This is a genomic window from Nitrobacter winogradskyi (assembly GCF_006539545.1).
GTDB classification, from domain to species: Bacteria; Pseudomonadota; Alphaproteobacteria; order Rhizobiales; family Xanthobacteraceae; genus Nitrobacter; species Nitrobacter winogradskyi_A.
The window spans coordinates 1-56742 of sequence record NZ_BJNF01000073.1; the positions used below are offsets into that span (position 1 = coordinate 1).

General features: G+C 61.6%; 53 protein-coding genes and 3 pseudogenes. 37 read left to right on the plus strand and 19 right to left on the minus strand.

Annotated features, from left to right (window positions below; all coding sequences use genetic code 11):
• Positions 1-1221, minus strand: a 1221-nt coding sequence (locus NWI01_RS13265) for a UbiH/UbiF family hydroxylase (protein WP_141384297.1), incomplete at its 3' end; no start/stop codon positions are given.
• A 150-nt stretch (positions 1222-1371) separates the two neighbouring features.
• On the opposite strand from NWI01_RS13265, the gene pcsA reads away from it, so the two are divergent.
• The 4 genes from pcsA to NWI01_RS18955 all read left to right on the plus strand — a co-directional run bounded on the left by pcsA (position 1372) and on the right by NWI01_RS18955 (position 4216).
• Entirely contained in the window at positions 1372-2106 is a 735-nt protein-coding gene (gene pcsA, locus NWI01_RS13270) for a phosphatidylcholine synthase (RefSeq protein WP_141384298.1), read from the plus strand.
• The gene (locus NWI01_RS13275) at positions 2103-2828 is read left to right on the plus strand and encodes a TerC family protein (protein WP_141384299.1); all 726 of its coding nucleotides are present in this window, start codon (positions 2103-2105) and stop codon (positions 2826-2828) included. The genes pcsA and NWI01_RS13275 overlap by 4 nt, the downstream gene beginning before the upstream one ends.
• An 85-nt stretch (positions 2829-2913) precedes the next feature.
• Positions 2914-3888 (plus strand): quinone oxidoreductase family protein, encoded by a 975-nt coding sequence (locus tag NWI01_RS13280; RefSeq protein ID WP_141384300.1) that lies wholly within the window; start codon positions 2914-2916, stop codon positions 3886-3888.
• A gap of 175 nt (positions 3889-4063) precedes the next feature.
• Positions 4064-4216, plus strand: coding sequence for a hypothetical protein (locus NWI01_RS18955; protein ID WP_181410479.1), 153 nt, complete (start codon positions 4064-4066; stop codon positions 4214-4216).
• 7 nt (positions 4217-4223) lie between these two features.
• Here NWI01_RS18955 and NWI01_RS13285 read toward each other — a convergent pair whose 3' ends face one another.
• The 3 genes from NWI01_RS13285 to pxpB all read right to left on the minus strand — a co-directional run bounded on the left by NWI01_RS13285 (position 4224) and on the right by pxpB (position 6805).
• Positions 4224-4991, minus strand: coding sequence for a LamB/YcsF family protein (locus NWI01_RS13285; protein WP_141384301.1), 768 nt, complete (start codon positions 4989-4991; stop codon positions 4224-4226).
• Between the two features lie 63 nt (positions 4992-5054).
• Positions 5055-6074: a 5-oxoprolinase subunit C family protein gene (locus NWI01_RS13290; RefSeq protein WP_141384302.1), complete on the minus strand. Its 1020-nt coding sequence runs from the start codon at positions 6072-6074 to the stop codon at positions 5055-5057.
• On the minus strand, positions 6071-6805 hold the full coding sequence (gene pxpB, locus NWI01_RS13295; RefSeq protein WP_141384303.1) for a 5-oxoprolinase subunit PxpB: 735 nt from the start codon (positions 6803-6805) through the stop codon (positions 6071-6073). Before pxpB ends, NWI01_RS13290 begins: the two co-directional genes overlap by 4 nt.
• Positions 6806-6931: 126 nt before the next feature.
• Here pxpB and NWI01_RS13300 point away from each other — a divergent pair, with 126 nt between their 5' ends.
• Complete coding sequence (locus NWI01_RS13300) at positions 6932-7342, plus strand: (R)-mandelonitrile lyase (RefSeq protein ID WP_141384304.1); 411 nt, start codon at positions 6932-6934, stop codon at positions 7340-7342.
• A 21-nt stretch (positions 7343-7363) separates the two neighbouring features.
• Here the strand turns inward: NWI01_RS13300 and NWI01_RS13305 are convergent, their stop codons facing one another.
• Together NWI01_RS13305 and NWI01_RS13310 are read right to left on the minus strand one after the other, a co-directional pair.
• Positions 7364-8158: a DUF2147 domain-containing protein gene (locus tag NWI01_RS13305; RefSeq protein ID WP_244613758.1), complete on the minus strand. Its 795-nt coding sequence runs from the start codon at positions 8156-8158 to the stop codon at positions 7364-7366.
• 175 nt (positions 8159-8333) lie between these two features.
• Complete coding sequence (locus NWI01_RS13310; RefSeq protein ID WP_141384306.1) at positions 8334-8774, minus strand: hypothetical protein; 441 nt, start codon at positions 8772-8774, stop codon at positions 8334-8336.
• 774 nt (positions 8775-9548) lie between these two features.
• Between NWI01_RS13310 and NWI01_RS13315 the strand changes: the two genes are divergently transcribed.
• The 3 genes and pseudogenes from NWI01_RS13315 to NWI01_RS13325 all read left to right on the plus strand — a co-directional run.
• Positions 9549-9983: a hypothetical protein gene (locus NWI01_RS13315; RefSeq protein WP_141384307.1), complete on the plus strand. Its 435-nt coding sequence runs from the start codon at positions 9549-9551 to the stop codon at positions 9981-9983.
• 121 nt (positions 9984-10104) lie between these two features.
• Positions 10105-10296: pseudogene (locus tag NWI01_RS13320) on the plus strand (transposase); the annotation flags it as partial.
• Positions 10297-10446: 150 nt separating this feature from the next.
• Positions 10447-10835 (plus strand): annotated as a pseudogene (locus NWI01_RS13325) (transposase); the annotation flags it as partial.
• A 165-nt stretch (positions 10836-11000) separates the two neighbouring features.
• On the opposite strand, the gene NWI01_RS13330 reads toward NWI01_RS13325, so the two are convergent.
• Positions 11001-12278: an O-acetylhomoserine aminocarboxypropyltransferase gene (locus tag NWI01_RS13330; RefSeq protein WP_141384308.1), complete on the minus strand. Its 1278-nt coding sequence runs from the start codon at positions 12276-12278 to the stop codon at positions 11001-11003.
• A 378-nt stretch (positions 12279-12656) separates the two neighbouring features.
• Here NWI01_RS13330 and rplM point away from each other — a divergent pair, with 378 nt between their 5' ends.
• The 4 genes from rplM to tsaA all read left to right on the plus strand — a co-directional run bounded on the left by rplM (position 12657) and on the right by tsaA (position 15443).
• Positions 12657-13121 carry a 50S ribosomal protein L13 gene (gene rplM / locus NWI01_RS13335; protein WP_141384309.1) on the plus strand — a complete coding sequence of 155 codons (465 nt, stop codon included), beginning with the start codon at positions 12657-12659 and terminating at the stop codon, positions 13119-13121.
• Between the two features lie 2 nt (positions 13122-13123).
• Complete coding sequence (gene rpsI, locus NWI01_RS13340; protein WP_011314692.1) at positions 13124-13600, plus strand: 30S ribosomal protein S9; 477 nt, start codon at positions 13124-13126, stop codon at positions 13598-13600.
• A gap of 127 nt (positions 13601-13727) precedes the next feature.
• Complete coding sequence (locus NWI01_RS13345) at positions 13728-14870, plus strand: lytic transglycosylase domain-containing protein (protein ID WP_141384310.1); 1143 nt, start codon at positions 13728-13730, stop codon at positions 14868-14870.
• Between the two features lie 90 nt (positions 14871-14960).
• The gene (gene tsaA, locus NWI01_RS13350; protein WP_141384311.1) at positions 14961-15443 is read left to right on the plus strand and encodes a tRNA (N6-threonylcarbamoyladenosine(37)-N6)-methyltransferase TrmO; all 483 of its coding nucleotides are present in this window, start codon (positions 14961-14963) and stop codon (positions 15441-15443) included.
• A 127-nt stretch (positions 15444-15570) separates the two neighbouring features.
• On the opposite strand, the gene NWI01_RS13360 is transcribed toward tsaA, so the two are convergent.
• The 3 genes from NWI01_RS13360 to NWI01_RS13370 all read right to left on the minus strand — a co-directional run bounded on the left by NWI01_RS13360 (position 15571) and on the right by NWI01_RS13370 (position 18175).
• Positions 15571-16815, minus strand: a complete 1245-nt coding sequence (locus tag NWI01_RS13360; RefSeq protein ID WP_141384358.1) for a GNAT family N-acetyltransferase — start codon at positions 16813-16815, stop codon at positions 15571-15573.
• A gap of 133 nt (positions 16816-16948) precedes the next feature.
• Positions 16949-17701 (minus strand): glycerophosphodiester phosphodiesterase, encoded by a 753-nt coding sequence (locus NWI01_RS13365; RefSeq protein ID WP_141384312.1) that lies wholly within the window; start codon positions 17699-17701, stop codon positions 16949-16951.
• Positions 17702-17707: 6 nt separating this feature from the next.
• Positions 17708-18175 (minus strand): RidA family protein, encoded by a 468-nt coding sequence (locus NWI01_RS13370; protein ID WP_011314697.1) that lies wholly within the window; start codon positions 18173-18175, stop codon positions 17708-17710.
• Between the two features lie 334 nt (positions 18176-18509).
• On the opposite strand from NWI01_RS13370, the gene NWI01_RS13375 reads away from it, so the two are divergent.
• Entirely contained in the window at positions 18510-19397 is an 888-nt protein-coding gene (locus NWI01_RS13375; protein WP_141384313.1) for a cell envelope integrity EipB family protein, read from the plus strand.
• A gap of 50 nt (positions 19398-19447) precedes the next feature.
• Here the strand turns inward: NWI01_RS13375 and NWI01_RS13380 are convergent, their stop codons facing one another.
• Positions 19448-20737 (minus strand): DNA polymerase IV, encoded by a 1290-nt coding sequence (locus NWI01_RS13380; protein ID WP_141384314.1) that lies wholly within the window; start codon positions 20735-20737, stop codon positions 19448-19450.
• Positions 20734-21033: a DUF3572 domain-containing protein gene (locus NWI01_RS13385; protein ID WP_141384359.1), complete on the minus strand. Its 300-nt coding sequence runs from the start codon at positions 21031-21033 to the stop codon at positions 20734-20736. Before NWI01_RS13385 ends, NWI01_RS13380 begins: the two co-directional genes overlap by 4 nt.
• 228 nt (positions 21034-21261) lie before the next feature.
• On the opposite strand from NWI01_RS13385, the gene NWI01_RS13390 reads away from it, so the two are divergent.
• Both NWI01_RS13390 and NWI01_RS13395 read left to right on the plus strand, forming a co-directional pair.
• On the plus strand, positions 21262-21627 hold the full coding sequence (locus NWI01_RS13390; RefSeq protein ID WP_141384315.1) for a response regulator: 366 nt from the start codon (positions 21262-21264) through the stop codon (positions 21625-21627).
• A gap of 10 nt (positions 21628-21637) precedes the next feature.
• Positions 21638-23011, plus strand: a complete 1374-nt coding sequence (locus NWI01_RS13395) for a PleD family two-component system response regulator (protein WP_141384316.1) — start codon at positions 21638-21640, stop codon at positions 23009-23011.
• A 197-nt stretch (positions 23012-23208) separates the two neighbouring features.
• On the opposite strand, the gene rpmG is transcribed toward NWI01_RS13395, so the two are convergent.
• Positions 23209-23376 carry a 50S ribosomal protein L33 gene (rpmG, locus tag NWI01_RS13400; RefSeq protein WP_006611239.1) on the minus strand — a complete coding sequence of 56 codons (168 nt, stop codon included), beginning with the start codon at positions 23374-23376 and terminating at the stop codon, positions 23209-23211.
• Positions 23377-23910: 534 nt separating this feature from the next.
• On the opposite strand from rpmG, the gene NWI01_RS13405 reads away from it, so the two are divergent.
• The 4 genes from NWI01_RS13405 (at position 23911) to NWI01_RS13420 (ending at position 30586) form a co-directional block, all read left to right on the plus strand.
• The gene (locus NWI01_RS13405; RefSeq protein ID WP_141384317.1) at positions 23911-25320 is read left to right on the plus strand and encodes a TolC family outer membrane protein; all 1410 of its coding nucleotides are present in this window, start codon (positions 23911-23913) and stop codon (positions 25318-25320) included.
• A 376-nt stretch (positions 25321-25696) separates the two neighbouring features.
• Positions 25697-26359: a PopZ family protein gene (locus tag NWI01_RS13410; protein WP_141384318.1), complete on the plus strand. Its 663-nt coding sequence runs from the start codon at positions 25697-25699 to the stop codon at positions 26357-26359.
• A 205-nt stretch (positions 26360-26564) separates the two neighbouring features.
• A complete protein-coding gene (locus NWI01_RS13415; protein WP_141384319.1) occupies positions 26565-29423 on the plus strand; it encodes a valine--tRNA ligase in 2859 nt (952 codons plus the stop codon).
• Positions 29420-30586, plus strand: coding sequence for an MFS transporter (locus NWI01_RS13420; RefSeq protein ID WP_141384320.1), 1167 nt, complete (start codon positions 29420-29422; stop codon positions 30584-30586). Before NWI01_RS13415 ends, NWI01_RS13420 begins: the two co-directional genes overlap by 4 nt.
• Here the strand turns inward: NWI01_RS13420 and NWI01_RS13425 are convergent.
• Positions 30567-31193, minus strand: coding sequence for a DNA-3-methyladenine glycosylase (locus NWI01_RS13425; RefSeq protein ID WP_141384321.1), 627 nt, complete (start codon positions 31191-31193; stop codon positions 30567-30569). The genes NWI01_RS13420 and NWI01_RS13425 overlap by 20 nt on opposite strands.
• A gap of 218 nt (positions 31194-31411) precedes the next feature.
• Between NWI01_RS13425 and lipA the strand changes: the two genes are divergently transcribed.
• Together lipA and NWI01_RS13435 are read left to right on the plus strand one after the other, a co-directional pair.
• The gene (gene lipA / locus NWI01_RS13430; RefSeq protein ID WP_141384322.1) at positions 31412-32371 is read left to right on the plus strand and encodes a lipoyl synthase; all 960 of its coding nucleotides are present in this window, start codon (positions 31412-31414) and stop codon (positions 32369-32371) included.
• Between the two features lie 11 nt (positions 32372-32382).
• Positions 32383-32850 carry a type II toxin-antitoxin system RatA family toxin gene (locus tag NWI01_RS13435; RefSeq protein ID WP_141384323.1) on the plus strand — a complete coding sequence of 156 codons (468 nt, stop codon included), beginning with the start codon at positions 32383-32385 and terminating at the stop codon, positions 32848-32850.
• A 10-nt stretch (positions 32851-32860) separates the two neighbouring features.
• Here NWI01_RS13435 and NWI01_RS13440 read toward each other — a convergent pair whose 3' ends face one another.
• A complete protein-coding gene (locus tag NWI01_RS13440; RefSeq protein WP_141384324.1) occupies positions 32861-33487 on the minus strand; it encodes a CinA family protein in 627 nt (208 codons plus the stop codon).
• A gap of 1 nt (position 33488) precedes the next feature.
• Complete coding sequence (locus tag NWI01_RS13445) at positions 33489-34685, minus strand: bifunctional 2-C-methyl-D-erythritol 4-phosphate cytidylyltransferase/2-C-methyl-D-erythritol 2,4-cyclodiphosphate synthase (RefSeq protein WP_141384325.1); 1197 nt, start codon at positions 34683-34685, stop codon at positions 33489-33491.
• A gap of 201 nt (positions 34686-34886) precedes the next feature.
• Between NWI01_RS13445 and dusB the strand changes: the two genes are divergently transcribed.
• The 9 genes from dusB (at position 34887) to NWI01_RS13490 (ending at position 46634) form a co-directional block, all read left to right on the plus strand.
• Positions 34887-35936: a tRNA dihydrouridine synthase DusB gene (dusB, locus tag NWI01_RS13450; protein ID WP_141384326.1), complete on the plus strand. Its 1050-nt coding sequence runs from the start codon at positions 34887-34889 to the stop codon at positions 35934-35936.
• Positions 35933-37108 carry a two-component system sensor histidine kinase NtrB gene (locus NWI01_RS13455; RefSeq protein WP_141384327.1) on the plus strand — a complete coding sequence of 392 codons (1176 nt, stop codon included), beginning with the start codon at positions 35933-35935 and terminating at the stop codon, positions 37106-37108. The genes dusB and NWI01_RS13455 overlap by 4 nt, the downstream gene beginning before the upstream one ends.
• 7 nt (positions 37109-37115) lie before the next feature.
• Positions 37116-38555, plus strand: a complete 1440-nt coding sequence (gene ntrC, locus NWI01_RS13460; RefSeq protein WP_141384328.1) for a nitrogen regulation protein NR(I) — start codon at positions 37116-37118, stop codon at positions 38553-38555.
• A 142-nt stretch (positions 38556-38697) separates the two neighbouring features.
• Entirely contained in the window at positions 38698-40998 is a 2301-nt protein-coding gene (locus NWI01_RS13465; RefSeq protein ID WP_141384329.1) for a sensor histidine kinase NtrY-like, read from the plus strand.
• Positions 40999-41015: 17 nt separating this feature from the next.
• Positions 41016-42386: a nitrogen assimilation response regulator NtrX gene (gene ntrX, locus NWI01_RS13470; protein ID WP_141384330.1), complete on the plus strand. Its 1371-nt coding sequence runs from the start codon at positions 41016-41018 to the stop codon at positions 42384-42386.
• A 22-nt stretch (positions 42387-42408) separates the two neighbouring features.
• Positions 42409-43266, plus strand: a complete 858-nt coding sequence (locus NWI01_RS13475) for a D-amino-acid transaminase (RefSeq protein ID WP_141384331.1) — start codon at positions 42409-42411, stop codon at positions 43264-43266.
• A 184-nt stretch (positions 43267-43450) separates the two neighbouring features.
• Positions 43451-43699, plus strand: a complete 249-nt coding sequence (hfq, locus tag NWI01_RS13480; protein WP_009797508.1) for an RNA chaperone Hfq — start codon at positions 43451-43453, stop codon at positions 43697-43699.
• A gap of 68 nt (positions 43700-43767) precedes the next feature.
• Positions 43768-45096, plus strand: a complete 1329-nt coding sequence (hflX, locus tag NWI01_RS13485; RefSeq protein WP_141384332.1) for a GTPase HflX — start codon at positions 43768-43770, stop codon at positions 45094-45096.
• A 101-nt stretch (positions 45097-45197) separates the two neighbouring features.
• The gene (locus NWI01_RS13490; protein ID WP_141384333.1) at positions 45198-46634 is read left to right on the plus strand and encodes an NAD-dependent succinate-semialdehyde dehydrogenase; all 1437 of its coding nucleotides are present in this window, start codon (positions 45198-45200) and stop codon (positions 46632-46634) included.
• A 23-nt stretch (positions 46635-46657) separates the two neighbouring features.
• Here the strand turns inward: NWI01_RS13490 and mazG are convergent, their stop codons facing one another.
• Positions 46658-47482, minus strand: a complete 825-nt coding sequence (gene mazG / locus NWI01_RS13495; RefSeq protein ID WP_141384334.1) for a nucleoside triphosphate pyrophosphohydrolase — start codon at positions 47480-47482, stop codon at positions 46658-46660.
• 136 nt (positions 47483-47618) lie between these two features.
• Between mazG and queC the strand changes: the two genes are divergently transcribed.
• From queC to NWI01_RS13525, 5 genes are all read left to right on the plus strand, one after another.
• On the plus strand, positions 47619-48335 hold the full coding sequence (gene queC / locus NWI01_RS13500) for a 7-cyano-7-deazaguanine synthase QueC (RefSeq protein ID WP_141384335.1): 717 nt from the start codon (positions 47619-47621) through the stop codon (positions 48333-48335).
• Between the two features lie 246 nt (positions 48336-48581).
• Positions 48582-48944: a hypothetical protein gene (locus tag NWI01_RS13510; protein ID WP_244613759.1), complete on the plus strand. Its 363-nt coding sequence runs from the start codon at positions 48582-48584 to the stop codon at positions 48942-48944.
• Positions 48945-48997: 53 nt separating this feature from the next.
• Positions 48998-50269 (plus strand): divalent metal ion exporter subunit IhpA, encoded by a 1272-nt coding sequence (gene ihpA, locus NWI01_RS13515; RefSeq protein ID WP_141384336.1) that lies wholly within the window; start codon positions 48998-49000, stop codon positions 50267-50269.
• Positions 50266-51255, plus strand: coding sequence for a divalent metal ion exporter adaptor subunit IhpB (gene ihpB / locus NWI01_RS13520; RefSeq protein ID WP_141384337.1), 990 nt, complete (start codon positions 50266-50268; stop codon positions 51253-51255). The genes ihpA and ihpB overlap by 4 nt, the downstream gene beginning before the upstream one ends.
• A complete protein-coding gene (locus tag NWI01_RS13525) occupies positions 51245-54430 on the plus strand; it encodes an efflux RND transporter permease subunit (RefSeq protein ID WP_141384338.1) in 3186 nt (1061 codons plus the stop codon). The genes ihpB and NWI01_RS13525 overlap by 11 nt, the downstream gene beginning before the upstream one ends.
• A gap of 76 nt (positions 54431-54506) precedes the next feature.
• On the opposite strand, the gene NWI01_RS13530 is transcribed toward NWI01_RS13525, so the two are convergent.
• The gene (locus NWI01_RS13530) at positions 54507-54851 is read right to left on the minus strand and encodes a carboxymuconolactone decarboxylase family protein (protein ID WP_141384339.1); all 345 of its coding nucleotides are present in this window, start codon (positions 54849-54851) and stop codon (positions 54507-54509) included.
• A gap of 103 nt (positions 54852-54954) precedes the next feature.
• Here NWI01_RS13530 and NWI01_RS13535 point away from each other — a divergent pair, with 103 nt between their 5' ends.
• Both NWI01_RS13535 and NWI01_RS13540 read left to right on the plus strand, forming a co-directional pair.
• A complete protein-coding gene (locus NWI01_RS13535) occupies positions 54955-55782 on the plus strand; it encodes a TetR/AcrR family transcriptional regulator (protein ID WP_244613760.1) in 828 nt (275 codons plus the stop codon).
• A gap of 33 nt (positions 55783-55815) precedes the next feature.
• Positions 55816-56227, plus strand: a pseudogene (locus NWI01_RS13540) (IS630 family transposase); the annotation flags it as partial.
• Between the two features lie 137 nt (positions 56228-56364).
• Here the strand turns inward: NWI01_RS13540 and NWI01_RS13545 are convergent.
• Positions 56365-56691, minus strand: a complete 327-nt coding sequence (locus NWI01_RS13545; RefSeq protein ID WP_141384340.1) for a YnfA family protein — start codon at positions 56689-56691, stop codon at positions 56365-56367.
• Positions 56692-56742 lie beyond the last annotated feature (51 nt).

Genomic DNA, 56742 nt, shown 5'->3' on the forward strand with positions numbered 1-56742 from the left:
TGACCTAAACCGAGGCTCCCTATGTGGACGCTGCCGCCACGACGGCGCGAGACCCTCGCGCATGGCAAGGCGCCGGAGCGGGCCGACCTTGCTGATCGCGTGCAGCCCGAGCGAGCGCGCGGTCTGGATCGGCAGGAAATCGCTGAGCAGCGACCGGTTCGCCATGTCGATCGCGAAGGTCCGGCTCAGGACGTCGCTGCGCCGGGCCGTTTCGAATCGCGCAAGAACGGGAGACGAGCCCGGGTCCTCCCCGGAGGACAGAGCGTCGCGGACAATGTCCGCGATATCGGAGGCGTCACGCAGGCCGAGATTCAGCCCCTGCGCGCCGATCGGCGGCAGGACATGAGCGGATTCGCCGACCAGAACGATGCGGTTGCCTGCAAAGCGCGCGGGCCGCTCGATCCCTAACGGAAACTGATTTCGTCCCTGGCCGACCTCAAGCCGTCCCAGGATCGAATGCGATCGTCTTTCGGCGACTTCGGCCAGTTCGCCGTCACTCAGGGCAGCTAGCCGCTCCACCTCCTTGGGGGAGGCGACCCAGACGACACTGGAGCGGTCTCCGGGCAGCGGCACGAAAACGCAGGGGCCATGCGGGGTATGAAACTCGGTCGAGGTGTCCTTGTGCGGCCGGCTATGCGCGACGTTAAACGTCAACGCAGCCTGATCGAGCGCGCGACGCGTGATGCCGATGCCCGCGGCTTTGCGGCAAAGCGACTGCCGTCCGTCGGCGCCGACGGCCAGACGCGCGGTCAGCGTCTCTCCCTGCCGGGTGGTGATGGTGACCACGGTATCATCGGGCGTGACCTGTTCAGCCTCACCATCGATCCACGTGAGGTTTTCCGCTTCCGCGGCGCGCGCTTCCATGGCGGCCATCAGCGTACGGTTTGCAATATTATAGCCGAATGCGTCGCGCCCGATCTCTGCGGCGGAGAAACGGACCTCCGGAGCCCGGATAAGACGTCCGGTATCGTCCACGAGCCGCATGACACGGAGCGGGGCGGCATCGGCCTCGCAGCCGGGCCAGACGTCAAGCTCTCGCAGCAGATCGATGGAACCGCCGAGCAGGGCTGTCGTCCGGTTATCGCCATAACCGACACGCCGCGCGATCAGCGCCGTCCGGGCGCCGGCATGGGAGAGGGCGATCGCCGCGGCCAATCCGGCAGGCCCTCCGCCCACGACCGCGACATCAAAGATTGCAACCGGCTTCGCGCTCTCGTTCATGGATCGACAATCGCCATTCGCAGCGCCATTTTCAAGCCCGCAGGCGGACATTGCCGGGACCGGCTGAAGCCGTTCCCGACCGCTCGCGCGGCGGCACGCCGCAACGACCATTATGCAAAGCTGTCCGATTCCTGATAGCAGGATGTGCAAATGAGCCAACCAAGCCGGCAGGACCCGCTACCCGGACCCGAAGCGTCGCGGACCGCCGCGCTCCTGGTCCATGTTTTCACGGCGACCGGGGCCGGAATTGCGCTGCTCGCCATGCTGGAAGCCGTGCGTGAGCACTGGGCGGCCATGTTTGCCTGGCTGGGCCTGGCGCTCCTCATCGATGGCCTGGACGGACCGATGGCGCGGCGGCTGAATGTCCAGGCAGCGCAGCCAAACTGGTCCGGTGAGATACTGGACCTCGTGGTGGACTTCCTCACCTACGTATTCGTCCCGGCCTATGCCATCACCGCGAGCGGCCTGTTGCTTCCGCTCGCCGCGCCTTTGCTGGGCGTAGGCATCGTCATCAGCAGCGCGCTTTATTTCTCCGACCGCCGGATGAAGACAGATGATAACCACTTTCGCGGTTTTCCGGCGCTCTGGAATGCCGCGGCGTTCTACCTGTTTCTTCTGCGTCCATCGCCGGTGGCTTCGACCCTCGCGATCGCCGCGCTTATCGTGCTGACCTTCGTTCCTCTCAAGGTTCTGCACCCGGTACGGGTGAAGCGGTTTCGCGGTTTTAATCTGTCGCTGATCGCGGTATGGGCTGCGCTTGCAATGACGACCGTTGCTCACGACTTCAATGTGGCGATGCCGGTCACGGCCGTACTTTGCGCCATCGCATTCTACATCGTTTGCGGCGATGCCGTGATCCGTCTCCTGAGGCCAGAGAATCAATGATCGAACTGCTGACCAGCCCGGAAGCATGGGCTGCACTCGTGACGCTGACCGCGCTCGAGATCGTGCTGGGCATCGACAACGTCATTTTCCTGTCGGTGATCGTTTCGCGGATTCCGCCGAAGCAGGCAAAACGCGCGCGCCAGGTCGGCCTTGCGCTGGCCGTGATCTTCCGCATCGCGCTGCTGACCGTGCTGGTCTGGCTGATCGGCCTGACCACGCCGGTGCTGACGGTACAGGACTTCGCGTTCTCCTGGCGCGACATCATCCTGATCGGCGGCGGCCTGTTCCTGATCGCCAAGGCTACGCACGAGATCCACGGCGAGGTGGAGGCGCGTGAACACGAGGCGGGCGCCACACCGAAACCACGCGCGTTTCTTCTGGTCATCGTGCAGATCATCATCATCGATCTGGTGTTTTCTCTGGACTCCATCATCACCGCGATCGGGATGGCGAAAGATCTCGAGATCATGATCGCGGCCGTCATCATAGCATGTTTCGTCATGTACCTGTCGTCGGGGCCAGTGTCCCGGTTCGTCAGCGAACACCCGACAACCAAGATGCTGGCGCTGGCGTTTCTCGTGCTGATCGGCGTCGCGCTCGTCGCGGATGGCTTCCACTTCCATATCCCGCGCGCCTACATCTACTTCGCGATGGCGTTCTCGGCGGCAGTGGAAATGTTCAACGTTCTCGCCGGGCGTAATCGCAAGAAAGCAAGCCGCTGAGCTTCCCTTGAAGCGGTTCGCTGGTTGACAACGCCGGCCCTATGGCTTTCGCTCTCCTTGATGCACATTGCAGGGAGAGGGGACAATGACCAGGGCGGTACGCGTTCATCAGGTCGGCGGTCCCGAGGCGCTTGTCTATGAGGCCGTGGACTTAGGTGCGCCGGGGCAGGGCGAGGTCCGCATCAGGCAACATGCGATCGGCCTGAATTTCATCGACGTGTACTATCGCAGCGGGCTCTACAAAACGCCGGCCACCCCGTTCATCGTGGGCAATGAGGCCGCCGGCGAAGTCGTTTCCGTTGGACCGGGCGTCACCAATTTTCACCCCGGCGACCGCGTCGCTTATTATTTCGATCTCGGCGGTTATGCGACCGACCGCAACATCCCGGCGGACAAGCTGGTTAAACTACCCGACCACATCACCTACGAGCAGGGCGCGGTGCTGATGCTTAAGGGATTGACGGTCTGGTATCTCCTGCACAAGACCTTCAAGGTCGAGCACGGCCATCGCGTGCTGATCCATGCCGCGGCGGGCGGTATCGGGCTTCTCGCCTGCCAGTGGGCGAAGGCGCTGGGCGCGAACGTCATCGGCACCGTCGGGTCGAAGGCCAAGGCGGACCTTGCGCTGGCGAACGGCTGTGATCACGTCATCCTCTATGAGGAGGAGGACTTCGTCGCGCGCGTCAAGCAGATCAGCCGGAACGAATTGTGCGACGTGGTCTACGATGGCGTCGGCAAGACGACGTTTCCGGGCTCGCTGTCCTGCCTGCGGCCGCGCGGACTGTTCGTCAGTTTCGGCAACGCGTCAGGCCGGGTGCCACCGTTTCCATTGGCCGAGCTTTCCCATCACGGCTCGCTGTTCGCCACGCGCCCGAAGCTGAACGATTATATAGCGACGCGCGGGGAGCTTCTTGAAGGCGCCGATACAGTGTTCGCCGCCGTCATCACCGGCAGCCTGCACGTTCCGATCAATCATGCCTACGCGTTGAAGGACGCGGCGAAAGCCCAGACCGACCTCGAAAGCCGCCGGACCACGGGAGCCATCATTCTCAAGCCGTGAAAGATCGCCTCGCGCATCCGCAGCCGCGAACAGAATTTCTTCGGGGCAGGGGGAGAGGAGAATTTCCGTCCGGATATCCGGAAAATTGAAGAATCCTATCGCTATTTTCGTCACCTATCTTGCCGCCGACCGGAACCGTCGTTCATTGTAGCGCGTGTTGAGCCGGAGACCGACGATGCAACAACGATCCGACGACACTCGCGTAACCGTCAACGCCCGTGGCCTGACCGAGCAAACGGTGTTGCGGCTCCAGACCTTCGCACTCTATGGCTCGCTTGTCCTGATCGCGGCCGTGGTATTCGGCTCGCTCGGCATCCATCCATTCTGACAGAACGCTATTTAATCAGATTGAAAGGCGCGACGGCGATGCCATTGTCCTTGAGGGACTGGCGCAATGCACGCGCGATACGCACCGCGTCCGGCGTGTCGCCATGAATGCAGACGGTATCCATACGCATCCTGATTGGCTTGCCGGTAACTGAAATCACTTCTCCGGATTGAATCATTTTCACGACGCGGCGAGCGATATCGTCAGCATCATGAAGCACCGCGCCCGGCTTGCGCCGCGACACCAGCGATCCGTCATCTTCATAGGCGCGGTCGGCGAACACTTCATGCACCAGCGGCAGGCCAGCGGCTTCGCCGGCCGCCACGAGACGCGAGTTCGCAAGCACCACGAAGACGAGACCGGGGTCGACGGCTTTGATCGCGGAGGCGATCGCGCGCGCGGTCGTGTCATCCTCGCAAGCCGCGTTGGACAGTGCACCGTGGGCCTTCACATGCGTGACCCTGTGCCCCGCCATAGTGGCGATCGCCTGGAGCGCGCCGATCTGGTACGCGACAAGGTTTTCGATTTCCCTGGAGGTAAGGCCGGCGATCGGCCGCCGCCCGAAGCCGTGCAGGTCGCGATAGCCGGGATGCGCGCCGATGCTGACGCCACGCGTTCCGGCAAGATCGACGGTCCTCCTCATCGTGTCCGCATCGCCCGCATGAAAGCCGCAGGCGATGTTGACGGACGTCGCGAGTTCGATCATCGCAGCATCGTTGCCCATCGGCCAGACGCCGAAGCTTTCGCCAAGATCGCAATTGAGATCGATCGTCATGGTTCGTCCGATATGGCGCGGGGCCTTTATGGCTCCAGGGGCGGCCAAGTCTGCCACATCCCGCTATGTCTGCCACGTCCCGCTGTCGAATGCATTCACCGCGGTTCCGGCGATATTGGCGTTCCGCAAGGCATCGTTGATGTCGGTATTTCGCGCCTCGCGCACCCGGTCGGGCAGCGTCCGCAACAGATCCGCCATGGCGCGCGCCTCAGTCTGCGCTTCGGCGACGGTGACCGCCTTGAACCGGAAACCGCGGCCGACGGGAATCTGGGCGAAACGGCCGAGATCCGCTGTCATGACGGTTGCGATTTTCGGATAGCCGCCGCTGGTGCCGCGATCCGGCATCAGGACGATCGGTTGTCCGTTGCCGGGAATCTGAATGCTGCCGTTCACGGTGCCATCGGAGACGATGTTATGGCCGTGAAGGTGTTCGATGATCGGGCCTTCGAGGCGATAGCCCATGCGATCGCTCGTCGCCGAGATTTTCCACTCGCTGCCGAGAAACAGTTCTGTAGCCTCTCCGAACTCATCGTCTTGCGGACCCATCACGATGCGGATCGGGCCGTCGTCCTGGCCGGGAAGTTCAATCCCATGTTCGGCCCCGGTGGTCGCCGCCTCCACATCGAGCACGTCGCCAGCCTGTAACGGTCGGGGAAACGGACTGCCGAGACCAGCGCGTGCATGAACGGCCAGGCTGCCGAACATCGGTTCGCCATTCACGCCGCCTTCGATCGCAAGGTAGCTGAAGGTGCCATCGCGTGCCGCGCCGAGCGTCAGGCTGTCGCCGTCACCGAGCGTGCAGGATCGGTTGAACGAAACCGGGCGGCGAGAAGCTTCTGCACTCCGCGCCGCACCCGTGAGAGCAACGCGCACCTTGCCTTCACGAACAGTGAAGCTTGTACCGAAGGGGCCGATTTCAATCGCAGCCGTAAAGGGCGGATTCCCGACCAGACAATTGCCGGTAGCCAGCGCGAGGCGATCCACCGCGCCGCTCGGCGTCAGCCCATAGCGCTGCGCGCCGTAGCGGCCGCCGTCCTGAACCGAGGTGACGGGCCCGACAGCCGTGACGACAAGTTTGCTCACGAAGTCACCAATTGCGCGACCCACTCGCCACGCGCGGCAGCGCGGTCCTGTTCCGCGAACTGCTTGCCGTCGATCGCGTAAAACGTGATGGCGTCTCCGGGTTCGAGCAGGAAAACAGGATCGCGATGAAGCTGATAGGTACGCACCGCCGTTCGTCCCAGCAGACGCCAGCCGCTGGGTCCGGCAAGGCACTGGATCCCCGCCTGAAGGCCGCCGATGGAGATCGTGCCGGAAGGCGTCAGCAGGCGCGGGCTCTGCAGCCGCGGCATCTGCAGCGAACTGTCGAGACCGCTCAGATAGGACCAGCCCGGCGTAAATCCGATCATGGCGACACGGTAATCGCGGCCGACATGACGCGTCACGATATCGTCAGGCGTCATGTTCAGCGCCGTCGCCACATCTTCCAGATCGATGCCGTGCTCGCCGCCATAGGCAACGGGGATTCGCCAGCGCCGGGCGGGAGCTGCCGAAGCAACGGGCAATCGCGCGAGCGCCGACAGGCGTTCCGCAAGTTCCTCGAAACCGATCCGGACAGGATCGTAATGAACGAGCAACGATCGATAGGTTGGCACCGTTTCCGTAACGCCCTCGATCGGATCCTCCGCAAGCGCACGATCGAGCGCGAGCACGCGGTGGTTGGCCAGCTCATCGATGATGCGGCCGAATTCCACCGTAATGGCGGCATCGCCGCTCGGCAGCAAGCGAGGAGGGGCTAGGGACGGCGCAGCCATGACCGATGACAGGTTTCGTTCGTGACGGGACAGGCAAAACGTTTCAGACGCCGAGTTGACATGAAGGATGTATGCAATTCCAATGAATTCTCGGTGGCGGCGTGCGCGATAACTCAGGAGGTCAGAATGGATATTCATCAGGCAGGTTCGCGGCCGGCAAAGCCTGGACCCGGCGAGTATTTTTCCGGCACGGTTTCGGTTGAACCGATCATCGCCAGCGTGAACGCGCCCTCGCGCGTCCTCGCCGCGAGCGTCGCCTTCGAGCCGGGCGCGCGCACCGCATGGCACACTCATCCGCTCGGCCAGACGCTGTATGTGGTTTCCGGCGTCGGGCTGGTCCAGACCGAGGGCGGGCCGATCCGCGAAATTCACCCCGGCGACACGGTATGGTTTTCACCGGGCGAGAAGCACTGGCACGGGGCGGCGCCGACGAGCGCCATGACTCACATCGCGGTGCATGAAGCCCTGGACGGAAGCGCCGTGACCTGGATGGAGCAGGTCACGGACGAGGAATATGCCGGCAAGATCAACGGCTGACGGCATCGAAGCTCGACCATTTCATAAACTCTGGTTGAGCCGGGTCCAGGTTTGCCCGCCGCAGAACATGCCGCCGAATGCGCAACCCTGGACGCGCAGGCGGTCCTTGCCCTTCATCGCAACAGTGGAGCTATAGGTGCTTCCGCTGTTCGGATCGTAGATCTTTCCGCTCCATTTCGAGCCGCTCGGCTTCATGTTGATCAAGATCTTCTCCTTGTTCCGGCCGCTGCGGGAATCCACGGAGTATCCGCAGAGGTTCGAGCCACACGCCTCGATCCTGACGCGGCCTTCCTTCTTTTCGGTCACCCACATGCCGAGGGGCCCGACCGGTTCGGCAATATGGGGCGACGTCTCGGCTGGCTCCGCAGCCGGCAGGTTACTCGCCACCGTTCTCGTGTCCTGACTCGGGGCAGCCGGAGTTGCCACGACAGGCTCCACCGGCGCCCCAGTCGAGGCGGACGGCGTAGAAGCCGCTATCGAAGGCGAGGGCTGTTGCGCGGAAGCCGGCGCTGCCGCCGGAGCCGGGACAGAAGCCGGCGCGGATGCTTGCGCGGGTGCTGGGGGCGGCGTGATCGGGGAAGAGGAGGGCGTCTCGGCGGCGTCGGCCTGAGAGTCGTCAGAATCTGCGTCGTCAAACCGTTTGCGTTTCGCGTTGTACAGGCCGGGGATCGAGATCGAGATGCAGGACGGCGAGTCGCATCCCCGCGGGGCATGGATCCGCACGGTGCGTCCACCGATATCAAATGAAAAATTCTCACCCGCCTGGGCGGTCGAGAGGGTGAGCAACAAGGCGGCGGCGACACCGAGCGCTTTCATGGGATCCACTCCGGTTCGGAATTTCATCCCTGACCTTAGTCATGCGGAGGCTTCCGGAATGTGATCTAAATCACTCTCGACGCATCCACTCTCGGCGCATCGAGGTGGAAGCCGCGCCTTCCCGACGCAGGCGTCGGGCTCCGAGGAGAGAAAGGTTTATTCTTCAGCCAGCCGCCTATTCGCCAGCGCGCGGAGCGGTTTCGCCGCCTGCCATCTCGCTTCGTAAAGCTTCAAAGCGCTCGCGGGCGGCGTGCTCGCGGTCATCGACGAACTTGATCGCGGCTTCTTTGGTCATCGGACCGCTGACGAGAGGGTAGGAGCTTTCCCCGATCGTTTCATCGACAAAGTAATCGCCGTTGTCGCCACGGCGCGTGCTCCACTTGAACCGGACAGCGGTGAGGGGGCCGGGACCATACCTGGTGTAGGTTTCGGCCTGCTTCGAATCCGGAGAGTCAGGGATGACCGTCGCCGTTTCCGTGGCCGTTTCGGATACTGCTTGTTCTGCCGGTTCAGGCTCGGGCGCGGCTTCCGCGTCTGCTTCGCCCGATATATCCGGCTTGTCGATGAAACTCGCAATCGCCGCGAGAGCGTGGTCGGTCGGGTCGTTTTCGCTCACCTGCCTGTCCCCGTGTTGAGACGGGGACGGCACGGACGCCAGTTACAACGCGTCCGTCCCCATACGCATCGGAGCGCATGTATCCGGGCGCAAATGGGCGGTTTTTTGTCTATCCGGAAACACTTTCCCGTAAGGAGATAAATTATTGTATATCATATACGTAGAGCGTCTTTTGCTGAAATCACTTGAATAAATGGGGCATTTCTGCGCGCCCTCACGAACACGGATGCCCGCGCGCTCAATCTCTTTTCGCGATCTCTTTAGGCGTCTCATCCTCTTCCCGGATCGGAGGATGAGATCGCACGTAGCGATAGCTGGCATAAAAGAGCACACCGCAGCCGATGATCGCGCCAAACATTAAGAGGGGCATATGTTTTTGCCTCCAACAGCAACAGAGCAAACTTGCTCATCGCAGAACCCGGTGCCGTCTTCGGCAAATTGGATTGCGACAGACAGCAAAGACAATATTGGCGTTCGCTGGCTCCGACGCGAGATGTCGAACTAAATAATTTTAGCGCGGCAGGGGAGACTTTGTCGGATTCTCCAGTGGCGCGGCTGCCAGTCACCAGAGTCTTTCACCGCTTCATGGAAACGGTGAAAGACTCCGCCTTTATGTTTTGACGCGTTTTCTTCACGCGAACCGGATTCCATCCTTAGGGCTCAAGCCCGAGGACATGCTTCGCTCGAAAACGCTCTATTGAACCCGCATAGCGTGGCCTCCGTCCAAGGGAGGCAGGCCGGTCAAGGACTGCTGAATCCTTTGGAGGAACGAAGATGATCAGACGTAACCTCGTGACAGGAGTGCTCCTGATTTTCGCTACGGCGGCGTCGGCGCAGCCGATGACCAAGCCCGACCCCGGAGCGACGATACGCTCCGAGCCACCGCCGACCTCAACCGCGCAGGCCGTCGGCAGTTGCAACAACAAGGGAGACAAGCCCAACAGCAACTTCAGCTGCGCCCGACTCAAGGCGGCCTGCGAGGGCGCCGGCTATAAATATTCGCCGAGCAAGCCGGATGGTTCGTCGGGCGTTTGCACCAAGTCATCGCAAGCAGGGCAGAACATGGGGCTTGTCGCGGACATCGGTCCGCAGGAGGACGCATTCTGCAACGACAAGGCGCTCTGCGCCAAGCTCAAGACCGGGTGCAACGCCAACGGCGGCACCTACAAGCCTGGCACCGGGCAGTCAGGCACCTGTACCCAGAACTAAGTTGTCCAAGACGTCACATCGTGAGTGGTGGGCCCCCGCCCCTAGATGGTCAGGGTGGCCTGCCGCTGGTTTCGTGGACACCGAGATAAGGTGTTTGACGGAGATAAGGTGTTTGACGGAACTGGAGAGTGGGAATGCAGAGACGAAGTTCAGCCGCGAGTTCAAGCTTGAGGCGGTAAGGCTGGTGAAGGATCGGGGTGTTTCGGTGGCTCAGGCCGCCCGCGATCTGGACCTCCATGAGAACGTGTTGCGCGAGTGGGCTCGGGAGGCTGGCGGCGATCCGCAGCATGCCTTTCAGGTCACGGGCGATCTCCTTGATCGTCTTGCCCTTGATGAAGTGTTCGCGCCGTATCCGCGCAATCGTCTCCACGATCAGCATCCCCGACCACCTGCTTCATGACAAAGCAGGCAGCGCAACAACCAATCTATAGGGGGTCAATTTTGAACGCCGATCCCCCGGCTCAACGGGCTGCGCTATGTGGTGCGCAACGGCATTCCCTGGCGGGCGATGCCGAATGATTTGCCGCCTTGGGCCGCGGTTTATCAGCAGGCGGCGCGATGGTTGAATGCTGGCTGCTTCGCGGCGCTGGCGCACGACCTGCGTGCCTGCTGCGAATGGCGGCCGGTCGGCCGGCAGAGCCTTCGGCTGCGATCTTGGACAGCCGGACGCTGCGCTTGACGCCGGAGAGCGGTCATCGTGCCGGCTATGACGGAGCCAAACGCAAGAAGGGCTCCAAGCTGCATCTGGCGGTCGATACGCTCGGGCATCTGCTCGCCCTTCACGTCACGCCCGCCGCGGCTGACGATCGCGCCGAGGTCGGCAGGCTCGCCGCCGCCGTGCAGAAAGCCACTAGACCCGAGGATGGAAACCGGTTCGCGCGAAGAAAACACGTCAAAACAATAATCTAGTTTCTGGACGCCGTCGTCGCATAATGCGGACGATACTCAGTCCAGCCGTCATGGCCGGGACGAAGCCCGGCCATGACCGTGGCGCACTTATCGTTGATGCATTCCGTTCTACGCCATCGCCTGCTCAAGATCGGCCATGAGGTCTTCTTTGTCCTCGATGCCGATCGCCAGACGAACAATATCGGGGGCGGCACCGGCTTTGATCTTCGCAGCATCGTCGAGCTGGCTGTGCGTGGTCGATGCCGGGTGGATCACGAGTGATCGGGTATCGCCGATATTGGCGAGGTGCGAGAACAGCTTGAGTTTCGACACCAGCTTGACGCCGGCGTCGTATCCGCCTTTCAGGCTGAACGTGAACACCGCGCCGGCGCCCTTCGGCGAATATTTGCGCGCGAGGGCATTGTACTGGTCGCCGGGCAACCCGGCATAGTTGACCGCCGCGACCGCGGGATGGGCCGCCAGCCATTCGGCGATCGCCTGGGTGTTCTCGCAATGCTTCTGCATCCGCAGCGGCAGTGTTTCGATGCCCGTCAGGATCATGAAGGCGTTGAACGGCGACAGCGCCGAACCGAGATCGCGCAGTCCCAGTGCGCGGCATGCAATCGCGAACGCGAAATTGCCGAACGTCTCCTGTAACCGGATTCCGTTATACTCCGGGCGCGGTTCGCTCAGTATCGGATACTTGTTATCCTTCGACCAGTCGAACGTGCCCGCATCGACGATGATGCCGCCGAGCGAGTTGCCGTGGCCGCCAAGGAATTTCGTGAGCGAGTGAAGCACGATATCGGCGCCGTGCTCGATCGGCCGAATAAGATAGGGGCTCGCCATCGTGTTATCGACGATCAGGGGGACGCCCGCCTTGCGCGCGATCGCGGCGATCGCTTCGATATCGGTGATGGCGCCTCTGGGATTGGCGACCGATTCGATGAAGATCGCCCGTGTTCGCGGCGTCACGGCCTGCTCGAAGGTGTCGACATCGTCCGGGTCCGCCCACGCCACGTTCCAGCCGAAGCTCTTGAAAGCGTGTGTGAACTGATTGATCGTCCCGCCATAGAGCTTGCGGGCGGCGATGACCTCATCGCCGGGTTTCATGAGTTGCTGGAGCGTGATGACCTGCGCGGCGTGTCCCGACGCCACCGCAAGCGCCGCGGTGCCGCCCTCGAGCGCGGCGACGCGCTCTTCCAGCACCGCGTTGGTCGGATTTCCGATGCGGGTATAGATGTTGCCGAACGCCTGCAATCCGAACAGCGAAGCCGCGTGATCGGCATCGTTGAACACGAAGGAGGTGGTCTGATAGATCGGCGTCGCGCGTGCGCCGGTGGTCGGATCAGGCTGGGCGCCGGCGTGAACGGCAAGCGTTGCGAAGCCCGGGGTGCGGTCGGTCATCTCGTATCCTGTCTGCTCGGTCGGATGTGACGCCGATGATGCTGATGGGATCGCGCGTTGACGTCAAGGCGCTGCCGGACAACCCTGGATTATGCCACGTAGGCCCGTGACGGCGGACGCGGTTCTTCAACCAAATCCGTGCGCTCACGCCGGGCCGTCCTTGTCCCGCAAAAGTCACGCGGGGATCGTGCACGGAACAATGACCTATTCTATTCCGAATCCTTGTAGTTTTCGCAGGTAATATAGAACCATTTTAATAAGCCAATGATTACTCTATAGAAATATCATCTGAATGACATTGACGGGGAAAGGCCGCTTCTCTAGAAACCCCAACAGTTCGGCGCGTGCGCGCCGAGGTCTCTTTCACGGATGTCTCACATGAAAACGTTTTCGGCAAAGCCCGCCGAAGTGACGAAGAAGTGGGTGCTGATCGACGCCAGCGGACTGGTGGTCGGACGCCTCGCCACCCTCGTTGCGATGCGGCTGCGCGGCAAGCATCTGCCGACCTACACCCCGCACGTCGATTGCGGCGACAATGTCATCATCATCAATGCGGCCAAGGTGGTTTTCACCGGGCGCAAGCGTGACGACAAGGTCTATTACAACCACACCGGATACATCGGCGGCATCAAGCAGCGCACGGCGAAGTCAATTCTCGAAGGGCGCTTTCCGGAGCGTGTTCTCGAAAAGGCCGTGGAGCGCATGATCCCGCGCGGCCCGCTCGGACGCGTGCAACTCGGCAACCTCCGGGTCTATGCCGGCGCGGAGCATCCGCACGAGGCGCAGCAGCCGGAAGTCATCAACGTCGGTGCGATGAACCGTAAGAACATGAGGGCCGCATAATCATGGCCGATACCATTCAGTCTCTCGACCAGTTGTCCGCGCTCAAGCCGGCCGAGTCGGAAGCGCCGAAGCACACCAAGAAGGTCGACAAATACGGCCGTGCCTACGCCACCGGCAAGCGCAAGGATGCGGTTGCCCGCGTCTGGATCAAGCCGGGCGCTGGCAAAATCCTGGTCAATGCCCGCGAGGTCGACGTTTACTTCGCGCGTCCCGTGCTCCGAATGATGATCCAGCAGCCGCTTGTCGCAGCCGCGCGCGCCGGTCAATATGACGTGGTCTGCACCGTTGCCGGCGGCGGCCTGTCCGGCCAGGCGGGAGCTGTCCGTCACGGCCTGTCCAAGGCACTGACGCACTTCGAACCCGAATTGCGTGGTGTGCTCAAGAAGGGTGGCTTCCTGACCCGCGACTCGCGCGTGGTCGAACGCAAGAAGTACGGCAAGGCGAAAGCCCGCCGCTCGTTCCAGTTCTCGAAGCGCTGATCAAATTCGACCTTCGCCGCAGCCAGCGGCGAAGGTCGAGCTTCGAACCTCGGAACTCTCGCTCAATTTTTCCTGACAGAGCAGGGGGCTATGGAAAGGTTCTGCAGAAGTCTGTTACCTTTGCAGAATGTATCCGGCTTTGCTGCCGTCGTGGAAAAGAACTATAGCGTTTTTGAGCGAAGTGGAATCCGGTTCGCGTGAAGAAAACGCGTCAAAACATAAAGGTAGAGTCTTTCACCATTTCCATGAAGCGGTGAAAGACTCCGGTATCGTCCCGCGCCTGTCCGGTTGCATATGCTGCGCATTGGCCGCGTTTCTGATCGTGGTGCCCGGTTTGGCCTTTGCGCAAGTGGGCGCGGAGACGGCCGCCACCCCCGAACCCGCCGCCAAACCGGATAAGACAGACAAGCCCGATAAAGCAGCCGAGCCGGATAAGGCAGACAAGTCCGACAAGGTCGATCTCGACACACGCGAGGCGATCTGCCTGATGGTCGAATCCGCGGCCAGGGCCGAGAGCTTGCCGCTGGAGTTTTTCGCGCGCGTGATCTGGCAGGAGAGCCGGTTTCAGCCCGACGCGGTGGGACCCATGACGCGCAGCGGTCAGCACGCGCAGGGTATCGCGCAGTTCATGCCGGGGACGGCGAACGAGCGACGGCTGCTTGATCCGTTCGATCCGGTGCAGGCCCTGCCCAAGTCGGCGGAATATCTGAACGAGCTGCGTGGGCGCTTCGGCAATCTCGGACTGGCGGCCGCGGCCTATAACGCCGGTCCCCGCCGTTTGCAGGACTGGCTTGACGGCAAGGGATCGATGCCCGCCGAGACACGCAACTATGTTTTCGCCATCACGGGATCGTCCATCGAGGACTGGGCGGCCACCGGCAGGAGCGGCAAACCGCCAGCCCATTCAGACACCACAAGCTGCCGCGAATTGATGGCGCTGTTGAAGCGCGCGCCTAATCCGTTTGTCACCGGCCTCGAACAGCACGTCAAGCTCGGTGCGGACAAGCCCTGGGGCGTGCAGCTCGCGGCCGGCTTCAACCGTGGCGGCGCGATGGCGATGTACGCGCGAGCCATCCGACGCCTTGGCGCTGTGATCGGCGATCGCGATCCGAGCCTGCTGGGCTTGCTATGGCGCAGTCGTGGCACGCGGACATTCTATCAGGTGCGGATCGGGGCCGATTCGCGTATGGAGGCGGACGATCTCTGCAACCGGATCCGGCGCGCCGGCGGCGCCTGCCTCGTGCTGCGAAACCCGCGCGTGAAAGGCTAGAATGGCAAAGTGGTGGCTTGTTGCGGCCTGCGCAAGCTGTTTCTTATGCGGCGGGTAGCTGCCCGGATCTGGAAAAGAGGGCCGACGGCAATGGCGCGAGAAAACGAAGTCCGGGCGGGAGAGGTCGCAGTCGAGCCGCCGCCGCCAACGGATGCCGGGCTGGTGTTCGTCGGCCGCATTCGAACGCCGTGGGCGACCCGAGCGGAAACACCGCGTCAGGGGCAGCCTGACGGACCGGTTTGCCGCCTCGAGATTTTCGATCCATGGAAGCCGGCATTGCAGGGGATCGAGAGGTACGAGAACATCGAGGTGATTTACTGGCTTCACCTGTCGCGTCGAGACATCGTGCTACAGGTTCCCAAAAGCAGCGGCAGGTCCCATGGAACCTTTGCGCTTCGGTCCCCGGTGCGGCCCAATCCGATCGGGACGTCGACCGTGAAGCTGGTGGGAATCGAGGGCTCCACGGTGCTGGTGCGCGGACTGGATTGTCTCGACGAGACGCCGCTGCTCGACATCAAGCCGATCCGCTGTCCGTTCGCGCTGGCGCCAAAGGGCGGTGCCGAAGCGAACTGAACGCCGCCATAGGGTTTCGAGTGAAAGACTTTATCTTTATGTTTTGACGCGTTTTCTTCACGCAAACCGGATTACATCCTCGGGTCGAGCCCGAGGACATGCTTCGCTCGAAAACGCTATATCCGCGTCAGGCGGCGCCGTCTCCGGTCTTGCGAAATGGACCGGATTCTGTCAGTTCCCGAGCCGCTTCGGCGACGTAGTGACGTTCGCGATTGAGGAAGTCACCCACCGCGCGTCGCAACCCTGGATCGGCGATATAGTGCGCCGAGTAGGTGGTTTGCGGAAGATAACCCCGCGCGATCTTGTGCTCGCCCTGCGCGCCGGCCTCCACGGTTTTCAGGCGATGCTGGATCGCAAAATCGATCGCCTGATAATAACAGACCTCGAAATGCAGAAAGGGATGATGCTCGATGGCGCCCCAGTGCCGCCCGAACAGCGTATCCGACCCGATGAAGTTGATGGCGCCCGCGATCCAGCGGCCGTTGCGCCGGGCCATGATCAGAGCGATATCCCGGCTCATGCTCTGGCCGATCAGCGAATAGAACGACCGGGTCAAATAGGGCCGGCCCCATTTGCGCGTCCCCGTTTCCATGTAGAACTGAAAAAAGGCGTCCCAGATCTCCTCGGTGAGGTCGCTGCCGGTGATGACGTGGATGGTGATGCCGTTGGCCAGCGCATCGCGACGTTCGCGGCGGATCGCCTTGCGGTGTCGCGAGTTGAGGCTGGCGAGGAAGTCCTCGAAGCTGGAATAGCCGTCGTTCCGCCAATGAAACTGCTGGTCGGTGCGCCGGAGGAATCCCTTCTCCGCGAGGAACGCCCATTCATCCTTGCGAGCAAAAGTGACGTGGACCGACGATGCGCGGGTCGCATCGCACAGGCCGACGAGACCGCCGGCCAGCGCGGCGCGGACATCCGCTTCGTCGTTGCCGGGTCGGATCAGAAGCCGGGGGCCGGTGGCGGGCGTGAACGGAACCGACGCCAGCAGCTTGGGATAATAGCATCCGCCAGCGCTCTCATAGGCATTGGCCCAGCCGTGATCGAAGACATATTCGCCCTGCGAGTGTGATTTCAGATAGCAGGGGACGATGCCGACGATCGTTCCGTTTTGGCGCGCGACCAGATGGCGCGGTCCCCAGCCGGTCCGGGAGCAGGCCGAGTTCGACGCTTCAAGAGCGATGAAAAAGGCATGTGAAACGAAAGGATTATAACGGCATTTTGAACTTGAAGATGAGTCCGGGAGAGGCGCAGGGATTGCGCTATCGGATGCTTCGCCCGGAGCGGAGGCCGGATTTGCGCAAGCGTCCCAGTCCGCAGCCGGAATTTCGCTGACGGATCCGACAGCTTCGAGCGATATTTCAGACGGTGGTATCAAGGAGTTGAACCGGTCCCGGTTTGAGAATTCAGCCACTGCACGCCGTGACTCTTGCGGTGTGGCGGTGCTGCGATGTTGATCCGAACCCGCCAGAGATTGGACATGATGCCTGGCGACATCAAGGGTCGCTGGATCATGCGTTCGGGTAGAAACCTTCGAAGATCATCTGTTCGGCATGTCTTGCGGCACGGGCACGCTGTTCCGCGGTGCGCACTGTCCATGTCAGCAAGGGACAACCAAAAATGTTTCTTGCAATCCAGGGCGCGAGAGCAGGAAGTTCGTTCACATTGTAAGCGATAAAATGCGGCCGTGTTCGGAAGGCATGACGCAGATGGGTCATCGCGGCGCGCTGGCGCGAAGTCGCCTCCGGCCAGTGGTCTTTCGTGTAATCGCGCTGGGCGACGATGCCGCGCGGGAGCGACGGCATCAACTCGCGCATCGCCATGACCTGATCCGGATCGAATGACATTCCAGCCGCCGGCCCGTCATAGCCGGACAGCACCTCCGCCATGCGCCGCACCAGCCGTGTATTGCCATCGAAATGACTTTTGACCTCGATGACCAGTGGCACGCGGCCAGCGACCAGCGCGCAGAGATCCGCAAGCGACATCATTCTTTCTGACGTGCTCTTGAAAACGACCCGCTTGAGCTCGGCCGCGGTCAGGGTTCGCAACGCCCCCGATCCTTCCGTCAGCCGGCCGAGTTCATCGTCATGGTAGACCATGGCCTCACCGTCGGCAGTCAGCTGGATGTCCACCTCGATGCCGAACTTTCCGGCGATGGCCGCCCGGATCGCTCCGGGCATGTTCTCCATGATCCCGCGAGCGTGGTCATGCAGGCCGCGGTGAGCGATCGGGCGTGCTGTCAGCCAGTCGGGCGCGCGCATTCGGGGTCAGGCGACTTCGAACAGGCCTTCGATCTCGACCGCCGCATTCGCGGGAAGGGCGGCGACGCCGACCGTGCTGCGCGAGTGGCGACCCTTCTCGCCGAACGCCGCAACCATCAGATCCGATGCGCCGTTCAATACCTTGGGACCATCGGCGAAATCGGGAGCGGAGTTGACGAAGCCGCCAAGCCTGACGACACGGGCGACCTTGTCGAGATCGCCGAGCGCGGCCTTGACCTGCGCCAGCAGATTGATGGCGCAGCCGCGCGCGGCCGCGTTGCCTTCTTCAACGGTGACATCCGCGCCCAGCTTGCCTTTTGCGATCAGGTTACCCTCCGGGTCCAGGCAGAGTTGTCCGGACACGAACAGCAGGTTGCCGGTACGAACGAAGCCGACGTAATTCGCCACGGGCGATGCCGGTTCATGCAGGATGATGCCCTGCGCGGCCAGATTCTGCTCGATCACTCCTGCCATGTCAGTCCCCTAATAGCGTTTTCGAGCGAAGCGGGTGCCGGTTCGCGTGAAGAAAACGCGTCAAATCAAAATCATAGAGCCCGCTTCTGATTCTATCAGAAGCGGAAAGGCTCTAATAGACGTTCCATCGAAATTCGTTGAGGAGTCTATCTCGCCTATCGTCTTGCGACATGCAAGCAAATGCCGGATTCGAGCCGTATCTCCTAGCGGCCCGACGGGCAGCCGATCAAACTTTCGAGACAAGCAGCAAATAAGCGGGGTTGCGGCGGGCCTCCCCAATTGCGGCGCAATTGAGCGGTGACTATGGTCGGATTCAATCCCATCGAGAGATGATATGCGCCACTATTCTCGTTGCCGCGCCTTGCGGCTTTGGCCCTGGTTTCTGACGACAATTGTCGCCGCCGCGACCCTGCCGGCACCTGGTAGCGCTACGCATGCCGCCGCCGGAGTTTCGTTTCTTTCTCATCAGGCGCTGTACGATTTGAGCCTGGTGAAATCTCGCGGCAGCTCGTCGATCAACAGTGCGAGCGGACGAATCCTCTACAAGTTTTCCGGAAGCGCCTGCGAAGGCTACACGTCCGACTTCAGGCAGGTTTCGGAAATGAACAACGGCGAAGGCGAGACGACGCTGAGCGATATGCGGTCCACGAGCTGGGAGGATGCGGAAGGAAAGGCATACCGTTTCAAGATCGTGACCCGCACGAACGACAGCGATCAGAGCGAGGTCGATGGAATCGCCGAACGCAAGGGTGGCAAGATTACCGTAAAGTTGAAGCGGCCGGTCGCCAAAACGGTCACCATCGACGGCAAGGCGGTGTTTCCGACCGAACAGATCCAGCGCATCATCGCGGCCGCGAGGGCAGGAAAGTCGGTGCTCGAGCTGACCGTGTATGACGGATCGGACAACGGCGAGAAAGTCTACAACACGTTTTCGGTGATCGGAAAACCCATTCGAGGGGAGGCGAGCGGCTCATCGCCTGATCCATCGACCGCCAATGATCAGATGAAGACCCTGACGCGATGGCCGGTCACGGTCAGCTACTACGAACGCGGCGCGGCACATGCCAACGGTGAACAGACCCCGAACTACTCCATGTCATTTGAGCTGTTCGAGGATGGCGTCTCGCGAGCGTTGGTGCTCGACTACAATGACTTCGTGATTTCCGGAAAGATGGACAAGTTCGACCTCAGCGATGTCAGGAGCGTCAGGCCCTGCAAGTGACGTTGGGCTGATATACTTCGGAATGGAGATCCTTTGATCCCGCACCCGGATTACCGGGGTGGCTTTTCCGGCCCGTCATAGACCAGGCCGCGGATGACGGCCGCGCTCCCGAACTTCTTGCGCAGGTCATCCATTGCCCGTTCGGCATGAGCCGAGCGGAGATCCAGCATATCGGCCTCGCCGGCTTGCGATGCCGCCCGAAGTGCGCTGACGCCTGTTCCCATCAGGCGGAAAGCGGTGCCGTCGATTTCCTTTGTCAGCATCTCCCGGCACGTGGCGAAAATCTTCGACGCGAGCTGGGTCGAAACGGAGATCGATTGCGAGCGCGTTCTTTGCCGGAAATCGGCGGTCTTGAGTTTCAGCGTGATGGTCGATCCCGCCAGTTCACTTGCCTTCAGTCGCGAGGAGACCTTCTCCGACAGCCGCCACAGCAGACGTTCGAGCGTGGCGAAATCGCGGATATCGGACTCGAACGTCGTCTCGCTCGAAATGGTCCTGGCGCCGCGATCCGCGATCACCCGCCGGTCGTCGATGCCCTGCGCCAGCCGCCACAACCGGCGCCCGTCGGCAGGAAACTGCTTCATCATTTCGATCTCGCCGGCATGTTGCAGATCGCCGATGGTCCGAAAGCCACGCTCCGACAGTCGCTGCTGGGTGGCCGGGCCGACGCCGAAAATGAAACCGACCGGCTTGTCCGCGAGCATGATGCGCGCTTCGTCCTGGTCGAGTGCCGCGAAACCGCGCGGCTTGTCGAGGTCCGAAGCGATCTTCGCGAGGAACTTGTTGCACGACAGCCCGACCGATACCGTGATGCCGAGCTGGCGTTCGATGCCGGTTGCGAACCTCGCCAGCACCTTGGCGGGAATCATGCCGTGAACGCGTCGGGTGCCGCCGAGGTCAAGGAAGGCTTCGTCGATCGACAGCGGCTCGACCAGCGGCGTCAGCGCCTGCATGGCGGTGCGCACGTCCCGACCGACCCGAACATATTTCGCCATGTCGGGAGGGACCACCGCCGCGAAGGGACAAAGCGCAAGAGCTTTGAACATCGGCATTGCGGAACGCACGCCGTACGTCCGGGCGGTATAGCAGGCGGCCAATACCACGCCGCGCCTGCCGCCGCCCACGATGACGGGCTTGTCCGCCAGCGCCGGATTATCCCGCTTCTCGACCGCGGCGTAGAACGCGTCGCAATCGATGTGGGCGATGGCCAGCGCCGGCAAGGTGCGATGCCGCGCCAGCCGGGGCGAGCCGCACCCGCCACAACGGGGCGCCGTCAGGCTGAGATCGTTGAGACAATCCCGGCAGAAGCACAACGGACCATCCGACGTATCCGCGGTCACGGGAGGTCGCGTTCCGGAAAAACATCGCCAAGCGCCTGCCGGGCGGCCGCGATCGTGGTCGGATGATGCCCCGAGGACTCCGAGAACGTTTTCACGGTTGCGTCGTCGCGCAGCACGAAATCGAGCACGGCGGTCAGAAAATGCGGATCGGAGGCGGAACTGCGCAGAGTTTCCGGACCGATGCCGGTCTCGGCCAGAAACCGGCCTAAAAGCTCCGCGTCGGCCGCGATAAATGAAAGGGCCTGAATTGCCACAAATTCAGCGGCTTCGCGCGGGTTATGCACACGCTTTGTCATCGCGACCATTTGCCTTTCCGTAACCTATCGATTTTACTTTGGAACCAGAGCGGTCGAGTCTCGAAACCGTCAAGCAATCACTAATCCGCTCGCATAAAGATCGTCTTATGTCTTAACGACTTAGAGCGAACTCTGGTGCAAATCTAACTCCAGTTTGCGGATAAGTGTCGAGGTGCCGGCATATTATCGCTCAGGACGGACGAGCACCGAGTCGACTGGAGGGCCGGAGTGGCCAAGACGGTCCTGATCGTGGAAGACAACGAGCTCAACATGAAGCTCTTCCGCGATCTGTTGGAGGCTCATGGTTATCACACGTCCGGGACCAGCAACGGTTTCGAGGCGCTCGATATGGTTCGCAAGCTCCGTCCCGATCTGGTCCTCATGGATATTCAGTTGCCGCAGGTATCCGGTCTGGATGTCACGCGCTGGATCAAGGACGATCCCGAACTGCGCGGGATTCCCGTGGTTGCGGTGACGGCGTTTGCGATGAAGGGCGACGAGGAACGTATCCGCGAGGGCGGCTGCGAGGCTTACCTGTCGAAGCCCATTTCGGTCGGCAAGTTCATCGAGACCGTCCGCCGGTTCGTGGGTTAAGGAGGCTGTAGTGTCTGCGCGTGTTCTGGTCGTCGACGACGTCCCCGCCAATGTCCGGCTCCTGGAAGCGCGGTTGTCGGCGGAATATTTCGACGTCTTGACCGCGTCCAATGGCGCGCAGGCATTGGAGACCTGCGCCCGCGTCGAGTGCGACATCATCCTCCTCGACGTGATGATGCCTGACATGGACGGTTTTGAGGTCTGCCGCCGGCTGAAGGCCAACCCTGCAACCCATTTTATTCCGGTCGTGATGATTACCGCGCTGGACAATCCGTCCGACCGCGTGCGTGGCCTCGAGGCCGGGGCCGATGACTTCCTGACCAAGCCGGTATCGGATGTCGTGCTGACCGCGAGGGTTCGCTCGTTGACGCGACTGAAGATGATGACCGACGAACTCCGCATGCGGGCCATGACGTCGCTCGAAATCGGCGTGCAGGCACCGGAGCGCGAGGCGGTTTGCGATAGCGGGAAGGGTGGGCGCATCCTGCTGGTCGATGACCGTCCCTCGTCGTATGAGCGGCTGGCGTCGATGCTGAGCGCCGAACATGCCGTCGACGTCGAAGTCGATCCCTCCGAGGCGCTGTTTCGTGCCGCCGAAAGCAATTACGATCTCCTTATCGTCTCGCTCGGGCTGGAAAATTTCGACGGCTTGCGGCTGTGCAGTCAGGCGCGCTCGCTGGAGCGGACGAGACACGTTCCGATTCTGGCCGTTGCCGACGCCGACGGCAGCCCGCGATTGCTGCGTGGTCTCGAGATCGGCATCAATGATTATCTGCTGCGGCCGATCGACAGGAACGAGCTGCTTGCCCGCGTGCGCACGCAAATCCGCCGCCGTCGCTATACCGTTCACCTGCGTGACAACGTGACGAGCTCGATCGAAATGGCTGTCACGGACGGACTGACCGGGCTGCACAACCGGCGCTACATGGAAAGTCATCTGACGACGTTGGCCGAGCAGGCCTCGCTGCGCGGCCAGTCATTGGCGCTCATGATGCTGGATATAGACTACTTCAAGGCGATCAATGACAATTACGGCCATGATGCCGGTGATGATGTTCTGCGGGAGTTCGCGCTTCGAATCCGCAAAGCTGTTCGAGGCATCGATCTCGCCTGCCGTTACGGCGGCGAGGAGTTCGTGATCGTGATGCCGGAGACCGACCTGCATGTCGCCGGCATGGTGGCCGAGCGCCTGCGCCGCGCGATTGCTGGCGAACCGTTCTCCATCCACAAGGGGACGAAGCTGATCAAGGTGACCATCTCGATCGGATTGTCGACCCTGGAGCGGAAGGGGGAGCCTGTCTCTGACGTGGTAAAGCGCGCCGATGTCGCGCTTTACCGCGCCAAGCATGACGGCCGAAACCGCGTCGTGTCAGAGGCGGCTTGATCTTCGGCCACCCGACTCTCGCCGCGGATGAGAACCTTTCCGCTTCTGATGAAATCAGAAGCGAGGCTCTATGATCTGACATGTCCTCGGGCTTGACCCGAGGATGATACCAGGTTCGCATAAAGAAAACGCGCAAAACAAGACGGAGCGCGAAAACTCCGCACCGATTGCACAGGCCCGATCTTACTCGGTCCCGCTTACTTGATCTTGGCTTCGCGGAATTCGACGTGTTTGCGCGCAACCGGATCGTACTTTTTCTTGACCATCTTGTCGGTCATGGTGCGCGAGTTCTTCTTGGCGACGTAGTAGAAGCCTGTGTCAGCGCTGGAAACCAGCTTGACCTTGATGGTGACCGCCTTGGCCATGTGTAAACCCTTGATGTCGGGAAACGGAAAGCCGGCCCGCATCAGGCCTGCATCTGGCCGGCAAACTAGCCACGAAACGTCGAAAGTCAAGGATTTCGAGGTCCGCGACGCCAGAACCAGCTCATGATGACAGGGATCGTCGGCGGCAGGCGTTATGGTTTTCGACGCCGTTCCGCGTGCTCGTTACATAGCTCTTTGGATGACGTCGATTGTCATATTAGGCAAGAACCATCGTCATAGTATTGTCTGCTTTTATGTATTTTTCGGATGGTTCATCCGTTGGTTCCGTGAAAGGCAAGGAAGTTGCGGGGATGAGCGTGTCCGTTGCTGGTTAGAGTCCTTCAAGTATGATCGAATCGGCAAGTGTGGCTTCAACGCTTCAACTTCAGAGTTTCCGCCGAGACGGCTCGCAAGGGGTTCCTTAGCACCCCGGCGGCGAATATGTTCGCGTGGGATAAGTTACTTGAGGGGATGATCCGGCGTGGAGGCTCCGCCTCGTTTGCGTCTTGTGATATGAAGAATGGAATTCTGCGGATGGGTGGTGTGAGACTGGTGGCGGGGGCCGCCGTGTTGGCTTTTGCGACTGCGTGGCCGGGGACGGCGACACGGGTCTTCGCCGACACCATCGAATCTGCGTTGGTGCGTGCCTACCAGAGCAACCCTCAACTCAATGCCCAGCGCGCCGCGGTCCGTGCGACCGACGAGAGCGTACCCCAGGCTCTGTCGGGCTATCGGCCCAAAGTCGCCGTAACCACGAGCGGCGGCCGCCAGTATACCGACATAACCTTTAGCCAGGGTCTGCCGGGTCAGGGAAACGTCCAGGGGAGGCTCAACGGTAGTCAGACACCGGTGACTCTCGGCGCCACGATTTCACAAACGCTCTTCGACGGTTTCCAGACCGCCAACAGAACCCGTGCGGCGGAAGGACAGGTGTCGGCGGCGCGCGAGGGATTAAGGGTTCTCGAGCAAACCGTACTGCTTGCTGCGGCGACCATCTATATGGATTATCTGCGGGATGCCGCCATTGTGGAGGTTCAGCGCAGCAATGTCCGCGTGCTCGAGGAGACGCTCAAGCAGACACGCGATCGTTTCAATGTCGGCGAGGTGACCCGCACCGACGTGGCGCAATCCGAGGCGCAACTCGCTGCCGGACGCACCCAGTTGATGGCCACTGAATCCACCCTCATAACCACTCGCGCGAATTATCGGCGCATTGTCGGCAACGAACCGGGGCAATTGGCGCCGGGGTCGCCGGTCGATCGCTTTCTGCCGTCAACGCTCGCGGGTTCCGTGGATCTCTCACTTACCCAAAATCCCAATGTGACCGCGGCGATGTATGGCATCGACGTCAGCCATTTGCAGGTCAAGGTTGCAGAGGGCGTGCTGTTCCCGACGGTGACGTTTCAGGCAAATGTGCAAAAGGGTTACAACCAGCAACTCACGGTACCGAGTCAACTCATCGCATCGGCGATCGCGCAGGTCTCGGTGCCGATCTATCAGGGCGGCTCTGAGTATTCGCTGATCCGCCAGTCCAAGGAAACGCTGGCGCAACAACGTCTCAACCTCGAGCAGGTCCGCAATCAGGCGCGCGCCAGCACGGTACAGGCGTGGGGCCAGCTCGAAGCTACCAAGGTGCAGGTGAAGTCGGCGCAGGCGCAGGTTGAGGCATCGGAGATCGCGGTCAACGGCATTCGCGAGGAGGCCAAGGCCGGTCAACGAACCACGTTCGACGTGCTGGTCGCGCAACAGACGCTCGTCAGCGCGCGCGTGGCGCTGGTGACGGCTCAACACGATCGCGTGGTCGCGTCTTATTCAGTTTTGAACGCCGTTGGCCGGCTGGCGCCGCAGGTGCTCAAGCTGAACACCACGGTGTACGATCCGAGTGTCCACTATCATCAGGTTCGCGACAGTTGGATTGGTTTGCGTACGCCGGATGGACAGTAATTGCGCCGGCGGCGCTAGAGCGCTTTCAAGCGAGGCGGGCACCGGTTCGCGTAAAGAAAACGCGTCAAATCAAAATCATAGAGCCAGCTTCTGATTCTATCAGAAGCGGAAAGGCTCTAGCGGTCCGTTGCTTGCAATCAATTGATGCCATGACATACCTTTGCACGAGGTCGTGAAGCGATTCGGACGTCGTCGGCTGCCGGTCCTGCTGCGAAAGCCGGCCCGGAATGGATGTCAGCACCGGCTCGCAGCGCTTTCTTGGGAAATAAATCCGGTTGCGACCGACATCGGCGCCCGCATCTGGACACCGGATGAATCTTAAGTATCGCTTGAAGCAGGCGCTCTGGCGAGGGACGTGACAGATGTGGAGTTGGACATGACGCAACCTGCAACAGTCCAAGAGCCCTCCATGGAGGAGATTCTGGCGTCGATCCGCCGCATCATTGCGGACGATGAAAAGCCCGCAGCGGCCGGAAAAGCAGTCGCCGCTGACGCAGTGGAAGCGCGGCCTCGATCGACCGCTCCTGCCCCTAAGCCGGCCGCTCCCGCGAATGCTGACGCCGCCAATAGCCAGGACGACATCGACGCGATGCTTGCGAACCTCGACGCCGCAGCCACCGGGAAAACCGGGAAAGAAGGCCGGTCCGCCGAGGCAGAGGAGGTGTTCGAACTGACGGACGAAATGGCCGTGCCGGATGCAAGGCACGCCTTTCAGAAAATCGAGCCTCAGGACGATCTGGAATTCGCCGAAGTGACGCAGGTCGCGGCGGCTCCGCCGGATCCCGCAACCATCGCTCCGTCCAATCCGAATGCCGCGCCGGCGGCGCGAATTCTGTCGCACTCGACCGTTTCAGCGGTCGAAACGGCCTTCAACTCGCTTGCCAGCACGGTGTTGACCAACAACGCCCGCACCCTTGAGGATCTCGTCAAGGAGATGCTGCGCCCGATGCTGAAGTCCTGGCTCGATGACAATCTGCCGGGACTGGTGGAGCGCATCGTCAAGGCTGAAATCGAGCGGGTCTCGCGCGGGCGTCCCTGATCCGTTCCCCGCAGCCGGGAATGCCACGGCCATCGGAGAGCGGAAAGCCGAACTTTCTCCAGGCGTCATGAGAAACTCACATCTGCGCTATGCGGCCGGTTTATTCGGTGCTCTTGTTGACTCGATGCGCCCTGAAAGGCTTTTAGCGGTCAGGGGATTTATTCCGTGAACTGACCTGAAACGCCCCGACTGTGATTGCATTGCCATGATCGAGAAAACCTATCAGCCATCCGATATTGAAAGTCGCATGTCCCGCGTTTGGGAAGAGGCCGGCGCGTTCAAGGCCGGCCGGCCCGAACGCCGCGAGGCTGAGCCGTTCACGATCGTCATTCCGCCGCCGAACGTCACCGGCTCGTTGCACATGGGGCACGCGCTGAACAACACCTTGCAGGATGTGCTGTGCCGCTTCGAGCGGATGCGCGGCCGTGACGTGCTATGGCAGCCAGGCACCGATCACGCGGGCATCGCGACCCAGATGGTGGTGGAGCGGCAGTTGGCGGAACGGAAGGAGCCCGGCCGCCGCGAGATGGGCCGCGCCAGGTTTCTTGAACGGGTCTGGCAATGGAAGGCAGAGAGTGGCGGCGTTATCGTCAACCAGTTGAAACGGCTGGGAGCGTCCTGCGATTGGTCGCGTGAGCGTTTCACCATGGACGAAGGGCTGTCACGCGCGGTCGCCAAGGTTTTCGTCGAGCTGCATCGCGCCGGTCTGATCTACAAGGACAAGCGGCTGGTCAATTGGGACCCGAAACTGCTCACCGCGATCTCCGATCTCGAGGTGAAACAGGTCGAGGTGAAAGGCAGCCTGTGGCATCTGCGCTATCCGATCGAGGGCAAGGCTTTCGACCCGAGCGATTCCTCGACCTATATCGTCGTCGCCACCACGCGGCCGGAGACCATGCTGGGCGATACCGCTGTCGCGGTGCATCCGGAGAACGCGAAGCTCGAATACCTGATCGGCAGCAATGTCGTGCTGCCTCTGGTTGGCAGGATCATTCCGATTATCGGCGACGACTATGCCGATCCGGAGAAGGGCACCGGCGCGGTCAAAATCACCCCGGCTCACGATTTCAACGACTTCGATGTCGGAAAGCGTCACCATCTGCCGCAGATCAGCGTGCTCGATCGCGAGGGACGGCTGACGCTATCCGAGAACGAGGATTTCCTGCGCGGCCTTCCGTCAGGCGCGTTGATGCTGGCTGAGGAATTCGACGGCATGGATCGCTTCGCCGCGCGCAAGGCGATCGTGGCGCGCCTCGAAGAGTTCGGTTTTCTCGACAAGATCGAGCCGCATGCGCACATGGTGCCGCATGGCGACCGCTCCAACGCCGTCATCGAGCCCTACCTGACCGACCAATGGTACGTCGACGCCAAGGAACTGGCGCGGCCGGCAATGGCCGCCGTGCGTTCCGGCGAAACGGCATTCGTGCCGAGGAACTGGGAGAAGACCTACTTCGAGTGGATGGAGAACATCCAGCCCTGGTGTATCTCGCGGCAGCTCTGGTGGGGTCATCAGATTCCAGCCTGGTACGGGCCGGACGGAAAAGTGTTCGTCGCGGAGACGGAGGACGAGGCGATCGGCCATGCCCTCGGCTATTACGTCGAGCAGGGTGTGATTACAGCGGAGCAGGGCGCCGAGATGGCGCGTGATCCGGCGAAGTGTGATGGCTTCATCACGCGAGACGAGGACGTGCTCGACACCTGGTTCTCTTCGGCGCTGTGGCCATTCTCGACGCTCGGCTGGCCGGACGAGACGCCGGAGTTGAACCGCTATTATCCGACCAACGTGCTCGTTACGGGTTTTGACATCATCTTCTTCTGGGTTGCCCGAATGATGATGATGGGTATCCACTTCATGAAAGAAGCCCCGTTCTCGACGGTCTACATCCACGCGCTCGTTCGCGACGAGAAGGGCGCCAAGATGTCGAAGTCGAAGGGCAACGTCATCGACCCCCTGAATCTCGTCGATAAGTACGGCGCGGATGCGCTGCGCTTTACGCTCGCCGCGATGGCGGTGCAGGGCCGCGACATCAAGCTGTCTCCGCAGAGGGTCGAAGGCTATCGTAATTTCGCGACCAAGTTCTGGAACGCGTGCCGTTTCGCGGAGATGAACGATTGTGTCGTTCCCGCGCGGTTCGATCCGACGGCCGCGGCGGAGACGCTCAACCGATGGATCGTTCATGAGACAGCGCGCGCTGCGTGCGAGGTCACCGAGGCCATTGAATCCTCTCGTTTCAATGACGCCGCGGGCGCGATCTACCGCTTTGTCTGGAACGTCTATTGCGACTGGTATCTTGAGCTCGCGAAGCCCGTCATTCTGGGTGAGGACAGCCCCGCCAAGTCCGAGACCCGCGCGATGGTCGCCTGGGCGCGCGATGAAATCCTGAAGCTTCTGCATCCGTTCATGCCGTTCATCACGGAAGAATTATGGGCGGTGACTGCGGAACGGACGCAACTGCTGACCCTGACGGAGTGGCCCAACAAGGCCGATCAGACCCGCAAGCGGCGGACGTTGATCGCGGCCGCCGACCCCTTCATCGGGTCGGAGCCGATAACCGATCTGCTGGAACCCTACTTCCGCGATAATGCCGCCGAAGCCGAGATCGGCTGGGTGGTCGATCTCGTCACGGCGATCCGCTCCGTCCGCGCGGAGATGAATATTCCGCCCGCAACTCTGGCGCCGCTGGTGCTCGCGGGCGCATCCGACGAGAGCAGGGCGCGGGCGCAGCGCTGGAGCGATGTCATCAAGCGGATGTCCCGGCTTGCGGATATCTCGTTCGCCGACCAGGCGCCAGCGGGGGCCGTGCAATTGCTGATCCGCGGCGAAGTCGCCGCGCTGCCGTTGAAAGGCATCGTCGACGTCGCCGCCCAGCGCACGCGTCTGGGGAAGGAGATCGCCAAGGCTGACGTCGACATCGCTCGCGTCGACCTCAAGCTCGCGGATCAGAATTTCATCGCCAACGCGCCCGGAGAAATCGTCGAGGACGAAAAAGAAAAGCGGGAAGCAGCGGTCGCGCGCAAGGCGAAGTTCGTCGAGGCGCTGGAGCGTTTGAAGGCCGCTGAGTGAGTGTTGAGCGATCGTCGTCACTCCGCCCCTTGAGTCTGCTATGGCTTGGGGGCGTGGGGCTGCGGCTCACGATCCTTGCGGTGCCGCCTGTACTGGCGCTTATCATTTCCGATCTTGCGCTGTCAGGAACCGAGGTCGGGATCCTCAATGCTATTCCGGTCAGTTTGTTCGCGCTTGTCGCGGTGCCCGGATCGCTGCTGATCGCGCGCGTCGGCGCCGTCAGGGCGCTCGTCTTCGGCCTTTTGATCGCAGCGGTCGGGTCGGCGCTGCGCGGTTTCGCCATCGGCGCGATGACGCTGTTCGCGGCGACCGCGCTGATGGCGGCGGGCGTCGCCCTGATGCAGCCGGCGTTGCCGCCGCTGGTTCGGCAATGGGTCCCCCGCCGGGTTGGTTTCGCCACGGCCGTCTACACCAACGGTTTGCTGTGCGGCGAGATCTTTCCGGTGGTGCTTGTCGTGGTGACCGTGCCCTTGCTGGGAGGCGGGTGGCGCGGAAGTCTCGAACTCTGGTCGATCGCAGCGGCAGCGATCGCGTTGATCATCTTCGTTGCCCGGCCGGGTGGCGACCAGGTATCCACTCAGCACAGCCGCTGGATGCCGGACTGGCGCGATCCGCTGCTGTGGAAAATCGGCCTCGTGGCCAGTGCGAACAACCAGCTCTATTTCTGCACGAATGCGTTTCTGCCAGGCCTGCTGCTGCAAAACGGCCAGACCGAGCTGATCGGGCCTGCGCTATCGGCGCTCAATCTCGGGCAGTTACCGGGGTCGATCATTCTTATTCTGATGGCCAGCCGTCTTGAGCGGAGGAGATGGCCGCTGGTTCTTTGCGGCGCGCTCGGCCTGCTCGCTGTCCTCGGCACCGCGACGAGCACGAGCTTCTGGGGGATCGTCGGTTCGGCGGCGCTGGTGGGCTTCACCTGCGCCGTGGGCCTCACTCTTGTACTGACGTTGCCGGTCCTGCTGGTCGCTCCCGATGACGTCCCCCACAACTCGGCCGGAATGTTCACCATCGGTTACGGGATCGCCATGCTGATCTCCATCGTCAGCGGGATGGTATGGGATATCACCGGGAATGCCGTCTTTGCCTTCGTGCCGATCGGTCTTGCCGTCGTGCCGATGGTCGTGCTGCCGCTGGGGATCGATTTCAGAACCCGGCGCTCCTGAACGGCTTGCTCAGGAATTTCGATCCTTTCAATCCGTACCGCCATGGCAGGTCGGCGGCCTTGGTAATGCCGATGCGCACGCCGGCGACGACGTCAACCTCGTCGGTCCGCTGAAAGACCGCGATCGGCGGCGCATCGAGCGGCAGCGCGTTATGCGCGATCGATATGCCGAGCGCCTGGCATAACCTGCCTGGCCCTGAGCACAAAAGGCGCTCCTCATGCAGTCCGCGCCGCTGCCGCATCGCCGGAATGCCGTGGGTCGGCTGTAGCGCGCGGATCAGAACCGCGGCGGCGGAGCCATCCATTTCACAGACGAAGTTCACGCACCAGTGGATGCCATAAGAGCGATAGACATAGGCGAATCCCGGAGGACCGAACATCACCATGTTTCGCGGCGTCGGTCCCCGATGGGAATGCGCCGCCGGTTCGGTGTGATGATAGGCCTCCACCTCGACGATGATGCCGCCGACGCCGTCGACCAGCAGGGTCGCGCCGATCAGGTCGGGAGCGACCTCATGCACGCTGCGCCCGAAAAACGCGCGCTTGAGGGGGTTGCCGAGAGCAGGTGGATCTGGGCCATCGGATGTCAGGTCTTGAGTCAGTTTCATGCGGCAATCGGAGCGGGCGGGTGGATTCGGGATATGTTACATATCTGGCTGATCCGGCGAAGCGGGTTGCAGCCCCGCGCCGCGCGGATTACCTAAAGCGTTTCCGCTTCTGACAGAAATCAAAAACGGGGCATACGATCTTGATCTGACGTGTTCTCTTCACGCGAACAGGTCGTTCGTTCCGCTCGAAAACGCCCGAAAGTCTTCTGGATCATTCAATGGTCGTCATCCTCGATACAGTTTCCGCCAATCCTGTCCGGCCGCGGCATCCGGAGAAGGCCAACCGGCCGGATGCGTTGTCGCCGCCGAAACCCGACTGGATTCGCGTGCGCGCGCCGAACACGCGCGGCTATGCGGATACGCGCCGGATCGTCAAGGAGAACGGACTGGTCACCGTATGCGAGGAGGCGGGCTGCCCGAACATCGGCGAGTGCTGGGACAAGAAACACGCCACCTTCATGATCATGGGCGACACCTGCACCCGCGCCTGCGCCTTCTGCAACGTCAAAACGGGAATGCCCGGCGCGCTCGAGTCGTCCGAGCCCGAATACGTGGCTGAAGCGACGCGCAAGCTGGGGCTGGCGCACGTCGTCGTCACATCCGTTGATCGCGACGACCTCGACGACGGAGGCGCGGAACATTTCGCGCAGACCATTCGCGCGATACGCGAGCGCTGCCCGGCGACGACGATTGAAATCCTGACGCCGGATTTTCTCCGCAAGCAAGGCGCGCTGGAAAAGGTGGTGGCGGCGAAGCCCGATGTCTTCAACCACAATCTCGAAACCGTTCCGTCGCGCTACCTGACGGTACGGCCGGGCGCGCGCTATTTCCACTCGATCCGTCTTCTGCAACGGGTGAAGGAGATCGACCCGGCGATCTTCACCAAGTCCGGCATCATGGTCGGGCTTGGCGAGGAGCGTCATGAGGTCTTGCAGGTGATGGACGATCTGCGGTCGGCGGATGTCGACTTTCTCACCATCGGGCAATACCTGCAGCCGACCCGAAAGCATCACGCCGTGATGCGCTACGTTACGCCGGAGGAGTTTTCGAGCTATGAGACCGTCGCCTACACCAAGGGTTTTCTGATGGTGTCGGCAAGCCCGCTGACGCGCTCGTCGCATCACGCCGGCGAGGACTTTGCAAAGTTGCAGGCCGCCCGCGCCACGTCGTCGCGGTAAGCGCTACCGGTATGCCGTCGTTTTCAAGCAAGCGCCGCGTGCGTCACAGCGCGAGCGAGATGTTCGATCTCGTGGCGGATGTCGAGCGCTATCCGGACTTCGTGCCGCTTTGTCAGTCGTTGAAGGTACGGCAGCGTACGCCCGCGGCCGACGGCAAGGAAGTCGTGGTTGCTGATATGACCGTGTCGTTCAAGCTCGTGCGCGAGACCTTTACGAGCAAGGTGACGCTGGATCGGCCGAACCTGAAGATCGTCGTTGAATATCTGCGTGGGCCGTTCAGCCACATGGAGAACCGCTGGACCTTTGAACCCAGGCCGGATCAAGGTTGCGATGTCGGGTTTTTCATCACGTATGAGTTTAAGAGCCGGATGCTGGCGATGCTGATGGGCGCGATGTTCGACGCCGCGTTCCAGCGTTTCGCAGCGGCATTCGAGAAGCGCGCCGCCGCCGTTTACGGTCCGCCGGAGGCGAGAACCTGACGCGACATGTTCAGGTTTTCTTTGGAGAAGGTTTTACCGGCGCTGTGGTGCGCCGCCGCTCGGAAGTCCGGCGCGTCGGGGCTCGCGCTGCGCGTGGCCGCAACCGGCTGATGCTTTCGCGGCGGACCTTCGCAGGCGGCTTGGGGCCGCGCGCCAGTTCCATCAGCATCCGCAGGGCTTCGACAACTGAACGTTGCCGTACTGAACTGCGGCCGATGGCGCCGAAGCGGCATTCCCGATGGATCAGGCGGCCATCACGCGCCGCGGCCGCGAAATGAACGAGGCCCACGGGCTTGCCCGGCGTTGCGCCGCCGGGACCCGCGATCCCGGTGATGGAAACGGCCAGATCGGTGTCGGCGCGCTCCAGCGCGCCTATCGCCATCGCGGTCGCGGTTTCCTTGCTGACAGCGCCGAAACTGTCGAGGGTGACGAGCTTGACGCCAAGCATCGCGCGCTTAGCGTTATTGGAATAGGTGACAAAACCGCGATCGATGACGTCCGAGGAGCCGGGAATCTCGGTCAGCGCCCCGGCGACCAGTCCGCCGGTGCAGGACTCGGCCGTTGCGATCGTGAGCTTGCGCATCCGGCAAATGTCGAGCAGCGAACGCGACAGGGCGCGTGCGTCGCTGCCGCCCATGTCAGGCGTTCCAGCCTTTGTCGTTCCAGGGCAGGCGGATCGTGGCGCTGGCGGTCGCCGCGATTCCTTCCTCACGCCCGGTGAAGCCGAGCCGTTCGCTGGTCGTCGCCTTCACGGCGATACGCGAGATGGCGACCCCGGTGATGTCAGCGATGCGGGCCCGCATCTGGTCGCGCAGAGGTCCAATCTTCGGCTGCTGGCATATCATGGTGACCTCGAGATTGGCGACGCGGCCGCCGCGCGCCGTAACCCGGTCGACAGCATACTTCAGGAATTTGTCGGACGCCGCCCCCTTCCATTGCGGGTCGCTCGGAGGGAAATGCGAGCCGATGTCGCCGTCCGCGAGCGCGCCGAGAATGGCGTCGACCAGCGCGTGCAAACCGACATCGCCGTCGGAGTGCGCCAGGAAGCCGCGATTGTGCGGCACCTTCACGCCGCACAGCATGAGGTGATCGCCTTCGCCGAAGGCGTGCACGTCGTAGCCGGTGCCGGTTCTGATGTCGCCGAGAGCGGCCGCGAGACGCGCTTCCTCACGCACGAAATCTTCGGGAGTGGTCAGTTTCATGTTCGCAGCATCGCCCTCGAATGTCGCCACCGTCAATCCCACCCACTCGGCGAGCGCGGCGTCGTCTGTGAAATCGTCGCGGCCCTCGCGCGCCGCACGGCGGTGCGCATCGAGTATCATATCGAAATGGAACGCCTGCGGCGTCTGCGCGATCCGCAGCTTTGCGCGGTCGGGGGTCGCGTTGACTGCACCGGATGCATCGACCTGTTTGATGGTGTCGGTAACGGCAATAGCGGGCACCGCCGCGCCGGCTTTATCCGCGGCGTCGATGGCGCGCGTGATCAGCGCCGGTGTGACGAACGGGCGGGCGGCATCGTGGATCAGCACGATATCCGGTGCGTCGGTCGCCAACGCCTCAAGGCCGGCGTGAACGGAAGCCTGGCGCGTGGCCCCGCCATTCGCGGGCGGGCGATAGTGGAACTCGGCGGCGGCCTGATTGAACATCGAGAGGTCATCAGGATTAAGCACCGGCTGAACCGCGAACACGCCGGGATGCTGGCAGAACGCCTCCATCGCCCGCGAAATCACGGTTCGCCCGCCAATCGTCCGGTATTGCTTGGGGCCGCCGGCGCCGGCGCGGAGACCGCGACCCGCGGCAACAATGATGGCGGCAGTTCGTTTTGAGCTGGGCATTGGACTCGCTGTGAAGGAATCGGGTTGTTGAGCAGGCCCTTACCATGCCGTTAGCAAAAACTGCAGGAGTCCAGACCAGGCCGCGAATTATTCGGTACAGGCGCAGTTGGCAAGATACCGGGAACTGGCTATTGTGTAGGCATAAATTCATCATGCCTAATAAATAAGCTAGTCAGAACGTAGCGACGGAATGATTGGACCATGAGCACAAGCCTGACAGGTCCCCCACCGTCATCAAGTCTCGGATCGTTCGCGGTTGGAGATATTTCCATCCGCAACCGCGTTCTTCTTGCGCCGATGTCGGGGATCACGGACAGGCCGTTCCGGCACCTTGCCGAAGCGCTGGGGGCGGCGCTCGTCGTATCCGAAATGACCGCGAGCGACGATCTCGTCCGCGGGCGTCCGATGTCCGTGCTTCGCTGCGAAGCCACCGGTCACGGGCCGCACGTCGTTCAGCTTGCCGGCTGCGAGACGCGCTGGATGGCGGAAGCCGCGCGGATCGCCGAGGCGGCCGGCGCGCACATCGTCGATATCAACATGGGTTGTCCCGCCCGCCACGTGACAGGCGGCCAGTCGGGTTCGGCCCTGATGCGCGATCCCGACCATGCCCTCGACCTGATCGAGGCGACGGTTGGCGCGGTGAACGTGCCGGTCACACTCAAAATGCGCCTCGGATGGGACGACCACTCGTTCAATGCGCCTTCGCTGGCGCGGCGAGCCGAATCCGCCGGCGTGCAGATGATTACCGTTCACGGCCGGACGCGCTGCCAGTTCTACAAAGGCCGCGCCGATTGGCGGGCCGTGCAAGCCGTGAAGGAAGCGGTCCGCGTTCCCGTCGTCGTCAACGGTGACATCACCTCGTTCGACGCAGCCGTTGCTGCGCTGGAGGCGTCGGGGGCCGATGCAGTCATGGTGGGCCGCGGCGCGCAGGGCCGTCCCTGGCTGCCGGGTCAGATCGGGCGGCGGCTCGAAACCGGCATCGAAGAACCGCATCCTTCGCTCACGGATCAGTTGGCTTACATCCGCGCGCTTTATGACGAACTGCTTCTGCATTACGGCCTGCGCATCGGGCTTCGTCATGCGCGAAAGCATCTTGGCTGGGCGCTCGATACGGCGGCGGCGCTTGGCGCCGTGCCGACACCGGTCCGGAAATCGTGGCGGACGAAAGTTCTGACGGCCGATGATCCCTCCGGCGTACAGCGGTTACTGGTGGATGCGTTCGACGATTTCGCGTGGAGGGCCGCGGCATGATGTCGATCGCGCAGCATCCGCGGGTCCCATCTTCCGATGGCGAAGCCATTCTCAATGCGCTTCCAAACCCTGTGCTGCTGATCGCGCCCGACGGCCGGATCGTTGACGCCAACATGGCGGCGGAGTCCTTCTTTGAGATGTCGAAGCAGTTCCTGCAACGCGAGCCGTTGAAGCAGCTTATTCCCTTCGGCAGTCCGCTCCTGACCCTGATCGATCAGGTTCGCGACAGCGGCGCGCCCGTCAACGAGTTCAGGGTTGACCTCGGCACGCCGAGGATCGGCCGTGACCGTCAGGTCGACCTGCATGTCGCGCCCCTGACGGAACGGCCGGCCCACATCGTGGTGATGATCCAGGAGCGCACCATCGCCGACAAGATGGATCGGCAGTTGACCCATCGCAGCGCGGCGCGCTCGGTGACGGCGCTTGCAGCCATGCTCGCGCACGAAATCAAGAACCCGCTCTCCGGCATCCGCGGCGCGGCGCAGCTTCTCGAACAGGGGGCGACGCCGGACGATCGAATGCTGACCCGGCTGATCTGCGACGAGGCGGACCGTATCGTCACGCTGGTCGATCGCATGGAGGTATTCGGCGACGAGCGGCCGATCAGGCGGGACCCGGTCAACATTCACGCGGTGCTCGATCATGTCAAACGGCTCGCGCAGTCGGGCTTCGCGCGAAACGTCAGGTTCACCGTGGATTACGATCCGTCGCTTCCGCCGGTTCTCGGCGATCGGGATCAACTGGTTCAAATCTTTCTGAACCTTGTCAAGAATGCCGCCGAAGCTGTTTCTGATCTCGGAGAAGAGGGAGAAATCCAGTTCACGACCGCATTCCGTCCCGGCTTGCGCCTTTCTCTTCCGGGCAAGAAAACGCGGGTTTCGCTGCCACTGGAATTCTGCGTCAAGGACAATGGTCCCGGCGTGGCGGAGGATCTGCTTCCAAACCTGTTCGATCCGTTCGTCACCACCAAGCAGACCGGCAGCGGGCTCGGTCTGGCGCTGGTCGCGAAGATCGTCGGGGATCATGGCGGCATTGTCGAGTGCGAGTCGCAGCCGCGCAAGACCAACTTCCGGATCCTGCTGCCGATGTTCGATTCCGGTCCGGTACACCGGCAGGGCGATGACGCTGCGGCGGCCGGAATGCCGTCACGCTCCGCACGCCATCCAGCATGAGGACAAAATGTCTCCAGCAAACATACTTGTCGCCGATGATGACGGGGCCATCCGTACGGTGATCAATCAGGCGTTGTCGCGCGCCGGATATGATGTGCGCCTGACCGGGAATGCCGCAACGCTGTGGCGATGGGTCAGCCAGGGTGAAGGTGATATCGTCATCACCGACGTGGTGATGCCGGACGAGAACGCTTTCGACCTTCTGCCTCGCATCAAGAAAATCAGGCCGAACCTGCCGGTCATCGTGATGAGCGCGCAGAACACCTTCATGACGGCGATCCGCGCCTCCGAGCGCGGTGCGTACGAATATCTTCCCAAGCCGTTCGATCTCAAGGAACTGATCGCAATCGTCGGCCGTGCGCTTGCCGAGCCGAAGGAGAGCGCGGCCAGCCGCAGCGACGAGAATGAAGGCGATTCCCTGCCGCTGATCGGTCGATCCCCCGCCATGCAGGAAATCTACCGTGTGCTGGCGCGGCTGATGCAGACGGACCTGACCGTGATGATTTCCGGTGAGTCCGGCACCGGCAAGGAACTTGTCGCGCGCGCGCTTCACGACTACGGCAAGCGTCGCAGCGGCCCTTTCGTCGCTGTCAATATGGCGGCGATTCCCCGCGACCTGATCGAATCGGAGTTGTTCGGTCACGAGCGCGGCGCTTTCACGGGCGCGAACGCCCGCGCGTCTGGTCGTTTTGAGCAGGCAGAAGGAGGGACTCTCTTTCTCGACGAAATCGGCGACATGCCGATGGAGGCGCAGACACGTCTGCTTCGCGTACTTCAGCAAGGTGAATATTCCACCGTCGGGGGAAGGACGGCCATCAAGACGGATGTCCGTATCGTTGCCGCATCCAACAAGGATCTTCGTGTCCTGATTCAGCAGGGGCTGTTTCGCGAGGATCTTTTTTTCCGCCTCAACGTGGTGCCGCTGCGCCTGCCACCGCTCCGCGAACGCATCGAGGATCTGCCGGATCTGATCAGGCACTTTTTCGTGCTTGCCGAAAAGGATGGACTGCCGCCCAAGAATCTGGACGCGCTTGCGCTCGAACGCTTGAAGAGGCACCGCTGGCCCGGCAACGTCCGCGAGCTTGAAAACCTCGCGCGCAGGCTGGCCGCGCTCTACCCGCAGGATATCATCACCGCTCCGGTGATCGATTGCGAGCTTGCATCTCCCGAGGTGACCTCAGGAAGCACCGGACAAAACATCAATAGCCTCGGTGGCGCCGTCGAGATCTACATGTCGTCGCTTTTCTCAGACTCCCCGAACGGGCTTCCGCCGCCGGGCCTGTATCATCGCGTTCTCAGGGAGATCGAGGTCCCGCTTCTCACCGCCGTGCTGGCGGCGACCCGTGGCAACCAGATTCGCGCCGCCGAGCTTTTAGGCTTGAACCGCAACACGCTCCGCAAAAAAATCCGCGATCTGGATATCCAGGTCTACCGGTCCGGAGGGTAGAGCGTTTTCGAGCGAAGAATCCGTTGTCGGTCGCGGCTGCCGTTAGCGCCGCGGAAATGTCCCAATTGTGCAACATTGTTGTACGATTGCATCAGTTCGCTGGTTGCACCAACGCCAGCCTAAACGCCCAGCTTTCACGCGGATGACCACAGCAGACACGCCGGTTCCCTCGCACGATCCGACACTCGCCGAGTCGCGTGGCTGGACGATCCGCCGGCTATTGGCGCCCGTCGCGATCGGGCTGGCGCTGCTTTCGGCATTCCTTACCTTCGTGGTTTTGGTCGGCCTCACGCCGATCGAGCCGACGCACCGGGTGGTCATTACGTTCCTGCTGGTCGACGCCGGCATCATCCTTCTGCTTGTTGGCATCATCGCCCGCGAGGTCTGGCGTGTCGTGCAAGCCCGCCGCCGGGGTCGCGCCGCGGCGAAGCTGCATGTTCAGGTCGTCGGTCTGTTCTCGATCATCGCCGTGCTGCCGGCGGTCGTGGTTTCGGTCGTCGCCAGCGTCACGATCGACCGCGGCCTCGACCGTCTGTTTTCAGGACCGATCAAGGAGGTCATTGAAAACTCGCGGATCGTCGCGCACGCCTATGCGAATGAGCACGCCCAACTGATCCGGGGCGATATCCTGGGCATGGCCAACGACATTTCCAACGCACGGCCGCTGTACGATCAGGACCGCGTGACATTTCTCCAGCTCCTGACCTCGAGCGCCAAGGCTCGCAACCTTCCCGGCGCGATGCTGATCGACAAGGACGGCCACCTGCTCGTATCGGCGCAAACCGGCATCAAGCGGGCTTACGACACACCGAATCCCGACATTCTCAAGAATGTGAACGAGGACGATCCGCAGATCGCGCTCATTCCGGAGGCGAACTACGTCGCCGCCGTCATTCGCCTTCGCGCGTTTCAGGACACGTTCCTTTACGTCGCGAGATTGCTCGATCCCTATGTCGTCTCGCAACTGAAGCAGACCGAGTCGAGCATTGTTGAATACGCCACGATCGAGGCCCGGCGTCTCGGCATCCAGGTGGCGCTCGCGCTGATGTTCGCTGTGATTGCGCTGACCATTCTGATGGCGTCGGTATTGCTCGGCCTGAATTTCGCGGACCGGTTCGTCGCTCCCGTCCGACGCCTGATGAACGCGGCCAACCTCGTATCCACCGGCGACCTGAATGTTCAGGTTCCTGTTTTGAAATCCGAAGGCGACCTGGCCCAGCTTGGCGAGACCTTCAACAAGATGACCGCCGAATTGCGCACCCAGCGCGACGAACTCGTTAATGCGAGCGGCCTGATCGACAGCCGGCGCCGTTTCATCGAGGCGGTGCTGTCGTCGGCCAGCGCCGGCATCATCGGTGTCGACGGCGCCAATACCATCCGCATCCTGAACCGCTCGGCGGAGAAGCTGATCGGCCATTCCGAATCGGAAACGCTGGGGCATCCGTTGTCCGAAGTGATTCCCGAGCTGAGTGATCTCATGCAGACGGCGAGGGAAGGGGCGCAGCGGCTGGTGCAGGGCCAGATCACGCTTAATCGCGACGGCAATGAGCGCAATATCTCGGTGCGCGTCAGTGCAGAGCAAACCAGTCAATCGCGTGACAGCTACATCATCACCCTGGACGATATCACGGAGCTTGTGACCGCGCAGCGCACGTCCGCCTGGGGCGACGTGGCGCGACGAATCGCTCACGAAATCAAGAATCCGTTGACGCCGATACAGCTTTCGGCCGAGCGCATCCGCCGCAAATTCGGCAAGGTGATCACTCAGGACAAGCCGATCTTCGAGCAATGCACCGACACGATCGTGCGTCAGGTCGAGGATATCAGGCGGATGGTCGATGAGTTCTCGCGTTTCGCGCGAATGCCGAAGCCTGTGATGGAAGGAGAGGATGTCGCCGATACGGTCCGCCAGACAGTTTTCCTCATGCGTGTCGGGCATCCCGAGATCGATATCGAAGCCGACATCAGGCAGGAACCGATGCGCGCGCAGTTTGACCGGCGGCTGATCTCGCAGGCGCTGACCAATATCATCAAGAACGCGGCCGAAGCCATCGAAGTCGTGCCGCCGGAGGTGCTCGGAAAAGGCCGGATCGATGTCATCGCCGCGCAGGAAGAGGACGACATCATCATTGACGTGATCGACAATGGTGTCGGCTTACCGAAAGTCGCGCGCGCGCGGCTGCTGGAGCCTTACGTGACGACACGCGAAAAAGGTACCGGCCTTGGTCTTGCGATCGTGGGGCGCGTCCTGGAAGACCATGGCGGAAAGCTCGAGCTCAACGACGCGTCGGCGATCAGGCCGGAAGCGCGGGGAGCCTGGATGCGGTTGCGGTTTGCAGCAACGGGGCCAGCGAATGCGGGAACCATTGGAGATGATGGAGCGACTAACGGGGATACCCTGACCGGAGAAGATACAAAGACTGAGGTTGCTACCGGCGGCTGACGAGGCGGATCCAATTCATGGCACACGACATTCTGATTGTTGACGACGAGGCGGACATTCGCGACCTCGTCGCAGGCATCCTGGAAGACGAGGGGTTCACGACCCGAACCGCGCGCAACAGCGATGAGGCGTTGGCGGAGGTTTCAAGCCGCCGTCCGCACATGGTGTTTCTCGACATCTGGCTGCAAGGCAGCAAGCTCGATGGGCTCCAGCTGCTGGAAATGATCAAGCAGGACAGCCCCGATATGCCCGTCGTCATGATCTCCGGTCATGGCAACATCGAAACGGCGGTCGCGGCCATCAAACGCGGCGCTTACGACTTCATTGAAAAGCCGTTCAAGGCCGACCGCCTGATTCTGGTGGCGACGCGTGCGCTTGAAACCTCACGTCTCAAGCGCGAGGTTCGTGAATTGAAGCAGCTTGCGCCTGCGGCAAGCACACTGGTCGGGCGTTCGCCATGCATGAACCAGCTTCGGCAAACCATCGAGCGCGCGGCGAAGGCGAACAGCCGCATCATGATCGTCGGCCCCTCCGGATCCGGCAAGGAACTGGCGGCGCGAACGCTTCACAATCAGTCGGGCCGTGCCGAGGGTCCGTTTGTCGTCATTAACGCTGCCGCGATCACGCCGGAGCGAATGGAGACCGAACTGTTCGGCGTCGAGCAGAGCGATGGTCAGCAGCCTCGCAAGGCAGGCGCGCTGGAAGAGGCGCATGGCGGAACGCTGTTCATCGACGAAATCGGCGATATGCCGCGCGAAACTCAGAACAAGATCATGCGGGTTCTGGTCGATCAGACCTTTCAGCGCTCGGGCGGCGCGACCAAGATCAAGGTGGATGTGCGCATCATCTCGTCGACAGCGCGCAATCTGGAGGAGGAGATTGCAGCGGGCAGGTTCCGTGAAGACCTCTATCACCGGCTGTCGGTAGTGCCGATCCGCGTTCCGCCATTGTCCGAACGCCGCGAGGATATTCCCGAACTGATCGAATTTTTCATGGACCATATCTCCGCCACGAGCGGTTTGCCCAAGCGCCAGATCGGCGATGACGCGATGGCGGTGCTGCAATCGCATGTCTGGCCGGGCAACGTCCGCCAACTCCGAAACAATGTCGAGCGCGTGATGATCCTGGCCGGCGGGGGACCGGAGGTCGTCATCACCGCGGATATGTTGCCGCAGGATGTCGGCTCCATGGTTCCGGCGATGCCGTCGGGCGTCAATGGCGAACACATCATGGGCTTGCCGCTGCGCGAGGCCCGCGAGGTTTTCGAGCGCGACTATCTGATCGCGCAGATCAGCCGCTTCTCCAATAACATCTCCCGGACGGCGGAGTTTGTCGGCATGGAGCGCTCGGCGCTGCATCGCAAACTCAAGGCGCTCGGCGTGAACTAGAACTCCGAGACGAACTCACCCCATGTCGCGCATCGCTTATGTCAACGGCCGATATCGCGATCTGCGCGATGCCTGCGTCAACGTCGAGGATCGCGGCTATCAGTTTGCCGACGGTGTTTATGAAGTTTGCGAGGTGCGCGGCGCGAGGCTGGTTGACTTCCCCCGGCACATGGCCCGATTGCAGCGGTCGCTGCGCGAACTGCGGATCGCCGAACCGATGCCGATCGTGGCGCTCGGCATCATCATGCGCGAGGTCGTGCGGCGGAATCGCGTGACCTACGGCATCGTGTATCTGCAGGTGACTCGCGGCGTGGCCCGGCGCGATCACGCGTTTCCGCCGCACCCGGTCAAGCCGGGCGTCGTCATCACGGCTCGTGCGCTGGATTATGAGAAAAAGCAGCAAGCCGCCGCCGCCGGCATTACTGTCATTACGCTGCCGGAGAATCGTTGGCCGCGGGTGGATATCAAGTCGGTGTCGCTGCTGCCAAATGTGCTGGCAAAGCAGCAGGCGCGGGAAAAGGGAGCCCATGAGGCGTGGTATGTCGATAGCGACGGGTTCGTCACCGAAGGCGCGTCGAGCAACGCCTGGATCGTGACGAAAGACGGCCGGGCCGTCACCCGGTCGGTGGACCAGGGCATTCTGGCGGGCATCACGCGGGCTGTTCTCGTGGAAGTCCTGAGGGCTTTTCAGATCAGGCTTGAAGAGCGCCCGTTCACGCCGGCGGAAGCCCGCGAGGCGGCGGAAGCGTTTGTAACCTCGGCTTCTCAGATCGTCATGCCCGTGGTCGCGATCGACGGCCAGGTGGTGGGGGATGGTCAGCCGGGCGGTATTGCAAGGCGGATTCGGGAGGAATTCCACCGCTTTTCGGCATTTTCCTGATGGTTTTTGTGTATCCGGGTAAACCTGCGGACCCGAACCGGCTTGCGTAACATCATACTCTGCCTTCTAATCCGAAGGGCCGGGTCCATGAGGAGGATCTCAAGGGGGAGCCGGCGGGCCATGAAAAGCTCGGGAGGGCTGCTTCCGGCTCCAAAAAGCAAAGTTAAACTGCGGGATAACAAAAATGGCGATAGACCGCGCACAAAACCTACAGGACACTTTCCTCAACCACGTTCGTAAGACGAAAACGCCTCTGACGATCTTTCTGGTAAACGGAGTCAAGCTCCAGGGAATCGTGACCTGGTTCGACAATTTCTGCCTGCTGCTCAGGCGCGACGGTCATTCACAACTGGTCTACAAACACGCGATTTCGACCATCATGCCGGGTGCTCCGATCCAGTTGTTTGAAGGCGGCGAGGACGCTCCGCTTTGAGCACATACTTGAAAGTTTCCTGATTGGACCCCCGCCAGTTCGAGGGGAGCACCGACTCATCAGGGTCGATGCGGGGCGAGCCCACCGGACGAGCGATCGTCATCGGCCCATATGTGCGGACGCGGGGCGGCGATGCCGAAACGCCGCGACGATCCGTGCGCAATACCGATGCCCGGCTGGATGAAGCCGCCGGTCTCGCCCGGGCGATCGACCTTCATGTGGTTCGGGCGATCGTTGCTCCCGTCAGCCAGATCAGGCCCGCGACATATCTGGGCAAGGGCAAGGTCGAGGAGTTGAAGGGCTTGATCGCCGCCGATGGAGTCGGTCTCGTGGTGATGGACTGCGCGCTGTCGCCCATTCAACAGCGCAACCTTGAAAAGGCCTGGAGCACAAAGGTGCTGGACCGCACGGGCTTGATCCTCGAAATCTTCGGGCGCCGCGCCAAGACCAAAGAGGGCGCGCTTCAGGTCGAGCTTGCTCATCTCAACTATCAGCGTAGCCGTCTGGTGCGCTCCTGGACTCACCTCGAGCGGCAGCGTGGTGGTTTCGGCTTCATGGGCGGGCCCGGCGAAACCCAGATCGAGGCGGATCGCCGCCTGATCGGCGATCGCATCACGCGACTGGAAAACGATCTTAAGAAGGTGCAGGCGACGCGGCGGCTGCATCGCGCCGGTCGGCAGCGCGTGCCCTATCGCATGGTTGCGCTCGTTGGCTATACAAATGCCGGAAAATCGACGCTGTTCAATCGATTGACGCGCGCGGACGTTCAGGCCGCCGACATGCTGTTCGCGACGCTCGATCCCACGCTGCGCTCGCTTGCGCTACCCCACGGCGGAAAGGCCATGCTGTCGGACACCGTCGGATTCATATCCAATTTGCCGACCCAGCTCGTCGCTGCTTTCCGCGCGACGCTGGAGGAGGTGATGGAAGCGGACGTTGTTCTTCATGTTCGTGATATTTCGCATGAGGATACGGAGGCGCAGCAGCACGATGTCGAAACCGTGCTGCATCAACTCGGCATCGATCCCGACGGATCCGCTCGCATCATCGAGGTCTGGAACAAGATAGATCGTTTCGATGTCGATCAGCGCAAAGACCTGGAGAACGTGGCTGCGCGCCGTTCAACGGATGTGCCGCGTTTTCTCGTTTCCGCCGAAACCGGTGAAGGGGTTGAGACGCTGCTTGCGGCGATCGAGGATCGGCTGGCGGCAACCCGAACCACGCTGGACCTGTCGGTCGATGCCTCGGATGGCGCGGCAATCAGCTGGCTGCATCGGAACTCCGAAGTGCTCGCCAAGGAACTGCGCGACGGCCGTTACGACATGACCGTCAGGGTCGATGAGACAAAACGTGACATACTCGTCAACCGGTATGGCGCGGCGCCACGTCCGCTTTAACTTTCGCTCCCGAACCAGGGCCGCGCAAGGATGGTCTTGACCGGCGGAACGTCGGACTATTCCATGTTCATCAAATCGCATGAAAGCCGCAGGAGATTTCCGTGAGCTATCAGGATACATCGCTGCTGATCGACGGAAGGTGGCGCCCCGGCGCCTCCGGCAGGACGATCGCCGTCCTCAATCCCGCGACCGAAGAACAGATCGGAACGGTCGCTCATGCCGATCGGGCCGATCTCGATGAGGCGCTTGCCGCTGCCGACAAGGGATTCAAGATCTGGCGGGCGGTCGCGCCTTTCGAGCGCGCCAGGATCATGCGTAGGGCGGCTGTCTTGATGCGGGAGCGAGTCGAGCGCATCGCAACGCTGATGACGATGGAGCAGGGCAAGGTTCTCGCTGAAGCCAGAATCGAGACGCTGGCCGCGGCCGACGTCATTGAATGGTTCGCGGAAGAGTCCCGGAGGGCGTATGGCCGCGTGATTCCTGCGCGGGGCCCGGGCATCTACCAGATTGCGATCAAGGAGCCGGTCGGTCCTGCGGCGGCTTTCACGCCGTGGAATTTTCCCATCAATCAGGTCTGTCGCAAACTGTCGGCCGCGCTTGCCGCTGGTTGCTCGATTATCGTCAAGGCCCCCGAGGAAACGCCGGCGTCTCCCGCCGAACTGCTCCGCGCGTTTGTCGACGCGGGCGTGCCCGACGGCGTCATCAATCTCGTTTTCGGCGTGCCTGCCGAAATCTCCGAATATCTGATCCCGCATCCGGTCATCAGAAAAATATCCTTCACAGGCTCGACGGCGGTGGGCAAGCGGCTCGCAGCGCTCGCCGGACTGCACATGAAGCGCGCGACCATGGAACTCGGCGGTCATGCACCGGCCATCGTGTTCGACGACGCCGACATTGCAAGCGCGGTCAAGATCATCTCGGGCGCTAAATTCCGCAACGCCGGGCAGGTCTGCATCGCGCCGACGCGCCTTCTCGTGCAGGACAAGGTGTACAAGGATTTCGTCGACCAGTTCACGGAAGCCGCCAAGGCGGTTAGAGTCGGCAACGGGCTCGACCCCGATTCAACAATGGGATCGCTCGCTAATTCGCGGCGCGTTTCCGCCGTGGAAGGTTTTGTTCAGGATGCGGTCGGGAAGGGCGGCAGGCTTGCGACGGGCGGGCATCGCGTCGGCAACAAGGGATATTTTTTCGAGCCGACAGTTCTGGCCGACGTGTCGAAGGACGCCCGCGCCATGAATGAGGAGCCATTCGGCCCCCTGGCGCTGATTTCTCCGTTCTCGAGCCTCGACGAGGCCGTCGAAGAATCGAACCGCCTGCCATACGGCCTTGCGTCTTATGCGTTCACCAGTTCGACCAGGACGGCAACCGCCATTGGCGCTGCAATTGAGAGCGGCATGGTTGCCATCAACAATGTCGCTCTCGCTTTGCCGGAGAATCCATTCGGAGGCGTCAAGGACTCCGGCTATGGTTCAGAGGGTGGAATCGAGGCGATGGAATCCTACCTCATCACCAAGTTCATCAGCCAGACCGGCGTATAAGCAGCGACTTTCCGTCCTGATGCTCAACCCGTTTCCTGCTGCTTCGCCTCGTTCCACAGCGCATCCATCTCGGCAAGAGAGGCATCCCCCAGCGAGCGGCCCTTCGCGGCAAGCGCCTGTTCGATGTAGGCGAACCGCCGCTCGAATTTCGCGTTCGTCGCACGGAGAGCCGTTTCGGGATCAGCGTCGATATGGCGCGCGAGGTTGACCAACGCAAACATGAGATCGCCGGTCTCAGACGCGATGTCGGACCTGTCACCGCGATCGAGCGCCGCCTCGATCTCGTCGGCTTCCTCGCGGATCTTGTCGAGTACGGCACGGGGATCGTTCCAGTCGAAGCCCACCGTCGAAGCTTTTCGCTGCAAGGCCATCGCGCGCGTCAACGCAGGCTGACCGGCCTTGATGTCCGCGAGCAGACCCGAGGCCGGCGTTTCCCTCGTCTGTTTGCGCGCGGTGCGCTCCGCCTTTTCTTCCGCCTTGATGCGTTCCCATGTTCCTTTCACATCGGATGGCGCGATGAATCCTGCATCGTCGGGAAAGACATGTGGATGCCGCCGGATCATTTTGCGCGTGATCGCTTCGACCACATCTCCAAACGAAAAGGAGTCCTGCTCTTCGGCGATGCGCGCGTGAAAGACGACTTGCAACAGCAGGTCACCGAGCTCGTCGCAGAGATCAATCAGATCATTGCGCGCGATCGCGTCCGCCACCTCGTAGGCTTCTTCGATGGTATAGGGCGCAATGGTCGCAAACGTCTGTTCGAGATCCCACGGGCAGCCGGCGCCGGGCGTTCTCAATTGCTTCATGATGTCGATCAGGCGTGAAATATCGCGGGAAGGGGTGGTCATCGGTTCACCGGTATCGGGATGGACTTGCTTTCTCTATGCCGGAAGCAGCGCCGTCGTCCCAGCAAAAAAGGCAAGGGACCCGGCCACGCAATCCCCACCGATGGCGCGGGGAGCCGTGGGATGCTATTGCGTCGCCATGCCTGATGAAACCACCTCACATACCGCACTGGTGCTGTTTTCCGGAGGCCAGGACTCCGCGACGTGCCTTGCGTGGGCGCTGCAACGGTTCGCGCGCGTCGAAACGCTGGGGTTCGATTACGGCCAGCGCCACGGCATCGAACTCGACTGCCGCGACAGGCTGCTCGCGGGCATGGCGTCCATTCGCCCGGATTGGGCGAAAAAACTCGGCGAAACCCACACGCTCGCCATTCCAACACTGGCGGAGATTTCCGATACGGCGTTGACCCGGAACGTCGCGATCGAAGTAAGCGAGGGCGGATTGCCCAATACGTTCGTGCCGGGGCGCAATCTGGTGTTCCTGACTCTCGCGGCGGCACTGGCCTACAGGCGCGGCGTGACGGATATCGTCGGCGGCATGTGCGAGACCGATTATTCCGGATATCCCGATTGTCGTGATGAAACCATCAGAGCCCTGCGCATCGCGCTCAATCTTGGAATGGCCAGACAGTTCGAACTGCATACGCCGCTGATGCGGCTCGACAAGGGGGAAACCTGGTCGCTTGCGCATGAACTCGGTGGGACGGGGCTGGTCGATCTCATCCGTGAACATTCGCACACCTGCTATCTCGGCGAGCGCGGTGCGCGGTACGCCTGGGGCTACGGCTGCGGCGAGTGCCCGGCGTGCGGGTTGCGCGCAAAAGGCTGGCGCGAATACGTGGCGCGGACCGCTTGACCCCCGTCATGCGGCCGGACCGGACGGCGGCACGAAACCTGACGACTCCAACCGGCCGTCCGATTGGAAGCCGTCTGACGCGTTATAGTGTTGCAGTCGACTTGATGTCCGCGAGCGTGCTATAGCGTTTTCGAGCGAAGCATGTCCTCGGGCTTGACCCGAAGATGGAATCCGGTTCGCGTGAAGAAAACGCGTCAAAACATAAAGACTCCGGACAACGAGTGCCGACTTGAGACGGGTGCGCTTTTGATCCTCACCGCAAACGATGTCCGAACCTATTGCCTGCGCGCACTGCGTAGCAGGGTGGCGGTTGTGCTTCTGATCGTGACCTATCTATTGTCGGGCGCGTCGCATCATTGTTTCGATATGAATGTGCCTGCGCCTGAAAGTCGGATCGTTCTCTCGATGACCTCGGCTCACATGGACAGCGACTCGCCGGGAGTACTCGCGGATCATCACTGTCACGGATGCTTCCAGGTCTCGCTGCCCGATCCGCCGTTATTCTCTGTTGCGATCGAGCATCAAACCGCCGCCGTGCCCCGGGCGATGACGCAAGCCTCCGATCTTGTCCCCGGTATCGATACGCCACCACCGAAACTCCTGGGCTGAACGCATTCACGGGCGCATCGACGTCCTGATTCCGTTATTCGCCAGGATCTTCCATGCTATTAAAGTCCGCCGCGCATCTTGCGTGGGCGACGGTGCTGCTGATCAGCCCCTGGCTGATGGCGCCGTCGTATTCTCAAACGCTGACCTTGAGGGCCGCGCTTCAACGCGCTCTCGCTGCTAACCCGCGCTTGAACGCCGCCGGGCGCGATGTCGGCATCGCAACCGGCAGGGGTATCCAGGCCGGGATGCTTATAAATCCCGAGGCATCCTATCAGCAGGATAACTCGCTTGGTTCCGGAAATTATCGCGGAACGCGGTCGGCGGAAACCACGCTCCAGATCAGCCAGTTGTTCGAGCTTTTCGGCAAGCGCGACGCGCGAATTGCCGTCGGCCGGGCCGGCGTGGAGACTGCGGTGATCCAGCGCAAGGCGGTTCGCCTTGAAGTCCTGTCCGAGACGGCTGTCGCTTTTCTGAGCGTTCTCGGTGCCCAACGCAGGATCCAGATTCTGGACGAGCAGATCGCCGCGATCGATGCGTTGACGCCATTGCTGCAGCGGCGGGTGGAGGCTGGTGCGTCGTCATCCGCGGAGATCGGCCGGGCGGACGTCGCATCCGCATTGATGAAAGCAGACCGCGAGCGGCTTCGGGCGAGGCTTGCCAGCACCCGGCGCGAACTTGCCGCGTTGATGGGAGATACCTCCGCCAGATTCCAGTCCGTTGCGGGACGGTTGGACGACCTGGGCCGGCCTCCGTCTTTTCAGGCGGTGGTTGCCGCGATCGACGCGAATCCGCAGTTGATGCGTTGGACCGCCATCTATGCTCAGCGCAACGCCGAACTTCTGGTGGCACGGCTGAAGCCCTATCCCGACGTTCGCGTCAGCGCAGGTTGGCGTCATTTCAACACGACCAATGATGACGCCGTCATACTCTCGCTTTCGGTTCCCATCCCGGTATACGACCAGAATCAGGGCAACATCCTTTCCGCGCAGGAAAACCTTGCAAAAACCAGAGCCGAACGGGAATCCAACCGCAACACGCTCATTGTGCTGGCAGGGCGCGCCTATGACTCCCTGCAAGGTTCGTTACGCGAACTGAAGGTGCTGCGCGAGGTTGCGATTCCGAAATCGCGCAGCGCAGCCGACGCGATCTTCGAAGGATACGGGCAGGGGCGCTTTTCGTTGCTCGAAGTGCTCGATGCCCTGGCAAACGTCGCGCAGGCGCGCCTGCGTGAGCAGGAGGCGCAACAGAACTTTCACGTCGGCGTCGCGACGATCGAAGGTCTCGTCGGCAATCCGTTCGCATTGGCGCGAGGAGTCCCTCGATGAAGGCACTCACGATAATCATATTGGCTGTCGCGGTGCTTGCGGTCGCAGGGATCGGCTATCGCATGCTGGGTCTGACGGACCCCGATGTTCCCGCATTGCGTGAGGATCACGATCACACGATCAATGAGTTCAAGCGGGGGCATGTCGAGGAGGATGAGCATGGCGCCAAGCGCATCCTGATCAGCGACGTCAAACTTGCGGCCGCCGGGGCGGTGCTTGCCGAGGCCGGAGAGGTCACGCTCAGCGACACGCTATCGTTCAACGGCGTGTTGCGGGCCAATCAGGAGACTGTGGTTCAGGTTACGCCGCGGTTTCCGGGCATCGTCCGGTCGATCAGGAAAAGGATCGGGGACACCGTCGCAGGTAACGACCTGCTTGCATCGATCGAAAGCAACCAGAGTCTCACTGTTTACGATCTGAAAGCGCCGATCAGCGGGACCGTGATCGATCGCCAGATATCGCTCGGCGAGTATGCCTCGGAACAGAAGCCTGCCTTCGTAGTCGCGGACCTGTCGACGATCTGGGCTGATCTTTCGATCTATCGTCAGGACCTGAAACGGGTTCGGAGCGGTGATGAAGTGCTGATCGATCCGGATGACGGCGGCGCGGACATCAAGGGGCACATTTCCTATGTCGCGCCGATCGGATCGATCGACACGCAGACAGCCATCGCCCGGATCGTCCTGACCAACACCGATGGACGCCTGCGTCCGGGCCTGTTCGTGACGGCCCGGCTTGTGCTGACAAAACGCAGCGTGCCGGTTGCCGTTCGCGCGGGAGCAATCCAGACGCTGGACAACAAGACCGTCGTTTTCGTCCGGGAGGACAAAGACAAGATTGAGGCTCGTCCGGTCGAGGTCGGAGAATCCGATGCAAGGTTCGTGGAGATTCGAGCCGGCATGGCGGCGGGAGAGCCCTATGTCGCCGAAAACAGCTTCGTTGTGAAAGCGGAGATGGGGAAGGGCGAGGGCGAGCATGGTCATTGATGCAGTCCTTGCCTTCTCCATTCGCCAGCGATGGCTGATGATGCTGTTCGTGCTGGGGATCGGCGTCCTCGGAGCGTGGAATTTCACGAGGCTTCCCATCGATGCCGTACCTGACATCACGAACGTACAGGTCCAGATCAATACCCGCGCGCCGGGCTATTCGCCGCTGGAAACCGAACAGCGGATTACGTTTCCTGTCGAGACCGCGATGGGCGGTCTGCCGAAACTCGACTACACGCGATCGAGCTCACGCTACGGCCTGAGTCAGGTCACGGTCGTCTTTCTCGATGGCACCGACATCTATTTCGCGCGCCAGCTCGTCAACGAGCGCATCCAGCGCGTACGAGATCAATTGCCGCCCGGCGTCGAAGTCGCGATGGGGCCGGTGTCAACCGGCCTCGGCGAAATCTTCATGTATACCGTGGAAGCGAGGACGGGAGCCCGGACGGCGGGAGGTGGCGAGTTTACGCCGAGCGACCTGCGCACCATTCAGGACTGGATCATCAAGCCGCAACTTCGCAACGTTCCCGGCGTGATCGAAGTCAACACCATCGGCGGCTACGAGCGCCAGTTTCACGTGTTGCCGGATCCCGGACGCCTGATGGCCTACAATTTCGGGTTTCGCGACGTGATGACGGCGCTTGCCGCCAATAACGCCAACGTCGGCGCGGGCTACATCGAGCGCAACGGCGAACAATATCTCGTCCGCGCGCCGGGGCAGGTCGCCAACATCGCTGAAATTCAGGAGATCGTCATTGGTTCGCGCGGGGGCATTCCCGTTCGTATCCGTGACGTGGCGAGTGTGAAGGAGGGCAGGGATCTCAGGACCGGCGCAGCCACGATGGACGGGAAGGAAACCGTGCTCGGTACGGCTATGCTGCTTATCGGAGAGAACAGTCGCGCCGTCGCAAGACAGGTAGCTGCAAAGCTCGACGAGATCGTCAGGTCCTTGCCTGAAGGCGTGATCACGCGGACCGTCTACGATCGGACCGTCCTGGTCGATGCGACCATCAGGACCGTCCAGAAAAACCTGATCGAAGGCGCGCTTCTCGTCATCGCGGTTCTGTTCCTTATCCTCGGCAACATTCGCGCGGCGATCGTGACGGCGTGCGTGATCCCGCTTTCCATGCTCTTCACCATCACGGGGATGGTCGAAACGAAAGTCAGCGCCAATCTCATGAGTCTCGGCGCCATTGATTTCGGTATCATCGTCGATGGCGCCGTCATCATCGTCGAGAACTGCCTGCGGCTTCTTGCTGAAGAGCAGCGGAGGAAGGGCCGGATTCTAGCGCTCAATGAGCGGTTGCAGACTATCCTCGATGGATCCAGCGAAGTCATCAAGCCAAGCCTGTTCGGTACGATGATCATCGCGGTTGTGTACCTGCCGGTGCTGACCCTTACGGGCATTGAAGGAAAAATGTTCACGCCGATGGCGCTCACGGTACTGATGGCGTTGCTGGGCGCCGCGATTTTCTCCGTGACGTTCGTGCCGGCGGCGGTCGCGATCGTCGTCACCGGCAAGGTCTCCGAAAAGGAGAACATCTTCATGCGCGGAGCAAAGCAGGTTTATCTGCCATTGCTTGATGGTGCGATCCGGTATCGGCACATGGTTGTGGCCGTCGCCGTGGTCATCGTCCTCGCCAGCGGAGTGGCGGCGACGCGCATGGGTGGCGAATTCATTCCGTCACTCGATGAGGGAGATATCGCGATCGCCGCGATCCGGATACCCGGGACCAGCCTGACGCAATCGCTTGACCTTCAGATGGCGCTTGAGAGGCGAATAAAACAGCTACCCGAGGTGAAGGACTTCTTCGCGCGAACCGGCACGGCGGAGGTCGCCACCGATGCCATGCCGCCGTCGATCTCGGACGGCTACGTCATGTTGAAGCCGCGCCAGGAGTGGCCTGATCCGTCGAAGCCGAAGTCCGATCTGGTGGAGGAAATTGAAGTCGCCGCGAATGAAATTCCGGGCAGCAGCTTTGAAATCTCGCAACCGATTCAGCTGCGCGTCAACGAATTGATTTCAGGCGTGCGGAGCGACCTCGGCATCAAGATCTTCGGCGACGACATGGATATTCTGCTGGGGGCGGCGGAGCAGGTGAGGGACGTCATCAGGGGCATTGCTGGCGCGAGCGACGTGAAGGCCGAGCAGGTGTCGGGACTGCCAATTCTGACGGTCAAGCTCGATCGTCAGGCGCTGTCGCGCTACGGCCTCAGCATCGCCGACGTCCAGAACGTCGTGGAGATCGCCATCGGCGGCAAGAGTGCCGGGAAGCTGTTCGAGGGCGACCGGCGTTTCGATATCGTCGTTCGGCTTCCCGAAAGCCTGAGGGGCCGTTTGGAATCGATCCGCGCCATTTCCATTCCGCTGCCTTCAGCCGGGATCGCGGCAGCGGAGGCGACGAAGGTGGCGTGGGCGACGCCGCCGGTGCAGATGCGTTACGTGCCGCTGTCTTCGGTCGCTGCCGTGGATGTCGCGCCGGGCCCCAATCAGATCAGTCGCGAGAATGGCAAGCGTCGCATCGTCGTTACCGCCAACGTTCGTGAACGCGACCTTGGGTCATTCGTGGCTGACGCGCAGCACGCCGTTGCGGAAAAGGTCAGGCTGCCGCCGGGATACTGGATCGGCTGGGGAGGGCAGTTCGAGCAGCTCGTTTCGGCCACCCAGCGGTTGACCATTGTGGTGCCGGTCGCGCTGGTGCTCGTGCTGCTGCTGTTGTTCATGAGCTTCGGATCGGTCGCTGATGCGTTGCTGGTCTTCAGCGGCGTGCCGCTAGCCCTGACCGGCGGCGTGCTGGCGCTGCTGCTGCGCGGCCTGCCGCTCTCGATCAGCGCCGGGGTGGGTTTCATAGCGCTGTCCGGTGTCGCGGTGCTGAACGGCATGGTCATCGTCGCGTTCATCGAGCGGCTACGGCGCGAGGGAAAGTCGGTGTGGGATGCCGTGCATCAGGGCGCATCGACCCGGCTGCGTCCGGTTCTGATGACGGCGCTAGTCGCCTCGCTGGGGTTCGTTCCGATGGCGATCGCGACCGGGGCTGGAGCGGAAGTCCAGCGGCCATTGGCGACGGTCGTGATCGGCGGCATCGTCTCGTCCACCATCCTTACGCTGCTGGTGCTGCCGGCGTTATATATCCTGTTCCGGAAAGATTCCGACCCAGAGCATTATCGCTTCTGATTGAATCACAGGACGGGTGACTGGTGCCGGTGTCCCGCGCCCGGGTTGGAGGCGGGCGCGGGCGTATCAAAACGGCCTATCGCGCGCCTTCGACCGAATCTACTGCGTCGAGTACTCTTGCCGAAAAGACGACGGCGGCCCCGGTGTTCATTGCGACAGCAACACCGAGCGCCTCTGCAATCTCTTCGCGCGTCGCACCTTCCTGCACCGCCTTTGCCGAGTGAACGGCGATACAGCCATCGCAGCGCGTCGTGACCGCGACGGCAAGCGAAATAAGCTCGCGCGTTTTTTCATCAAGATGCCCGGTCTTTGCGCCCGCGCCGCCGGCCATACGATAGGCATCGACGGTGTCAGGTGAAAGTTTGCGCAGTTCGCCGACGCGTGACGACAACTTGTTCCTAACACTAGCCCAATCAAGCATACACTATCTCCGTCAGTTAATGTTCGATGCTTCCTCCGAGGATAACGGAACGACCTCATTACAGATCCGTTCCTAAATGCTCCTCGTTTCTTCGAGGCCGCCAATGTCTTCATTCGAAGCTAGACAGACAAGTCTGTTCAAGCTATCGCATCGTTTGCTCCTGTCAACTTTGTTCTACGATCGAACCTCACAAGGTGTTGATCATTTCACGCAGAAAGAGAAGAGTGTTCGTGCAGCAATGGCTTGCAACTTATGCGCCAGCATTGATCTGGAGGATTGGATGGGAAAAGGACTGACTACTAATAAGGTAGAACTCTCGCCTCGCGCAGGTCGCGGCAGGCTGCATTTTGACAGATCAAAGCGTCGAGCGCTTGGGGTGAGGGAGCGCGTACTCGCTACGGCTGACAATCTTTTCTTTAACGAAGGAATTCATGAAACGGGTATTAATAAACTGATTGATCAGGCTGGTGTCGCGAAAGCCTCATTCTATTCCACCTTTGCAAGCAAAGATGATCTCGTGGAGGCCTGTCTTGAATCGCGTCACAAAGCCTCTCTCGTGCGACTACGGAAAATAGAAAGCCAGACTGCATCGTTAGAAACAAAAATCGGCGACGTGTTTGATTTGTTGGTGGAAGCTGCGTCGAAATCGACCTTCCGAGGTTGCATATTTGTGGTTGCCGCAATTGAACAGCATGGTCGAAACTTGCCCGCGTTTCGATGGGTTCGAATTCACAAGTTAGCGGTGCGCGATACTTTCGTACGGATGCTTATCTCCGCGGGAGTCAATTCGGCAAGAGAAATTGCTGAGCAGCTTTCCATCATCTATGATGGCAGTTTGGTCACTGCGGCGGTTAGGCCTAGGTCTGGTGCGATTCAACGAGCGCGCTTTATGGCGATCTCGCTGATCCGTAGCAGGTCGTCGGCTCCTTAAATTTCAAACTAGAGCATCTTTGATGAACGCCCCTTCATTCTGGGGTTCATCAAGGCGACGCCGGACATCACGCTTGCCGAGATCGGGGAGCGCCTTGCTAGCGATCGTGGCGTGGAGGCTGCGCCGTCGACGGTCTGGCTGTTTCTCGACCGGCGCGGCATCACGTTCAAAAAAAGACGGCGCATGCCGCCGAGCAGCAGCGGCCCGATGTCCTTCGCCGCCGCATAGATTGTTCGAGGGCCAGTTCGATCTCGATCCTGAGAAGCTGATCTTCATCGACGAGACCACGGTATCCACGAAGATGGCGCGGCTGCGAGGGCTAGCACCTTGCGGCGAGCGATACCGGGCGGCCGTTCCTCATGGCCATTGGAAGACGACCACCTTCACCGTTGGCCTGCGACTGTCCGGCGTGGCGGAGCCGATGCTGCTCGACGGCCCGATGAACGTGAGTGATAAAATTAAACGCGGGCGACAATCCGCTCAGGTCGCGCTGCTCGTCGTATAATTCGCATAAGGTATATTATGGAATATTATTGGTGATATTTCGCCGTCGGACTTTTAATCGAAGGATCAGAGGCTTATTCAGATTTCGCGCGGCCCGAACAGGATGACCACGGCTCCTATAAGGCAGATCAGCGCGCCAGTGAGATCCCACCTGTCCGGCTCAATGCCTTCCACGGACCAGAGCCAGCCAAGCGACGCGGCGATGTAAATGCCGCCATAAGCGGCGTAGGCGCGCCCCGCCGCTTCGCTGTCGACCAATGTCAGCAGATAAGCGAACAGCGTCAGGGAAGCCATTCCCGGCACGAGCCACCAAACCGACTTCCCAAGACGCAACCAGGCCCAGAATGCGAAGCAACCGGCGATTTCCGCGATGGCGGCGCCAACATATGCAGCAGGTGTGATCACTTCGTTCCGAGTTGCTGTGCGGCTGTTTCCGGTCCTCTCCGAAGGAACGCG

Excerpts from the sequence above, each read along its gene's own strand:
- NWI01_RS13465 (WP_141384329.1), top strand. The coding sequence starts at position 38,698 with ATGACCACAGCAGACACGCCGGTTCCCTCGCACGATCCGACACTCGCC.
- NWI01_RS13415 (WP_141384319.1), top strand. The coding sequence starts at position 26,565 with ATGATCGAGAAAACCTATCAGCCATCCGATATTGAAAGTCGCATGTCC.
- dusB (WP_141384326.1), top strand. The coding sequence starts at position 34,887 with ATGAGCACAAGCCTGACAGGTCCCCCACCGTCATCAAGTCTCGGATCG.
- NWI01_RS13370 (WP_011314697.1), bottom strand. The coding sequence starts at position 18,175 with ATGGCAGGAGTGATCGAGCAGAATCTGGCCGCGCAGGGCATCATCCTG.
- NWI01_RS13285 (WP_141384301.1), bottom strand. The coding sequence starts at position 4,991 with ATGACGATCGATCTCAATTGCGATCTTGGCGAAAGCTTCGGCGTCTGG.
- ntrC (WP_141384328.1), top strand. The coding sequence starts at position 37,116 with ATGTCTCCAGCAAACATACTTGTCGCCGATGATGACGGGGCCATCCGT.
- mazG (WP_141384334.1), bottom strand. The coding sequence starts at position 47,482 with ATGACCACCCCTTCCCGCGATATTTCACGCCTGATCGACATCATGAAG.
- rpsI (WP_011314692.1), top strand. The coding sequence starts at position 13,124 with ATGGCCGATACCATTCAGTCTCTCGACCAGTTGTCCGCGCTCAAGCCG.
- NWI01_RS13280 (WP_141384300.1), top strand. The coding sequence starts at position 2,914 with ATGACCAGGGCGGTACGCGTTCATCAGGTCGGCGGTCCCGAGGCGCTT.
- NWI01_RS13535 (WP_244613760.1), top strand. The coding sequence starts at position 54,955 with ATGTCTTCATTCGAAGCTAGACAGACAAGTCTGTTCAAGCTATCGCAT.
- NWI01_RS18955 (WP_181410479.1), top strand. The coding sequence starts at position 4,064 with ATGCAACAACGATCCGACGACACTCGCGTAACCGTCAACGCCCGTGGC.
- ihpB (WP_141384337.1), top strand. The coding sequence starts at position 50,266 with ATGAAGGCACTCACGATAATCATATTGGCTGTCGCGGTGCTTGCGGTC.
- NWI01_RS13445 (WP_141384325.1), bottom strand. The coding sequence starts at position 34,685 with ATGCCCAGCTCAAAACGAACTGCCGCCATCATTGTTGCCGCGGGTCGC.
- NWI01_RS13425 (WP_141384321.1), bottom strand. The coding sequence starts at position 31,193 with ATGAAACTGACTCAAGACCTGACATCCGATGGCCCAGATCCACCTGCT.
- NWI01_RS13435 (WP_141384323.1), top strand. The coding sequence starts at position 32,383 with ATGCCGTCGTTTTCAAGCAAGCGCCGCGTGCGTCACAGCGCGAGCGAG.
- NWI01_RS13525 (WP_141384338.1), top strand. The coding sequence starts at position 51,245 with ATGGTCATTGATGCAGTCCTTGCCTTCTCCATTCGCCAGCGATGGCTG.
- lipA (WP_141384322.1), top strand. The coding sequence starts at position 31,412 with ATGGTCGTCATCCTCGATACAGTTTCCGCCAATCCTGTCCGGCCGCGG.
- ihpA (WP_141384336.1), top strand. The coding sequence starts at position 48,998 with ATGCTATTAAAGTCCGCCGCGCATCTTGCGTGGGCGACGGTGCTGCTG.
- NWI01_RS13475 (WP_141384331.1), top strand. The coding sequence starts at position 42,409 with ATGTCGCGCATCGCTTATGTCAACGGCCGATATCGCGATCTGCGCGAT.
- NWI01_RS13300 (WP_141384304.1), top strand. The coding sequence starts at position 6,932 with ATGGATATTCATCAGGCAGGTTCGCGGCCGGCAAAGCCTGGACCCGGC.
- NWI01_RS13345 (WP_141384310.1), top strand. The coding sequence starts at position 13,728 with ATGTATCCGGCTTTGCTGCCGTCGTGGAAAAGAACTATAGCGTTTTTG.
- NWI01_RS13530 (WP_141384339.1), bottom strand. The coding sequence starts at position 54,851 with ATGCTTGATTGGGCTAGTGTTAGGAACAAGTTGTCGTCACGCGTCGGC.
- NWI01_RS13405 (WP_141384317.1), top strand. The coding sequence starts at position 23,911 with ATGGGTGGTGTGAGACTGGTGGCGGGGGCCGCCGTGTTGGCTTTTGCG.
- NWI01_RS13330 (WP_141384308.1), bottom strand. The coding sequence starts at position 12,278 with ATGACCGACCGCACCCCGGGCTTCGCAACGCTTGCCGTTCACGCCGGC.
- NWI01_RS13375 (WP_141384313.1), top strand. The coding sequence starts at position 18,510 with ATGCGCCACTATTCTCGTTGCCGCGCCTTGCGGCTTTGGCCCTGGTTT.
- rpmG (WP_006611239.1), bottom strand. The coding sequence starts at position 23,376 with ATGGCCAAGGCGGTCACCATCAAGGTCAAGCTGGTTTCCAGCGCTGAC.
- hfq (WP_009797508.1), top strand. The coding sequence starts at position 43,451 with ATGGCGATAGACCGCGCACAAAACCTACAGGACACTTTCCTCAACCAC.
- NWI01_RS13440 (WP_141384324.1), bottom strand. The coding sequence starts at position 33,487 with ATGGGCGGCAGCGACGCACGCGCCCTGTCGCGTTCGCTGCTCGACATT.
- tsaA (WP_141384311.1), top strand. The coding sequence starts at position 14,961 with ATGGCGCGAGAAAACGAAGTCCGGGCGGGAGAGGTCGCAGTCGAGCCG.
- NWI01_RS13315 (WP_141384307.1), top strand. The coding sequence starts at position 9,549 with ATGATCAGACGTAACCTCGTGACAGGAGTGCTCCTGATTTTCGCTACG.
- rplM (WP_141384309.1), top strand. The coding sequence starts at position 12,657 with ATGAAAACGTTTTCGGCAAAGCCCGCCGAAGTGACGAAGAAGTGGGTG.
- pcsA (WP_141384298.1), top strand. The coding sequence starts at position 1,372 with ATGAGCCAACCAAGCCGGCAGGACCCGCTACCCGGACCCGAAGCGTCG.
- NWI01_RS13385 (WP_141384359.1), bottom strand. The coding sequence starts at position 21,033 with ATGACAAAGCGTGTGCATAACCCGCGCGAAGCCGCTGAATTTGTGGCA.
- NWI01_RS13305 (WP_244613758.1), bottom strand. The coding sequence starts at position 8,158 with ATGAAAGCGCTCGGTGTCGCCGCCGCCTTGTTGCTCACCCTCTCGACC.
- hflX (WP_141384332.1), top strand. The coding sequence starts at position 43,768 with ATGCGGGGCGAGCCCACCGGACGAGCGATCGTCATCGGCCCATATGTG.
- queC (WP_141384335.1), top strand. The coding sequence starts at position 47,619 with ATGCCTGATGAAACCACCTCACATACCGCACTGGTGCTGTTTTCCGGA.
- NWI01_RS13410 (WP_141384318.1), top strand. The coding sequence starts at position 25,697 with ATGACGCAACCTGCAACAGTCCAAGAGCCCTCCATGGAGGAGATTCTG.
- NWI01_RS13365 (WP_141384312.1), bottom strand. The coding sequence starts at position 17,701 with ATGCGCGCGCCCGACTGGCTGACAGCACGCCCGATCGCTCACCGCGGC.
- pxpB (WP_141384303.1), bottom strand. The coding sequence starts at position 6,805 with ATGGCTGCGCCGTCCCTAGCCCCTCCTCGCTTGCTGCCGAGCGGCGAT.
- NWI01_RS13275 (WP_141384299.1), top strand. The coding sequence starts at position 2,103 with ATGATCGAACTGCTGACCAGCCCGGAAGCATGGGCTGCACTCGTGACG.
- NWI01_RS13455 (WP_141384327.1), top strand. The coding sequence starts at position 35,933 with ATGATGTCGATCGCGCAGCATCCGCGGGTCCCATCTTCCGATGGCGAA.
- ntrX (WP_141384330.1), top strand. The coding sequence starts at position 41,016 with ATGGCACACGACATTCTGATTGTTGACGACGAGGCGGACATTCGCGAC.